General features: G+C 60.5%; 39 protein-coding genes (1 of these 39 cut by a window edge). 30 read left to right on the forward strand and 9 right to left on the reverse strand.

Going from position 1 to position 57,671, the window contains the following annotated elements; all coding sequences use genetic code 11:
- The 8 genes from ACKUUJ_RS02230 to ACKUUJ_RS02265 form a co-directional block, all read left to right on the forward strand.
- Positions 1 to 9,797, forward strand: the 3' portion of a protein-coding gene (locus ACKUUJ_RS02230; RefSeq protein ID WP_409064511.1) for a hypothetical protein. 931 nt of this gene lie to the left of the window's left edge; only the last 9,797 of its 10,728 coding nucleotides appear in the window; the start codon falls outside the window, past its left edge; it ends in the stop codon at positions 9,795 to 9,797.
- A 203-nt stretch (positions 9,798 to 10,000) separates the two neighbouring features.
- Positions 10,001 to 11,470 (forward strand): ATP-binding protein, encoded by a 1,470-nt coding sequence (locus ACKUUJ_RS02235; RefSeq protein ID WP_409064512.1) that lies wholly within the window; start codon positions 10,001 to 10,003, stop codon positions 11,468 to 11,470.
- A 392-nt stretch (positions 11,471 to 11,862) separates the two neighbouring features.
- Positions 11,863 to 12,258, forward strand: coding sequence for a helix-turn-helix domain-containing protein (locus ACKUUJ_RS02240; RefSeq protein WP_409064513.1), 396 nt, complete (start codon positions 11,863 to 11,865; stop codon positions 12,256 to 12,258).
- A 286-nt stretch (positions 12,259 to 12,544) separates the two neighbouring features.
- Positions 12,545 to 15,427, forward strand: coding sequence for a proton-conducting transporter membrane subunit (locus ACKUUJ_RS02245; RefSeq protein WP_409064514.1), 2,883 nt, complete (start codon positions 12,545 to 12,547; stop codon positions 15,425 to 15,427).
- Between the two features lie 12 nt (positions 15,428 to 15,439).
- Positions 15,440 to 16,057 (forward strand): NADH-quinone oxidoreductase subunit B family protein, encoded by a 618-nt coding sequence (locus ACKUUJ_RS02250; RefSeq protein ID WP_409064515.1) that lies wholly within the window; start codon positions 15,440 to 15,442, stop codon positions 16,055 to 16,057.
- The gene (locus tag ACKUUJ_RS02255; RefSeq protein WP_409064516.1) at positions 16,057 to 16,776 is read left to right on the forward strand and encodes an NADH-quinone oxidoreductase subunit C; all 720 of its coding nucleotides are present in this window, start codon (positions 16,057 to 16,059) and stop codon (positions 16,774 to 16,776) included. The genes ACKUUJ_RS02250 and ACKUUJ_RS02255 overlap by 1 nt, the downstream gene beginning before the upstream one ends.
- Before the next feature lie 5 nt (positions 16,777 to 16,781).
- Positions 16,782 to 17,870: a nickel-dependent hydrogenase large subunit gene (locus tag ACKUUJ_RS02260; protein ID WP_368134424.1), complete on the forward strand. Its 1,089-nt coding sequence runs from the start codon at positions 16,782 to 16,784 to the stop codon at positions 17,868 to 17,870.
- Positions 17,871 to 17,877: 7 nt separating this feature from the next.
- Positions 17,878 to 18,219, forward strand: coding sequence for a 4Fe-4S dicluster domain-containing protein (locus ACKUUJ_RS02265; RefSeq protein ID WP_368134425.1), 342 nt, complete (start codon positions 17,878 to 17,880; stop codon positions 18,217 to 18,219).
- Between the two features lie 560 nt (positions 18,220 to 18,779).
- Here ACKUUJ_RS02265 and ACKUUJ_RS02270 read toward each other — a convergent pair.
- A complete protein-coding gene (locus ACKUUJ_RS02270; protein ID WP_409064517.1) occupies positions 18,780 to 19,409 on the reverse strand; it encodes a response regulator in 630 nt (209 codons plus the stop codon).
- A complete protein-coding gene (locus ACKUUJ_RS02275; RefSeq protein WP_409064518.1) occupies positions 19,406 to 20,551 on the reverse strand; it encodes a sensor histidine kinase in 1,146 nt (381 codons plus the stop codon). The genes ACKUUJ_RS02270 and ACKUUJ_RS02275 overlap by 4 nt, the downstream gene beginning before the upstream one ends.
- 196 nt (positions 20,552 to 20,747) lie before the next feature.
- On the opposite strand from ACKUUJ_RS02275, the gene ACKUUJ_RS02280 reads away from it, so the two are divergent.
- The 6 genes from ACKUUJ_RS02280 (at position 20,748) to ACKUUJ_RS02305 (ending at position 28,907) form a co-directional block, all read left to right on the forward strand.
- Entirely contained in the window at positions 20,748 to 21,686 is a 939-nt protein-coding gene (locus ACKUUJ_RS02280; protein WP_195239901.1) for an ABC transporter ATP-binding protein, read from the forward strand.
- Positions 21,687 to 21,695: 9 nt separating this feature from the next.
- A complete protein-coding gene (locus ACKUUJ_RS02285; protein ID WP_409064519.1) occupies positions 21,696 to 22,883 on the forward strand; it encodes an ABC transporter permease in 1,188 nt (395 codons plus the stop codon).
- A complete protein-coding gene (locus tag ACKUUJ_RS02290; protein ID WP_409064520.1) occupies positions 22,870 to 24,075 on the forward strand; it encodes an ABC transporter permease in 1,206 nt (401 codons plus the stop codon). The genes ACKUUJ_RS02285 and ACKUUJ_RS02290 overlap by 14 nt, the downstream gene beginning before the upstream one ends.
- 128 nt (positions 24,076 to 24,203) lie before the next feature.
- Positions 24,204 to 24,917 carry an ABC transporter ATP-binding protein gene (locus tag ACKUUJ_RS02295; protein ID WP_409064521.1) on the forward strand — a complete coding sequence of 238 codons (714 nt, stop codon included), beginning with the start codon at positions 24,204 to 24,206 and terminating at the stop codon, positions 24,915 to 24,917.
- Between the two features lie 8 nt (positions 24,918 to 24,925).
- Positions 24,926 to 27,592, forward strand: coding sequence for an ABC transporter permease (locus ACKUUJ_RS02300; protein ID WP_409064522.1), 2,667 nt, complete (start codon positions 24,926 to 24,928; stop codon positions 27,590 to 27,592).
- A 109-nt stretch (positions 27,593 to 27,701) separates the two neighbouring features.
- Complete coding sequence (locus ACKUUJ_RS02305) at positions 27,702 to 28,907, forward strand: DUF362 domain-containing protein (RefSeq protein WP_409064523.1); 1,206 nt, start codon at positions 27,702 to 27,704, stop codon at positions 28,905 to 28,907.
- A 251-nt stretch (positions 28,908 to 29,158) separates the two neighbouring features.
- Here the strand turns inward: ACKUUJ_RS02305 and ACKUUJ_RS02310 are convergent, their stop codons facing one another.
- Positions 29,159 to 30,124 (reverse strand): alpha/beta hydrolase, encoded by a 966-nt coding sequence (locus tag ACKUUJ_RS02310; protein WP_409064524.1) that lies wholly within the window; start codon positions 30,122 to 30,124, stop codon positions 29,159 to 29,161.
- 186 nt (positions 30,125 to 30,310) lie between these two features.
- Between ACKUUJ_RS02310 and trhA the strand changes: the two genes are divergently transcribed.
- The 8 genes from trhA (at position 30,311) to ACKUUJ_RS02350 (ending at position 39,544) form a co-directional block, all read left to right on the forward strand.
- The gene (gene trhA, locus ACKUUJ_RS02315; RefSeq protein ID WP_199574320.1) at positions 30,311 to 30,994 is read left to right on the forward strand and encodes a PAQR family membrane homeostasis protein TrhA; all 684 of its coding nucleotides are present in this window, start codon (positions 30,311 to 30,313) and stop codon (positions 30,992 to 30,994) included.
- Positions 30,995 to 31,104: 110 nt separating this feature from the next.
- Positions 31,105 to 32,478 carry a hemolysin family protein gene (locus ACKUUJ_RS02320; protein ID WP_409064525.1) on the forward strand — a complete coding sequence of 458 codons (1,374 nt, stop codon included), beginning with the start codon at positions 31,105 to 31,107 and terminating at the stop codon, positions 32,476 to 32,478.
- 24 nt (positions 32,479 to 32,502) lie between these two features.
- Positions 32,503 to 33,348, forward strand: a complete 846-nt coding sequence (locus tag ACKUUJ_RS02325) for a cyanophycin synthetase family protein (protein ID WP_409064526.1) — start codon at positions 32,503 to 32,505, stop codon at positions 33,346 to 33,348.
- Between the two features lie 136 nt (positions 33,349 to 33,484).
- Positions 33,485 to 33,874: a YtxH domain-containing protein gene (locus tag ACKUUJ_RS02330; RefSeq protein WP_118080297.1), complete on the forward strand. Its 390-nt coding sequence runs from the start codon at positions 33,485 to 33,487 to the stop codon at positions 33,872 to 33,874.
- Positions 33,874 to 34,629, forward strand: a complete 756-nt coding sequence (locus tag ACKUUJ_RS02335; protein WP_118080138.1) for a PRC-barrel domain containing protein — start codon at positions 33,874 to 33,876, stop codon at positions 34,627 to 34,629. The genes ACKUUJ_RS02330 and ACKUUJ_RS02335 overlap by 1 nt, the downstream gene beginning before the upstream one ends.
- A gap of 72 nt (positions 34,630 to 34,701) precedes the next feature.
- Positions 34,702 to 36,108 (forward strand): polysaccharide deacetylase family protein, encoded by a 1,407-nt coding sequence (locus tag ACKUUJ_RS02340; RefSeq protein ID WP_409064527.1) that lies wholly within the window; start codon positions 34,702 to 34,704, stop codon positions 36,106 to 36,108.
- Positions 36,109 to 36,428: 320 nt separating this feature from the next.
- Positions 36,429 to 38,273 carry a magnesium transporter gene (locus ACKUUJ_RS02345; RefSeq protein ID WP_409064528.1) on the forward strand — a complete coding sequence of 615 codons (1,845 nt, stop codon included), beginning with the start codon at positions 36,429 to 36,431 and terminating at the stop codon, positions 38,271 to 38,273.
- 74 nt (positions 38,274 to 38,347) lie between these two features.
- Complete coding sequence (locus tag ACKUUJ_RS02350; RefSeq protein ID WP_349124867.1) at positions 38,348 to 39,544, forward strand: Nramp family divalent metal transporter; 1,197 nt, start codon at positions 38,348 to 38,350, stop codon at positions 39,542 to 39,544.
- A 550-nt stretch (positions 39,545 to 40,094) separates the two neighbouring features.
- Here ACKUUJ_RS02350 and ACKUUJ_RS02355 read toward each other — a convergent pair.
- A complete protein-coding gene (locus ACKUUJ_RS02355) occupies positions 40,095 to 42,185 on the reverse strand; it encodes an acyltransferase family protein (protein ID WP_409064529.1) in 2,091 nt (696 codons plus the stop codon).
- Between the two features lie 312 nt (positions 42,186 to 42,497).
- Here ACKUUJ_RS02355 and ACKUUJ_RS02360 point away from each other — a divergent pair, with 312 nt between their 5' ends.
- The 4 genes from ACKUUJ_RS02360 (at position 42,498) to ACKUUJ_RS02375 (ending at position 45,844) form a co-directional block, all read left to right on the forward strand.
- Complete coding sequence (locus tag ACKUUJ_RS02360; RefSeq protein WP_409064530.1) at positions 42,498 to 43,493, forward strand: ribokinase; 996 nt, start codon at positions 42,498 to 42,500, stop codon at positions 43,491 to 43,493.
- 4 nt (positions 43,494 to 43,497) lie between these two features.
- Entirely contained in the window at positions 43,498 to 44,472 is a 975-nt protein-coding gene (locus ACKUUJ_RS02365) for a nucleoside hydrolase (RefSeq protein ID WP_195239869.1), read from the forward strand.
- A 103-nt stretch (positions 44,473 to 44,575) separates the two neighbouring features.
- Positions 44,576 to 45,064 carry an S-ribosylhomocysteine lyase gene (locus ACKUUJ_RS02370; protein WP_118094890.1) on the forward strand — a complete coding sequence of 163 codons (489 nt, stop codon included), beginning with the start codon at positions 44,576 to 44,578 and terminating at the stop codon, positions 45,062 to 45,064.
- 135 nt (positions 45,065 to 45,199) lie between these two features.
- Positions 45,200 to 45,844, forward strand: coding sequence for a DUF4867 family protein (locus tag ACKUUJ_RS02375; protein WP_409064531.1), 645 nt, complete (start codon positions 45,200 to 45,202; stop codon positions 45,842 to 45,844).
- Positions 45,845 to 46,040: 196 nt separating this feature from the next.
- On the opposite strand, the gene ACKUUJ_RS02380 is transcribed toward ACKUUJ_RS02375, so the two are convergent.
- The gene (locus tag ACKUUJ_RS02380; RefSeq protein ID WP_409064532.1) at positions 46,041 to 47,147 is read right to left on the reverse strand and encodes an ATP-binding protein; all 1,107 of its coding nucleotides are present in this window, start codon (positions 47,145 to 47,147) and stop codon (positions 46,041 to 46,043) included.
- 384 nt (positions 47,148 to 47,531) lie between these two features.
- Between ACKUUJ_RS02380 and ACKUUJ_RS02385 the strand changes: the two genes are divergently transcribed.
- The 4 genes from ACKUUJ_RS02385 (at position 47,532) to ACKUUJ_RS02400 (ending at position 53,104) form a co-directional block, all read left to right on the forward strand.
- The gene (locus tag ACKUUJ_RS02385; protein WP_409064533.1) at positions 47,532 to 48,962 is read left to right on the forward strand and encodes a 6-phospho-beta-glucosidase; all 1,431 of its coding nucleotides are present in this window, start codon (positions 47,532 to 47,534) and stop codon (positions 48,960 to 48,962) included.
- A 142-nt stretch (positions 48,963 to 49,104) separates the two neighbouring features.
- Entirely contained in the window at positions 49,105 to 50,988 is a 1,884-nt protein-coding gene (locus tag ACKUUJ_RS02390) for a histidine kinase N-terminal 7TM domain-containing protein (RefSeq protein WP_409064534.1), read from the forward strand.
- A 2-nt stretch (positions 50,989 to 50,990) separates the two neighbouring features.
- Complete coding sequence (locus ACKUUJ_RS02395) at positions 50,991 to 52,484, forward strand: sensor histidine kinase (protein ID WP_409064608.1); 1,494 nt, start codon at positions 50,991 to 50,993, stop codon at positions 52,482 to 52,484.
- On the forward strand, positions 52,481 to 53,104 hold the full coding sequence (locus ACKUUJ_RS02400; protein WP_409064535.1) for a response regulator transcription factor: 624 nt from the start codon (positions 52,481 to 52,483) through the stop codon (positions 53,102 to 53,104). Before ACKUUJ_RS02395 ends, ACKUUJ_RS02400 begins: the two co-directional genes overlap by 4 nt.
- A gap of 189 nt (positions 53,105 to 53,293) precedes the next feature.
- Here ACKUUJ_RS02400 and ACKUUJ_RS02405 read toward each other — a convergent pair whose 3' ends face one another.
- From ACKUUJ_RS02405 to ACKUUJ_RS02420, 4 genes are all read right to left on the reverse strand, one after another.
- Positions 53,294 to 54,136, reverse strand: a complete 843-nt coding sequence (locus ACKUUJ_RS02405; RefSeq protein WP_409064536.1) for a hypothetical protein — start codon at positions 54,134 to 54,136, stop codon at positions 53,294 to 53,296.
- An 80-nt stretch (positions 54,137 to 54,216) separates the two neighbouring features.
- On the reverse strand, positions 54,217 to 55,458 hold the full coding sequence (locus ACKUUJ_RS02410) for an SPFH domain-containing protein (protein WP_409064537.1): 1,242 nt from the start codon (positions 55,456 to 55,458) through the stop codon (positions 54,217 to 54,219).
- 48 nt (positions 55,459 to 55,506) lie between these two features.
- The gene (locus ACKUUJ_RS02415) at positions 55,507 to 56,829 is read right to left on the reverse strand and encodes a hypothetical protein (RefSeq protein WP_409064538.1); all 1,323 of its coding nucleotides are present in this window, start codon (positions 56,827 to 56,829) and stop codon (positions 55,507 to 55,509) included.
- A 24-nt stretch (positions 56,830 to 56,853) separates the two neighbouring features.
- A complete protein-coding gene (locus ACKUUJ_RS02420; protein WP_409064539.1) occupies positions 56,854 to 57,591 on the reverse strand; it encodes a DUF4428 domain-containing protein in 738 nt (245 codons plus the stop codon).
- Positions 57,592 to 57,671 lie beyond the last annotated feature (80 nt).

A 57,671-nucleotide genomic window follows, 5' to 3' on the forward strand; every position in this document is an offset into this window, starting at 1 on the left:
TCGTGGGTGAGGTTACGGGCGAGCTCACGCTTGACGCCACGTATTCGACAAGCGCGAATAGCCCCCTGGCGATTGGCATGCAATCGTCCACGGGCAATCTGGGCCTACTCGCGAACACCCTTACTGCAGGCGCATCTCTTACGATCGCGGGGCTGAATGGCCTGCCGAAGAGCTTCAACGGCACCCCCACCATCGATGCTACGGGCGCTGGTGCCAATGCCGGCGGCCTTATTGGCGAGGCAGGCGAGGGGGCTGCCGTCACCCTTGCTTCGAATGTCGATGTTTCGGCACTGAGCGTCGCGGGTAATAATGCGGCGGGCGGCCTTATCGGTAAGGCGACCAGGCTTACGCTTGCCGTAGATACGGACAACAGCGGAAAAGATGCCTCGGGCAAGGATATCAGTATCAAGCCAGCGCACTCGGTTGGGTCGTCATCAGCCGGTACGTATGCCGGCGGCCTTATCGGTGACGCCTCGTTTGCCAGCGATTTCACTATCGAGAATGGCACCTTCGATTTTGGCGAGGGCGTGGCGCTCAGTGTGGCCAACACGACCGCCGCCCCCTCTGTCGGTGGCCTGTTCGGCGTGCTCGACATCTCGAACGGCGATGTGACCGTAAACGGCGGATTGTATAAAAGCACGCTGCAAAACGGCGCGGACAACAGCAACAACAACGGCGTGCGCGGGAACTACGGCGGCTTGGTGGGCAAGCTGTGGGGCCAGAAATACGGCGACGCACTGCACGCGTTCACGGTGAAGGGTGGCGCTGAGGTGTCGTTTGGCGTGGGCTCTAACGGCAAGCTCGCGTATGCGGGCGGCCTGGTAGGCTACCTTGGTGAAGGCGGCGGGAGCGACAATGTGTCCGCCGTGGTCATCAGTGGCGCAGCGGTGACGTGTGCAACCTCGGGCTACGCCAGCAACAACGGCAAATACGGCGGCGCCGTGGGCGTCGTGGACACCAAAAACGTGCTGGAAGTGCGCGGCCTAACGGTCAAAACCGCCAGCGGCGCTACCATCGGCGGCACAAACGGCGGCTTTGCCGGAGTCGTTGGGTCGTCGTGGCTCGGCATCGTCAAGTTCAGCGGTATCACCGACCTGTCGGATGCCGCCTTCGTGGAAAATGATCACACCGCGCAGCTGATTTATGAGAACTTCAATTCACTGTTTTTTGCTGCCGGTAGCGGAAGCGACAGAGGTGCCACCGTAGGCGGTACCACGGAATGGCAATACAAGCGTCCCTCTAAGCCGGTCAAGATCGATGACATCTACAGCTACGGCCAGGTTATTCGCCTGGGTGATAGTTTTATTACGCTGAACCCGACGACACACGAGCTGACTCTACCGGCACCGTTGGAACTGACTAACGGCGTCTATGCTCTAGCCTCGCTTGAGGATTTCGCCAAGCTTGCGATTACCTGGCAAACCAACGGCTACTACTCAATGGTCGAAGGCGTTACCGAAAACAATCTGAATGGTTTAAAGTCCTCGACCATTACGGTGAACGGCACAATTGACCTCAAGGGTACAGGCCTGACGGGCTTCACTCAGGACCGCGCAAACGACTCGCAAGTTTTCTCGGGTACGTTGAACGGCGGCGGCACGATCAAGCTTGCTGTCGGTGAGCCTTACGGCATGCGCGGGAACGCCCCTCTGGGCGTCGACGACATCAGTGCCGGCAACGGAAAAATCTACCGTCACGGCCGCCTGGGCTTGTTCGCAGCAATCAACGGCGCAGCCGCCAACAGCGAGACTGTCTCCAACGTCACCATCGCTGGCTCCATGAGGTTCGATAACGGCTCGGCAATCGAGGCTGGATCGCTTGCGGGCGCCATTGCGGGTGGTCTGACGCTGTCTGGCGCAACGTGCGAAACGAATATCGCATGCGATGATACGTTCACCAACGATGTGAACATTGGTGGTATTGCAGGCGGCGTGTCGGCAGCTTCTACGGTTACGTTTAGGGACAGTAGCAAGGCTCAAGCGAGCATCACTGCAACTAAAACGCTTAATGGCAACAGCCGTATTGGCGGCGCCATCGGCTATGTGGGCAATTATGTCTCGACATTCAACGTTACGGGCCTTGAGGTCAGCGGAAAAATCGAGACCGGCAATTGCACCAGCGGCAAGATTGCCCAGGTCGGCGGTCTTATCGGCTGCATCGCACAGAGCACCTATGGGGCTGATGGGGCAATAGCCAACTCGGCCAAAAAGGACGTTAACATTACGGGCCTTTCGTTCAACTCGTTCAAGATGGGAGTCGGAAAGAACGGCGATAAGCTCAATGGCGTGGGCGGTCTCTTGGGTTATAGCTGGGGCAACGCGGTCGTAACTATCGGAGATGACAACATTAACAAGAGTGAAAACTCCTATGCTTTGAAAACGACCAACGCTTCTATAATCGCGACTGTGGATGATTCCAAGGAGCTTGGCGGCCTTGTATACGCAGCCAGCGGTCACTGGATTATCAACAACTACGCCATCGATCTCTCGGGCACAAAGATTAATGCAGGCGCCGCTCAGACGCTCGGCGTTCTAGTTTGCCGCGGCTGCAAGGTGGATGATAAGACGACATATGGCGTCGAGAGCTACCTAGGCCTGTACTTGGAGGACAGGGCTTATTGGGATACCGCCTATAGGGTGCCCACCGGCGAGGGGGCCATCGTTGCGTCGGGCGTAACGTCCTTCGATGAATGGGTTGGCAGCGGTGTAAAACCAAACAACGGCAGCAAGCTCATGGACGCCGACTGGAACACGGTCGTTTCGCTACACACACAGAAAAACAAGCTGGACATGGACGGCGATTCCACAAAAGACAACAGCTACCATAATCGCTCGTCTTTCGGTCGAAGCCAGAATACGAACGGCAATACCCGCTACTTCTACAACCTCGACATAGCCTCTAAGAATTGTGGAGGCGGCTTTAGTGGCAGTCAAATCGATACAGCGGACAAGCTGCTCTTATGGTCTGCTTTCTGCTATGCTCCCGCCGGTATTCGTTCGACAATCGTTCCCGATGGTACGACAGGGCTCGATGATTCCATAACCATAACGGGCACAATCGATTTGGCCGGCTACAGCTACTATCCCACTCAACCGATCGGAGAGGTGACGGTTAATAATGCGGCCATCACCTTCTACTACTCCAAGATCAAGGCCGAGCAGAATGGCAACAAGCTAAACTCCGATGCCACCCAGCACGAGAACATGCACTGCGGTCTTTTTCAAACGGTGGCAGACGGCGATCTCACAGTAAGCAACGTCACTTTGGGTGGTACCGTTGGGCCCGTTATCAATGACGGAAAGAGCTCTACTGACGCTATTGGCGCGGGCGGAAGCTCATCGGGCGCGCTCGTGTGCCGCTACGTGTATGGGTCCAGCGACGGCAATGGCACCAAGATTAGAAAGATCTCAATTGATGATCTTACACTCAACAATCTGATTGTCGACGGCGCCAACAGCGCCACGGACGCTAACGCCTATATGCCTCTGCTCATCAACGAGATGCAGAAGTACGTGAGCCTGAACGCGAAGAATATCAAGACTACTGGGTACACGAGTGGCACCAAGGCGGCTACGTCGCTGTTCGGAAAGCTTGGTGTAGGCAGTGAGGCCGATCAGGTGACGGCGAAGTTTGAGCAAATCAGCTTGCCCAGCCAAGAGAACAATACGATCTTCACCCATGCGAGCCTGCTGGAGAGTTTTGGCTACGGAAGCACGAGCACGGGCTCTGCGGACTACACCTTTACTAAGGCCGATGGCGATGCGGGCAAGGTGACCTACGGATCCGAGATTGATGGGAGTACGGAGTACCCGGGCAAGCAGCTTTGGTATTACGACGAAGCGACGTATGGTGCCGTGAGCGGCTATGTGACGGTTGATGGTAAGAAGGACGGTGACGTCAGGCCTTGGTTCGGTGACTACCTTCCTTATGTTTACAAGGGAAAAGCCGCCGAGGATGGCGTTCAGTATCACGAAATTAAAGTCAACCAGCGCATTCCAAAGCTGGTAATGGGATGTGGTACCTACGGCGATCCTTATTCCGTCACAAACGCGGCGGAGATGAATGCCATTGCCAACTACATTAATAACATGACGGCGCTTGACGGCTGGGAGGTCACCATTGTCGCCGACCAGGGTAGGCTCTGCACTCGCCGCAGCAGCGATCACTCGACCGACAATGAGGTTACGTACGTCTACAAGCAGGCGAACGGTACCGATAATAAATGGGAGAAGAAGACCGGAGACGCGTCGACCAATTCCCCGCAGACGCTGAGCGACGAAACCATGCACCGCTATATGCAGAGCGCGTATTACAGCATCGAGCCTACTGAGGGCAATACGATTACTCTCGACGGCGCATCGTTTGGCGGTTTTGGAAATAGGGCCAACCCGTTTAGGGGCGTCATCGTTGGCAACTTTGGCAGTGATAATAAAAACGCAACCATCAAGATAGAGAATAACGAGGGTTCGCTTCGCGGCCTTATTCCCTATAGTTACGGCAGCGTGGTGCGCGATCTGAATATTCGCTATGTGAACGCGTCGGCGACTATTACTTATTCTGCCAAGGATGCCGACGGCGTTCCGACGGCGTTTTTCGGTGGCGTTGTCGGCTGCATCCTTGGTGGCGATAACATTATCGATGGCGTGGTCGTTAATGGGACGACGGCCGAAAACCCTACAACGGGATTTACCGTCACGGGCGGTGGCGACAAGCCGCATCTTGTTCCCATTGGTGGCTACGTCGGTGCCATTGCGGGTGGCGGCGTGATTTTCCGCAATATGGACAAAAGCGGAAAATCTTCCTGGCGTGCTGGAACTGGTGACAAATCTCGTGGTCTGGGAAAGGGCAACTTTGATCTCTACAACAATCCCTACGTCGGTCGCGTGATTGATGGCTATGCCTTTAGCGAGGGCTGTAAGGTTGAAAACGGTAACGCTAACTACCAGATTAACGAGCTCACAAAAAAAGGAACCCCCTGTGTCACCACCACGGGCACCGACAACAAGTACCTCGGCACTAACGCCGAGGCTCCTGTGACCATGGTGAAAAACGCCCAGGGCCTTTTGGTGCTCTCGGCCATCATCAGCTCGGGTGCGGGTGCTGGCGCGGCACATACCAACTACTCCAATAATGGCGTGTTCCGCGGTTCCAAGGCTTACTGGGGCAGCGATTCGCAAGACCCGGCGATATGCGGCTACCTGTTTGGCAACAAGGAATATGGCAAGGTACGGAATGCTAACTACGCAAATGTGGGCAAGCCTGAGAGTGCTGCCGGCGATTTCGAAATCGCCAAAAACGACGACCAGAAGGCCCCCGGCAAGCAGGGGTGGCACGGCCCGCTCGACCATGATGACGATGTAAATTCGCCCTACCTGGTGGCGTCCTACGCTGCCGACTACCAAACGGGCTATGTGTGCGCGTCGAAATCGATCGGCATGAGCTTGGAGTTCAAGCAGGGCGACACCTACGATATGACCGACTACGGCACGGGGTACGTGGGCCTAAACGGCCGCTACTATTCCAATGCCTGCAATTCGAACCAGCCGGGCACCGACCGCGACCGTATTACGCCGCACGTAGCCACGATCGACGGTAACGGCGCCACCATCACGGTGGGTACCGAAGGCACCGCCTACGGCGTCGTCGAATACGCCGACGACGACTATAAGGTCTCGGGCGTGGGTGGTCTATTCAGCACCGTGATGTTCACCTCCACCAATGTGGGGCAGAGCGTCACCGCGAACGACGGCGCGCAGGTCAAAGACCTCACCTTTAGCAACTGCAACGTAGCGCTCACCTATATCGACACCAACGGCGAAGCCAAACCAGGAGAGGCGCCGAACGACCTTACCGGTGCCGGCCTTTTGGCGGGTGCAACGGCCAACTACGACGACGGCACGTGCGGCATCTACCGCAACGTGCAGATGAAGAACTGCACCGTGTCGGGCGCAAAGAGCGTAGGAGGGCTTCTTGGCAGCTCGGGCCGCGCCAGACGAACTACGAGCGAAGACAGAACCTATATGGTCGAGTTCGGGGACGGGTGGGGCCCCGCGTATCTCTATGACTGCTCATACACTGGCCTTAACGTCACGGGCGAGAAGAATGTCGGTGGCTATGTGGGTACGGTCGCCTCGGCGTGCGGTGTGTGGACAACCGCAGGCACAGGGGTGAGCGAAAGGACCGTTGGCAAAAACTCGACCATAACTGCCACAGGGACAGTGCCCTACGTGGGCGGCGTGCTCGGCTATGTCGAAAGAAGCGATATCTCGGTCAACACCAACATCGGCACCACCACAGCGGCCCAGTCGTCGTGCACGGCAGTCATCTCTGGGGTAAACGTGCTAGCCACCGGGTCGAACTCCGATGACCATATGGGCGCCGGCGGCGTGGTCGGACGCGCCCGTGGCGGCGTTATTTCTATGAGCAACGTGCGCATTGATGGCGGAAACGGCACCGAGAACGCCGTCATCGGCGATAAGGCCGGAACGAACAATAGCATCTACAATGCGGGCGGCCTGATTGGTGAGGTTACGAGTAGCGGTAGCCCCAACAAGTACTGGTTCGACGACTGCAGTGTCAAGAATGTCAGCATCGCCGGCACCGGCAAATGCTCGGGCGGGCTTATCGGCTACTTCTTCAGCAATGTGAATATAGCCTGCAACAACATCGCGATCGAGAACGCTACGATTAAGGGTAACTGGAGCGGCGGCCTGCTGGGCGCGAATAACGCGAGTAACAGCGGATCCGTCGTCATCGACGTTACCAACACAAAGGTATCCAACACCACGTTTAGCGAAAGGTCCAACGGCGGCATTATGGGCGACGGGCGCGGCCAGTTCCATCTGTTAAACGTGCTCATGGACAGCAATAGCTACAATGCGGGCAAAACCCAGGGCGTACTCTTGGGCGAGGTTGACACGGGGGATGGTAAGTACAGCCTTTCCGCAGCGGGCGTGGAAGTAAAGCCCGGTAGTGGCAAGACCACGAGCGACCTGCCGCCGATGGTTTACACGACCAATACGAATACGGCTGCTGTTAACGAGAAAACTTATATTGCCTTCGGCGACTACAACGGCACGGCTGCCGCGCCCAACGAGAACAAAACGCTTTACGGCGCAGGCGATACTGCTACCACGGCAACGAGTCCGTACGTGACCACGAGGCCCGTGAGCACGCTGGCGGTGCGTGCCTCCGACGGCGACACCACCGACCGCTACCTGTTTGGCGACGGCGCCGCCATTGACACCGCGACGACCATCCAAAGCCAAGCGGGTGCCCGCGTTCCCGGCCGCTACACCTACACCAACATCGCCGGCATCAATGATGCCGGCGCATACCAAAACACGAGCACCTATAGCGCGGACAGCTCGCGTAGCACCTATAACGCTAACAACATTACTTCGGACAAGAAGGCCAAAACTGACTTCCCCGTGCTCGTGATTCCGGGCAACGATACCACGACGGTGGAGAGCTACCTGAACATCGTGACCAATGGCGGCTTCTCCGATGCCCGCCGCCTCAACGGCAGCACCGCGCATGTGACCGCCACCGCCGAGGTCTTCTCGCTCGCCGATAACGGCACCTTCGTCAAGGACGTAGCCGCCTCGCAAGCGCCCACGCTCAAGGTGCTCAACAATGGCACGAGCTCTATGGCATTCCGCGCGAGCACCGACTGGGACAATGAGCAGGGGCGCTTCACGCTGCTTACGGTCACCTTTAGCGAGGCCGGCCAGAGCTACCGTGTACAGGTACCCATCATCGTCAAGCGCATGCTCGAGATCGACTTTACCGCCACCTACTCCGAAGGTGCGAACTTCAAGGCTGCCGACTATGCGACAAAATACGACAAGCACGTACTTGTGAGCAGCGGCGACACCATGACCGGCTACCTTACCTGGACCTATGGCAGCGCTCGGGGCAAGCCGGTCGATTACGGCTGGAACACGCTGCTCGAAGCCGGCGGCTCTATGGGTCCGCTCAACAAGAGCATTACCTTCGGTGCCACGCTGCCCGAGGGTACACAGCTCACACTCGTGGACACGGCCAACAACAGCCGCGAATATCACTACACGGTGGGCACGGGCGGCGCGACGTCAGTCAGGCTCACCGAGTTTGTGGACGCTGGCAACAAGGCTTACTACACCGAACCGTGGCTGAGCGAAATCGTGGGCGTGAAGGCCGATGAGGCCAAGGAGGACAAGGACGGCGCTTGGGTCAAGCTCGCCGATGACGAGGTCAAGGACAAGAGCCAGGCCGAACTCGCGAAGATGGCTGGCGCCAAGGTCGATGGCGCGTACTACCGCGCGCGCACTTCTTCCGACGCGACGGGCACGTTCTATACCCTCTCCGTTGATAAGGAAGAGCCCAAGAGCGAAAACTTCTACTTGGTGGTGCGCACGCCGGCGGGGTCCGTGGGCGTCAACGGCTACACCGCCACCACGGTGGACACGAGCCTCAACGAGCACATCAACTACCTGCTGCGAGGCAAGAAAGCAGCCGACGGCAAGGCTGCCGAGGATGGGCACCAGAATACGCCCTCGACCTATAGCGTGGCATCAAACTACACGCACAGCCTCGTTGACAACAAGCGTAACCTCGTCGACAACAGGGACAGCATCAGCCGGATGGAGCTCAAGGAAGCCACCTATTCGCTTTCCATGAACGTGAGCGACACCGTGACGTTTGACTCGAGCCAGCAATACACGAGCTCTGACGCGCTGTATTATCAGCTCGATTCGTCGCTTGTCACCTATCACGATGGCGTCATCGCGGGCTCGGTAGGATACCCCACGGGCACGCAGGGCACGTATGAGTTCTACGTTAAGGTGGGTGATAACTACTACACCTGGGGCGGGTCGGGTTGGAGTCTGGCCGGCACGAAGGAGACCCCAGTGGTGTCGGGCCTTAGTTGGACTGCGAACGGTGGCGACATGTCACTGGTGCTTGCCGATGCTGAGGGTAATCCCATCGACATGTCGGGCCTGCGCGAGATCGCCAAGAACCATGTCAACGCCTTCACCGTTACCATGAGGGCCGCGCTCACCATGACGGAGCCTGCCTGCCAGGCGGGTATCGTGGCCTCGCAGAACAGCGGCACCGACCGCTACACCAAACCCAACTACCGCGCGTACCTTTCCACGCATGCCGACACGCTCAGCACCAGTAGCAACTCGGCATACAACGATGGCGGCGCCGGCTACTACCGTATGGATGTGGGCTCATCGACCATCGCGCTCGAGGCGTCTAAGAAATCCCAGTTGGGCATCAACATCGATGACCTCAAGTCCGCTGACGGCGAGATCGCTCTGGTGGGTACCTACGACCTGAGCAAGCTCACGGGCGCCGAGGCTAAGATCGACGCCGCAAGCACGGTGACCTACACGCTGAGCCTGGAGCAGCGGCAAGATAATGGCGGCTATGCTCCGGTCGGCGATATCTCGAACTACATTACGGTGCTCGGCAGCGATTACCTAGGCACGGGTGCGGCATCCGCCGACGGCAACAGCTATGTGTTCACCGACACCAAGACCAACGGCGCGTTCCTCACGCGCGACGGCAACAGCCTTGCCTTTAAGCATGCCTTCCGCGTTAAAGTGAATACGAATGTTGAGGGTGAGAACCAAACTTACGCAAACTACCGCTTGGTGCTTACGGCCAATATTATGACCGGCAACGTTGTCGACGACACACCGGTCAACGTTAGCAACCTTGATGGCTATTCGCACTCCGACTACGTGACGTACACGCTAGCGCGCATCAACACCGAGGGCATTCGGCACGAGACGAAAACCAACTAGCTACGCGAGGGGCGGCAACCACCCGGTTGCCGCCCTTTTTCTTGTTCGCTTGGCCTACTGCTGCCCCAGCTCTCCACCAACTTTCCAGCTTTCCACTTAACTTACCACTCAAGGTGGAAAGCTGGAAAGTTAAGTGGAAAGCTGGAAAGTTAAGTGGAAAGCTGGTAAGTTAGGTGGAAAGTTGGAAAGTTGGGAGGTTCGGCATGAATGAGGAGTGGTTGGCGCAGGTTATCCATCATCTGCGGGCAATAGGAAACGACACCCAGCAGTACGAAGTAAAAGAAGCCAAGGGCGCGCTCCCCAAAAGCATCGTCGAGACGCTTTCGGCATTTTCCAACGCGCAGGGCGGCTTTATCATCCTCGGCATTTCTGAAAAGAACGGGTTTATGCCCGTCGAGGGTTTTGATGCCCGCAAGATGCAAGACGCCCTCTCTTCTGCATGTGAAAAGCTGACGCCCGTTGTGAGGCCGGATATCCAAGTGCTCCCCTTCGAGGGTAAGCTGGTGCTTTGCGCGCGCATCAAAGAAATGCATCCACGCGATAAACCCTGCTATATTGCGGCACGCGGAATGTACGATTCGTCCTTTATCCGTACGGGCGACGGCGACCGGCGCATGACTCCCTACGAAATCGATCGCTTTATGGAGGAGCATGTTCAGCCTACATACGACGACGAGCCGGTCGAAGGCGCCACGCTCGATGACCTTGACGCCGATCTTTTGCAAGGGTTTATAAAACGCCAGCGCGAGCTACACCCTAGGCTTTTGGGCACCAGAAGCGACGATGAGATTCTCCTTGACCTGCATGTGACCAAAAGGGTGGACGACGCAATCGTGCCGACGCTTGCTGCAATTGTCGCGATGGGACGGTTTCCGCAAAAGTTCTTCCCACGTCTCAATGTGACCTTTACGGCGTACCCCGGGACCACAAAAACGCAGCGAGTAAGTGATAACAAGCGTTTTGTGGATTCTCAGACCATTTTGGGTCCGATCCCTTTCATGATTGAGGACGTGCTTGCCGCCGTTGCGAGAAACACCCGAAACGCAGCGGTTATCGAGGGCGCGTTCCGGAAAGATGTGCCCGATTATCCGCCCGTGGCGCTGCGCGAGGCGGTGGCGAACGCGCTCATGCACCGCGACTACTCTTCCGCCGCGCGCGGCTCACAAGTGCAGGTCAACTTGTATATCGACCGCGTCGAGATTCTCAATCCCGGCGGGCTGTACGGCGACGTAACGATCGATTCGCTGGGAGTTTCTGGGGTTTCGTCATCCAGAAACCAGTTCCTTTCAAATATCCTCGAGACCACGCCGTACCCAGACGGTGGCTACGTGGTCGAAAATCGCGGCACTGGTTATCAGGAGATAGGCGAGCAGCTCGAGCGGGCAAACATGTTGCCGCCCGAACCAAAGAACTCGACAGTTTCTTTTTCGTTGACGTTCGATAAGCGAAAGATAATGCGGGCGGAACAGGTGACGTCTGTGGGGCATGTGGACGAGGCAATCTTGGATTACCTGGCAACACATTCTTCGGCCTCGACCAAGGAGCTCACCGACGCTTCGAGTTTGAGCAGGAGCGCCGTTTCCAACCACATAAAAGGCTTGATTGGTGCGGGCAAGATTGAGGCGATGGAGCCTCCGCGCAGCCCGCGACAACGGTATCGACTCGCGAAGTAGGGCTGTCCGTCGCCCATGCTTCGGTCTCCCAACTTCTTTCCAGCTTTCCACTTAACTTACCACTTAAGGTGGAAAGCTGGAAAGTTAAGTGGAAAGTTGGGAAGCAAGTGGAAAGCTGACATGTTAGGTGCGGACTGACGAGGGGTTAATAATTGCACAAACCATACCAGCCAAACAAAAAGATACCAATCTGGTTGGTAAAACACCGTCAATGAGCCGCGAGCCAACTAGCTGCGTAAATAAAACCTAAAGAACTGTTGCAAATGAATGGCAAATACCCAGATGCCGCCGTTGCGATTTTCAATTAACTGTTACGCGGGAACAGCAAAATGCTACTATCTAACAAGCACGTAAGAAAGCAGATTAACGGTTAAGGCTAAGAAGTGGCAGGTATGTCGGAAGCAACTAGGACCCGCACGCATGCGCCCGAGGTTAGGCAGCGCGCCGTCGAGATCCTCCAAGAGGGGGTCGGTCACCGCGCCCTCGCTGCAAAGCTTGGCATTCCCCAGGCCACGGCTCGTCAGTGGGCCCGCGCATATGCCGTGGGCGGTGCCGACGCCGTGCTCAATGCGGGCGCTCGTCATCACACCTATTCGTACGACGTAAAGCTCGCCGTGGTTAAGGACCGTTTGGAAAACGGCCTGACGGTTCGCGAGGCAATGATCAAGCACAAGATTCCCAGCGAGTCTTCAGTCAAGGCTTGGTGCCGCCAGTATCGCGAGAGCGGTGAGTCCGCGCTGGTCGATAAGCCGCGCGGCCGCAAGCCGCGCGTTAAAAAGGCGGAATAGCGAACGGGATGGTGCGCCCACAGGGGCGCATTTTTCTTGCCGCGCCAACTTTTCGGACTGCCGCGAGCCTATCGGGACATCTTCCAACGTGGCCAATAAACCGCGCACAGTGGCCCGCGCGCCTGCCGCTGCGGTAAGGGAGCGTCACCCCTCTACTCCAATGCGGACAGACTCCTTACCCCGTACGCCTAAAACTCCCCAGTTGACCGAAAACCCGCTGCTGCTACTCCTCAATTGAGCTATAACGTTAAACAATTGCAGCGTTTTTGCATGGGGGAGTGATGGTATGACGCTACTGTATTTCCTTACCCTGTTTCCGCTGGTACCGGCGCTGGGTATGCTGTTCGCGCGCGGTGACCGCGCCCGCGATGCGGTGGGGCTCATAGGTTCCGGCATCATTATGGCGGTGACAGTTGTAGTCGCCGTCATGTTTTTTGGCACGGGCCCGCAGAGCTTTGAGGTCGCCCCCGGAGCCTCGCATGTGCTCTCGATCATCAGCTCCGCCATCGATGTCATCCTGTGCGCCGTCATCCTGTACAACGCGTACAAATACAGGAACGCGCTCACCACGGTGCTCGGCATAGTTCAGCTGGTGGGCTCGCTCGCCTTTGCAGCCATGACGCTGCCCGTGGCCGAGGCCGTCACCGCAACGCCGCTCTACCTGGACTACATGAGCGTGATCATGGTCCTCGCCGTTGGCATTGTCGGCAGCCTAATCTGCGTGTATGCCTTGGGCTACATGAAGGACTTCCAAGCGCACGATGAGCACGAGGCTGCGCTGCGCGGGCAGACCGCGCCCGACCGTCGCCCGCAGTTCCTGGCGCTTATGTTCCTGTTCCTCTCGGCCATGTTCGTCATCGTGACGAGCGACAACCTTGAGTGGCTGTTCTGCGGCTGGGAAATCACCACCGTGTGCTCGTTCCTTATGATTGGCTACACGCGCACGCCCGAGGCCATCAAGAACGCCTTTACCCAGATCATCCTCAACATGCTGGGCGGCATCGCGTTTTTGGCTGGACTCATGTATCTGCACGTTAACGGCATGCCGCTGACCATCTCGGGCATGGTCGAGCTTGCCGGCGCCGGAACCGCGCAATCCGCGCTGCTGGTGATGCCGGTCGTCCTGCTGTCGCTCGCCGCACTCACCAAGGCCGCACAGATGCCGTTCCACACGTGGCTGTTGGGTGCCATGGTTGCCCCTACGCCCACGAGCGCCCTGCTGCACTCGTCAACCATGGTCAAAGCCGGCGTGTTCCTGATGGTCAAGCTGAGCCCGCTCTATGCCATCTATCCCGTGACTGGCTTTATGGTCACGAGTGTGGGTGCCATCACGTTTTTGCTCGCTGCCCTCATGGCCATCTCGCAGAGCAACGCCAAACGCGTGCTCGCGTACTCCACCATTTCCAACTTGGGCCTCATCAGTGCCTGCTTGGGTGTCGGCGCGCCCGAGGCCGTATGGGCGGCCATCTTCCTGATCCTGTTCCACACGGTGGCCAAGTCGCTGCTGTTCCTGTGCGTGGGCACGGCCGAGCATCATATCGGCAGTCGCGATATCGAGGACATGGACGGTATGTTCAGCCGCATGCCGCACCTGACGCGCCTGATGATGCTGGGCATCATGGGCATGTTTGTGGCGCCGTTTGGCATGCTCGTGTCCAAGTGGGGTGCCCTGGTGGCGTTTGCGCAGACTGGCAACGTGCTTATGATCATGGTGCTGGCCTTTGGCTCGGCTGCGACGTTCTTCTTCTGGGGCAAGTGGCTTGCCAAGCTTTCGGGCGTCGACCCCACGGCTCAAAACGTTGAGGTCAATGTTCATAAGACCGAATGGATGGCGCTCAACACCATCGCCGCGCTGCTGATTCTGTGCTGCGTGGCGTTCCCGGTTATCTCGAGCGGTCTGGTGTCGCCTTACTTGGCCATGGTGTTTGGCCGCGTGCCGTACGTTATCGGCAAGGACGCCATGTATCTGATGGTGGTTATCGTGGCGTTTATTGCCGTGGTGCTGCTGACGTCGTTCCGCGTGAGCAATAAGCCGCACGTCAACGTGTACCTTTCGGGCGTGGGAACCGACAAATATCGTCATTTCCGCGGCTCGATGGGACGCGAGGTGAAGGCCGAAAAGCGCAATTGGTACTCGGAGGACGCCCTTGGCGAGAAGCGTATTGGCCCCGCGGGTAGCGTCGTGTGCTGCAGCATTATCTTGTTTGCGCTGCTGTGTTGCGCGTGGATTGGGCCCGAGCGGCTTGCCATGAGTGCGCCCTCGGTGCTGCGCGGCAAGTATTTCGAGGGTTCGGGCGTCGTGGGCATTTTTATTGGCACCGTGGCGTTTGCCTTGCTGGCGCCGCTTGTGGGCGGCCTGATCGATGGCCTTGACCGTAAGCTTTCGGCTCGCATGCAGGGCCGCGTGGGCCCGCGTCTGCTGCAGCCTTTCTATGACGTTGCCAAGCTGCTGCGCAAAGCCCCTGCCAGCGTAAACACCATGGACGATACTTATATGGCGTGCGCGCTCATCTTTACCGTGGTGGGCGGCGGCATCTTTGTGTCGGGCTCCAACACGCTGCTGTGCGCGTTTATGGTTACCCTCGCCGCGATCTTTGTGGTGTTGGCGTCCGCCTCGACGCAAAGCCCGTTTGCCCAGGTTGGCGCCGATCGTGAGTTGCTGCAGGTTATGAGTTACGAGCCCGCCGTTTTGCTGATGAGCGTGGGCCTGTACCTTGCCACCGATAGCTTCGATTCCATCGCCGTGACGGGGCAGTCGGCCCCCATCATCGTGTACAGCGCGCCCATTTTCCTCGCGCTGCTCGCGGTGCTCACCATCAAGCTGCGCAAGTCGCCGTTTGACCTTTCGTACTCGCATCACGCGCATCAGGAGATCGTCCAGGGCGTTGCCACCGAGATGAGCGGCGGCACGCTGGCCAAGATGACCCTTATGCACTGGTGCGAGACCGTGCTGTTTTTGATGTGGGTGGGCATGTTCTTTGTCTGGGACAACCCGGTGAGCTGGGTGGTCGCCCTGGTCGTGATGGCTGCGACGTACTTTGTCGAGGTGCTTATCGACAACACCTTCGCACGCAGTACCTGGCGCAGCTGCTTTAAGCTCGGATGGGGCGTGGCGCTGGTGTTTGGCCTGCTCAACCTTATGCCCATCCTCGTCGACGTGTTTATTTAGGAGGCGGCATCCATGGATCATAAAATGTCGCGCTCGCCGTGGGTTATTCATTACGACGGCTCGAGCTGCAACGGATGCGATATCGAGGTGCTGGCCTCGCTCACGCCGCTGTTCGATGCGGAGCGCTTTGGCGTGGTCAACACCGGCAACCCCAAGCATGCGGACATCTTTTTGGTGACGGGGTCGGTCAATGCCCAGAACCTGCCCGTCGTGCGCCAGATCTACAACCAAATGCTCGAGCCCAAGTGCGTGGTGGCGTGCGGCATCTGCGCGTGCTCGGGCGGCGTGTTCCGCGATGCCTATAACGTGATCGGCGGCGTGGACCGCGCGATTCCCGTGGACGTGTACGCGCCCGGGTGCGCCATCCGTCCCGAGACGGTGATCGATGCCATCGTGGAGGCGTGCGGCATTCTGGATCAGAAGGAGGCCGTGATGCGTGCTGGCGGCGATCCGCTTACCGTGGGCGGCGCCGCTACCTGGGACGGTGGCGTTGAGCTGGGCGAGGACGGGTTTGTGGCTGTGGGGGCCGGGGCTGACGGTGCCGGTGACGCGCCTGCCGGGAAGTCCGCCGCGCCCGCCGCTGGCGACGCACCTGCTGGGACGCCCGCCGCTGCAAAGGAGGCCGAGTAATGCAAAAGGCTATCTATACCACCGTCGGGATCGACGAGCTCCTGTCGCATGTCCAGGCGCTCAAGGGCGTCGGCGCGCGCTTTGTGCAAATGCATGCCGAGCGCAACGTCGACGACGGCACGTACCGCCTGGTCTATACGTTTATCAACGTTCGTGCTGCACGGGAGCAGATCGCTCAGGATGGCAGCTATGCGATCGAGAACCTGGTGGTTGAGGGCATCGACCAGTACCAGGAGATTCCGTCCATCAGCTCGTATTATCCGGCGGTGTTCCCGTTTGAGAACGAGGCGCACGACCTATTTGGTCTTGCCATTACCGACATGCAGATCGACTTTAAGGGCTTTTTCTACCAGGTCTCGACTGCCGAGCCCATGAGCGTTATCACGCCCGAGGTTAAGGTCGCGCGCGAGAAGGCCATGAAGGTCCGTGCCGCCGCCGAGGCCAAGGCGCGCAAGGCTGCGGCCGAAAAGGCCGCCGCTGCCGCGGCCGCTGCGGGGGAGGCTGCCACGGGCGCTGGCGATGCTGCGGGGGAGGCTGCCGCTCAGCCCGATGCGGCTGCCGGCTCCGATGCTCAGCACGATGAAGCTGCTGCGAAGGCTGCGCTCAAGGCCGCCGAGATGGAGGCAAAGCTCGCTGCCATGGATCCCGAGAAAGCGGCCAAGGTCCGCGCGGCGCTTGCCGCCAAGGCCGCCCGCGACAAGCAGAAAAAGGAGGCGTAAGGTCCATGGCACATCGCTCCGTTATTCCGTTTGGCCCGCAGCACCCGGTGCTGCCCGAGCCGCTTCATCTGGACCTGGTGATCGATGACGACCGCGTCATCGAGGCAATTCCGCAGATCGGCTTTGTGCACCGCGGACTCGAGAAGCTCACCGAAAAGCGCGACATGCACCAGTTTGGCTACATCGCCGAGCGCATCTGCGGCATCTGCGCCGTGGGACATAGCTATGGCTATGCCAACGCCTGCGAGCGCATGCTCGACATCGAGGTGCCCGGCCGCGTGCAGTATATCCGCACCATTTTGCACGAGCTTTCGCGCATTCACTCGCACCTGCTGTGGCTGGGCTTGCTCGCCGATGCCTTTGGCTTCGAGGCGCTGTTCTATCGTTCGTGGACCCTGCGCGAGCAGATCCTCAAGATCTTCGAGAGTACCTGCGGCGGCCGCGTGATTCTGTCGATTAACGAGATCGGCGGCCTTAAGCACGACATTGAGGACTCCGAGCTGGCAGGCATTGTCCAGACGCTCGATGCCATGCGTCCCGACTACGAGGCCCTGGTGCATACGTTTTTGGACGACAATAGCTGCGGCGAGCGCCTGCATGGCGTGGGCGTGATCAGCAAGAAGGACGCGCTGGACCTTTCGATGGTCGGCCCGTTCGGTCGTGCCTCGGGCGTGGACTATGACGTGCGCATGTTCGGTGACGGTGCCTATGCGGACCTGTCTGCGTTTGAGCCCATCGTTGCTAGCGATGGCGACTGCTATGCCCGCTGCCAGGTGCGTTGTGCCGAGGTCACGCAGGCCATGGACATCATCAAGGAGCTTGTCGGCAAGATCCCGCACGACGGTATCGGCGGGCGTACCAAGCTTACGCCGGCCGACGGCGCGCGCGGCGAGGTTGTGATTGAGCAGCCGCGCGGCGAGGCGTACTACTATGTGCGCGGCAACGGCACCAAGAACCTGGACCGCTTCCGCGTGCGCACGCCGACGTCGCAGAACCTGGCGGGTCTGACGCATGCGCTGCAGGGCGTGCTTCTTGCCAACGTGCCCATGATTATCCTGACCATCGACCCCTGCATTAGCTGCACGGAAAGGTAGGCGCGGCATGAGTTTGCTGACATTTGCCAAGACGGCCTTGGGCTCTATGGTCAAGCAGCCGGTAACGGTGTGCTATCCGCAGGAGAAGCTCGCGGCGCCCGAGCGCCTGCGCGGGCATATCGTCAATGACATGGACGTGTGCATTTGCTGCGGCATGTGCGCGCGTCGTTGCCCGGCGGGCGCGCTTGCGGTCGATCGCAAAGGCGGAACGTGGTCGATCGACCCGTATGCCTGCGTGGTGTGCGGCGAGTGCATCGAAAGCTGCCCCAAGCACTGCCTGACTATGGATACCGCCCGCACTCCAGTCGCGGCGAACAAGGCTCCCACGGTAGAAACTAAGCCGGAGTAGCGCTGGAATTGAGCTGGAATAGGGGCCGGCGGGGCAAAAATGCCCCATCGGCCCCGCGCGTGAACGCGCGGTTATGCTGCTGCGAACAAAACTATGCCGGATTACGGGGCAGGATTGCGAACCTCCGACCATATCGAAAACCACGAAATTAAAACTGCAGGTAGACGAACCGTCATTTTGCGGAAAACGCGGGTATGGATGAGGGCCCCGACTTTAGCCCCGTAATCCGGCATAGTTTTGAAATGCCACCATATCAGTACCAGCCCCTGATCTCCCGTGGACAGAGGGAAACGGATCATTTTGGTCCCGCGAGGCTTGCGGAGGCGCTCGTGCAGAGCCGCTCGGACAAAACTATGCCGGTTTACGGGGCTAAGTCACGCGCTCCCAACCATGCCGATATCCGTGAAAATAAAACCGCAGGTAGACAAGCCGTCATTTTACGGAAAACGCGGGTATGGATGGGGGCCATGAGCTTAGCCCCGTAAACCGGCATAGTTTTGAAATGGCATTAAATCGATAACAGCTATTTTGCTCTGTCGGAGCGGTTGGCCGTTGGGTAATTACCCTCGCAGGTAGGCGATGGCGATCTGCGTGCGGTTGCGTAGGCCCATTTTGGCAAGGATCGAGCTGATGTGGTTGCGTACGGTGCCTTCGCCCATATAGGCGGTGGCGGCAATCCCCTTGTTATCGAGGCCGCGGGCGATGAGCTCGGCGACTTCGAATTCGCGGTCGGTTAGGCTGGCGAAGGCCGCAGGCCGGCGGGGCGTGCCCGCCTCAACGTCCGTTCCGTCAAAATCGACGTCCTCGATCGCCTTGCCCTCGAGCACGCGTTTGCCATCCATGACCTGCGTCAACGCGGGAGGGATGGCAGCGACGTCGGTTTTAATCAAGTAGCCGCGCGCGCCCAGTTTGAGCGCCGACACAATGTACTCGTCATCCGAGAACGTCGTCAGAAACACCACGCGTGCTGCAGGATCACGCTCAAGGATCTCGCGTGCCGCCGAAAGTCCGTCGCGCCCCGGCATCTGAATGTCGAGCAGCGCGATATCGGGCGCGTGCTCGGCGTAGAGCGCGACCGCGTCGTCGCCATTGGCGCCGGTGCCCACTACCTCGATTTGCGGCTGGGCGCCCAGGATGATCTTGAGCGAATCGACCACCAAGCGGTCGTCGTCGACAACGATGAGCCTCATCGGTCCTCATCTCCTTGCTGTTTGGGAACGGTGGCAAACACGCGCCAGCCGCCGGCGCCGGTGCGCGGGCCGGCGGTGAAGGTGCCGCCAAGCGCCTCGATGCGCTCGCGCATGGAGGCGAGCCCCATGCCCTCCGCGGCGCCGCGGCCGCTTGCTTGAACCCCGCCCGTGCCGTCGTCGGCAATGATGAGCTGGTAAAACGACGGATGCTCCATACATCGTACAGTGACAGCATGGGCGCAAGCGTGGCGCATGGTGTTGGAGAGCGCCTCGCGCAGGACCGCCGCAAAGCAGTTGGCGACGTTTGCGGGTGCATGCTCGGCCATAACTTCAAGCTCAATCTGCGGACCGCCGTCCGAGCGCGCGCCTCCGACAATGCGTTCGAGCTGTACGGAAAGGTCGATGGCGTTGTCGTTGAGCGCGTGGACGCTGGTGCGCACAAGCTGGAGCGCCTCGTCAACCGTGCGTTTGACGTCGGCGAAATCGGCGGCAACCCTGGGCTCGTCGGCGTGCACGACGCGCAGGGCCTCGGTCTGCAGCGAGGCGCGCGTGAGCTGGTGGCCGACGTTATCGTGGATCTCGCGCGCGATACGGGCGCGTTCGGCGAGTGTCGCGAGCTCGACTTCGTAGTCCTGACGATCGGCAAGGTCGCGGTTGCGCGCTTCGAGCGCGAGAGCTCGTTCCTGCAGCTCGTCGCGGATGCGGCGCATGCGCTGCTGCTCGCGCTCCAACTGGGCGGTACGTAGCGATAGCAAGGTGGCGGCAACTGAAAGGATGGCGGTCAGTAGAAACGTTCGGGCGGTGAGCGCGTCGGCGCGTAGGTCCGCAATGAGCGCAAAAGCAAAGACGGAGCCAATGCTCAGTGCGATCCAGGCACGCTCACGGTGCACGCGTCGTGCGATGTCATAGAGGGCGAGAGGCGCAAACGGCACAAACGGCGGCACGAAGACGGCCGCGATGATGTAAGCGCAGCTCGCGGCCTCGCTTGTGCGGCGCGTGCGTTCCTTCTGCGCGAGCTCGGCCAGCGAGGTGGCAATAACACCAAGGCAAAACGCCGCGACCAGGCGAGCGTCCACAGCAAGGCCCGTGGCGGCTGCGATGCAGCACGCCAGCACGATCGATTTGTCGAAAAGCCTGTTCATACGGGTATTGTACGCGAAGCCGCGCGTAGTGGAGGGGCCGCCTGCGCAACCGTGACATTCCTCCCGCGCGACAAATCGGGGGCGTCGGCGGCCACACGGCCAAGCCCCGCACTCGTGACAAAGCTCACTGGCGCGCGCCGGCGGCTCCTGCGATGATGCAATCGTACCGGGCCGCAATCAACAGGAGGGCCGCCTCATGACAGACATCGTCCACGTCGAAAACCTCGTCAAGCGCTATGACGACCTTATCGCGCTCGACCACTTTAACCTGAGCATCGCCCCCGGCGAGATCTTTGGCCTGCTGGGCCCCAACGGCTCGGGCAAGACCACGTCCATCAACTGCATTCTGCAGCTGCTTGCCTACGACAAAGGCACCATCGAGTTGTTCGGCGAGCCCATGACGCCCGCCCGCTATGACCTCAAGCGCCGCATCGGCGTGGTGCCGCAGCAGGTGGCGGTATTCGACGAGCTTACGGTGCGCGAGAACATCGACTATTTCTGCAGTCTCTACGTTAACGACCGCAAGCGCCGCCGCGCGCTCGTGGACGAGGCGATTGACTTTGTCGGGCTGGGTGACTTTACCAAGTTCCGCCCCGGCAAGCTCTCGGGCGGCCTGGCGCGCCGGCTCAACATCGCCTGCGGTATCGCGCACAAGCCCGAGCTCATCTTTTTTGACGAGCCCACGGTGGCGGTCGACCCGCAGAGCCGCAACGCCATCCTGGAGGGCATCTGCCGCCTGCGCGACGAGGGCGCCACGGTGGTGTATACCAGCCATTACATGGAGGAAGTCGAGCAGATCTGCAGCCGCATCATGATCATGGACGGCGGCCGCGTGCTGGCGCAGGGCACCAACGACGAGCTCAAGCGCATGATTCAGATGGGCGAGCGCGTGACCGTCGAGGTCGGCGCCGTCGAGCCCGCCACGGTCGAGCGGCTGCGCGCCCTCGAGCACGTGCTTTCGGTTGAGCTGTCCGGCGGCGAGCTCGTCTGCACTTGCGAGGCGAGTCCGCACAACCTGGTCGACATCCTCGACACGCTGCGCGCCGCCGACGTGGCACTCGGCCGCGTGTGGAGCGAGCCGCCGACCCTCAACGACGTGTTCCTCGAGATCACCGGCCGCGAGCTGCGCGACTAGGGGGCGGCCATGTTCAACACCATTATCATTACGGTCAAGACGCTGCTGCGTCGGCCGAGTACGTGGGTTTGGGGCGCGATCTTTCCCATCGCACTTTCCACGATGTTCATGTTTATGTTTGCGAATCTGAGCTCCGACGGCACGGTCGACCCGGTGCCGGTGGCCGTCGTGGCGGATGAGGCCTGGGACGCCTCGACCTTTAAGGACGTGGCGACGTCGCTTGCCAAGGAAGGCGACGACCAGCTGCTCGAGATCCACGAGTGCGACGACGCTGCCGCCGCGGACCACGCGCTCAAGGCCGGTGAGGTCGCGGGTATCTATACGGTCGACGCTGCGGGCACGCCCAAACTCACGTTGCTTTCGAGCTATGGCAGCTCGCGCGCCTCGTCGGTGCTCACCGACCGCAGTATCCTGGAGACGGTGGCAAGCTCGTATACGCAAAATGCCGAGCTCATGTCCCAGATTGCCCAAGACAACCCGGCGGCGCTCGCCGACCCGGAGGCGGTTGCGCGCGCCCTGTCGCTCGAGGGCGGTACCCGCCGCGTAAGCCTGACACGCACCACGCCCGATGGCACGGTCATCTACTACTACGCGCTCTTTGGCCTGGTCGCGATGATGTCTGCCGAGTTTGCCGCCTTGAGCGTCGTCGACCTGCAGCCCAATCTGTCGGGCCTTGGCGCACGTCGCTGCGTGGGCGGCCTTTCCAAGACGGCGTCGCTGGCCGGCATTTTTGTCGGCTCGTGGCTGGTTTCCTTTGCCTCGATGACGATCGCGATCGGCTACGTGCGCCTGGTCGTGGGCGTCGACTTTGGCGGGCGCGAGGGACTGTGTCTGGTGGGCAGCGCCGCTTCCGCGCTTGCCGCCACGGGCTTGGGACTCTTTGTGGGCACGCTTCCCGTTAAGGGCGGCAAGGCGTCCAAGTCGGGCATCCTCACGGGCTTTGCCACCACGTGCGCCCTGTTCGCCGGACTCTACGGCGAGCCGGCGATGGCGCTTGCCGACGACGTCGCCCGCGCCTGCCCGGCCGAGTGCTGGCTCAACCCCGTCAAGCTTATCTGCGACATGTTCAACCGCCTGTATTTCTTTGAGGACTTGGGCCCCTTTGCCGTTCGCGCCGGCGCACTCGTCCTTATGGCGCTGCTGTTCGTTGCCGCCGCCACGCTGATCTTTGGAAGGAGCCGCTATGAGCACCTTTAAGACCGCGCTTCGCATGGCGCTCGCGCACCCGCTCTATCTGCTCATCTACACGGTGTTCATTTCGCTGATGGGTGTGTTTATCGCGGCATCGGTGAGCTGGAACTCGTCGCAGCTCACCGAGTACAAGCCCTACGACGCCAACGTGATCGTGGTCGACCGTGACGACAGCGACCTTTCGCGTGCGCTTGCCAAGCATCTGGGTTCGCGCTTTGAGCTGGTCACGGGCGTCGGCGACGATACGTACGATCTTGCGGATGCGCTTTCCAAGAGCAACAGTGCCAAGGGTAGCGCCGACTGCGTGTTCTTTATCCCGGAGGGGTTTGAGGACGACCTCGTTGCAGCCGCTCGCGCGGGGGAGCCTCTGCCCAAGCTCGATGTGACCTACGGCGCCGGCACCATGGCGGCGGCGCTTTCGTCTGCCGAGGCCTCGCACTGGATCTCGCTCGCGGGCGCTGCGGCCGCGCTTGAGCCCACTGCCTCCAACGGCGACGTTGCCAAGGCTGCCGAACATGCGGTCACCAAGCGTGCCGAGGTCGAGATCGAGCAGGTCAAGGTCGACTCGACTGCCGCCGCCACGCTCGAGTCGTACTTCAACTTTGGCGCGTATGCGATTATCTCGTCGGTCATCGTGTCGGTGGGGCTGGTGTTCTCGGGCATGAACGAGCCCGAGCGCGTGCGTCGTATGGATGCCGGCCCAATCTCCGAGCGCCAGCGTTCGCTTGCCGTGTTTGCGGCCGCCGCCGTACTCACCGTCTGCATCTGGTTTGTGTCGAGCATGATGGGCGTCGTGGGCTTTGCCGGCGCGGTCGCCGAGGTCGGCGTGGGCCGTGTGTGCCTGGCGCTGGCGGCGACGTTTGCCCTTGCGTGCACGCCTCTGGCCGTTGGCTTTGCCCTTTCGAGCCTGGGTGCGCGCGAGGAGCTGCTCAACGGCGTGGGCAACCTGCTCGGCATGCTCATGACGTTTTTGGGCGGCGCCTGGATGCCGCTGTCGCTCATGGGCTCGGCCGTGCAGACCGTGGCGCATTTTGTGCCGACGTTTTGGGTGAACGACGCGATCGGCAAGGCGCTCGCCGCGGACCTGACGCCCACCGTGCTGGGCGATATCGCCTGCGATCTGGGTGTCACGGTGCTCTTTGCCGCGGCCATCGCCGCCGTAGGCCTGGCCCTCGCACGCGCCAAATCCCGCGCCTAGCCGCCTAGTCGTTTAAGAGCGTCCCCAATGACTAGTCTGAAATAAATCCCAAGCCTCGCCCCAAAATAGTTTGCCAAGGTTTACTATTACGCTCATAAAGTAGTACGGGGCTAACAATAGGGGATACCATGGCAACGCAGGAAGCCTATGTCCAGGTTAAGGATCTCAAAAAGCACTATGGCGACGGTGATGCATGCCTGACGGTGCTCGACGGCATCGACACGTCCATCAACCGCGGAGAGATCTGCGTCATGCTGGGACCTTCGGGTTCGGGCAAGTCGACGTTTCTTAACCTAATCGGCGGCCTGGAGGATGCCGACGCCGGCTCTATTCTGGTGGACGGCTGCGACCTCACGGTGCTCAAGCCTACCGACCTGGGCGAGTATCGCCGCCGCGAGCTGGGCTTTGTCTTCCAGTTTTATAACCTGGTGCCCGACCTCACCATCAAGGAAAACATCGAGGTCACGGCGCACCTGTCCAAAAAGTCGCTCAACATCGACGACCTGCTGCGTTCGCTGGGCCTCTACGAGCACCGCAACAAGTTTCCGCGCCAGGTCTCGGGCGGCCAACAGCAGCGCTGCGCCATCGGCCGTGCGCTCGTCAAAAACCCGGGCCTGCTGCTGTGCGACGAGCCCACGGGCGCGCTTGACTATAAGACGTCCAAGGAAATCTTGCAGCTCATGGAGGATGTCAACCGCACCTACGGCTGCACCATCATCATTGTCACCCACAATGCCGCCATCGCGCGCATGGCCAATCGCGTGCTGCGCCTGCGCGACGGGCGCATCGTCGAGGATGAGCTCAACGAGTCGCCCGTCGCGGCCGCCGAGCTCGATTGGTAGGCGGCGCCATGACACCTCTCGCAAAACGTCTCCCGCGCGAGCTGCGTCGCAATATCGGCAAGTACCTGGGCATCTTTTTGCTTATGTGCGGAAGCATCGCTCTCACCTCGGGCTTTTTGCTCGCAGCCCATTCCATCGGCTGCCTTATCGATGACATACGCGATGCGTACGCGATTGAGGACGGCCGCGTGACCACCTCCTTCGAGGCCACCAAAGACCAGCTCAAGGCAGCCGAGGACGCGGCAGACGACGTCGGCGGCGTCACGCTCTACAAGAATTTCTCCATTGACGCCATCATCAAAAAGACCGCCGGCGACGACGGCACCAAGCGCACGCTGCGCACCTATGCGCACCGCACCAAGGTCGATATCGCGTCCTACTGTGAGGGTAGGCAGCCCAAGACGGACGATGAGGTGGCCATCGACCGTGTCTTCGCCACCAACAACGACCTCGCCGTGGACGATAAGGTCGAGCTTGAGGGCCGCACCTACACCATCTGCGGCATCATGACCCAGCCCGATAGCCAGGCGCTGTTCCTCAACAACTCGGACTTTACGGTGAACACCATCACGTACGGCGTGGCCGAGGTCACCGATGCCGGCTTTGCCGCGCTCGAGGATGCCGGCGGCGCGCCCGCCTACACCTACTCCTTTACCTTTGCCGATCGCGACCTCCCCACCGCGGATCGCATCGATGCGGAGCAGGATATGGTCGAGGCGCTGACCGACGCCGATGCGCGCGTGGACGATCTGATCGATGCCGATTCCAACCAGGGCATTGGCTATGCGCGCGACGACGTAGACGGCGACTCCATGATGTGGATGACGCTGCTCGACATCATCATCGTGATCATGGCGTTCGTCTTTGTGGTCCTTACCGACGCCACCATCGAGGAGGAGAGCGCCATCATCGGCACGTTGCTCGCCAGCGGCTACCGCCGCCGCGAGATCGTGCTGCACTACCTTGCGCTTCCCGCTATCGTGGGCGTGGTCGCGGCGCTTTTGGGCACTGCGCTCGGCATAGCGTTCTTTACCGAGCCCATGCGCGGCCTCTATTACGGGTCGTACAGTCTGCCGCCCTTCCAGGTGTGCTGGAGCTGGGAGATCTTTGTGAAGTGCGCCGTGGTTCCCGCCGCCGCGCTCATCCTCATCACGCTGGTGGGCCTGCTTCGCAAAATGGGCAAGACGCCGTTGCAGTTCCTTCGTTACGAGGCGAGCGGCAAATCGGGCACCAAGCGCGGTATGCAACTGCCGGAGCGCATGGGTTTTGTTTCCCGCTTCCGCCTGCGTATCTTCCTGCGCAACCTGGGCAACTTCGCCACGCTCTTTGTGGGCATTGCGTTTGCCTCGCTGCTGCTGCTCTTTGGCCTGGCGATCCTGCCCACGATGACGCACTACGCGGACAACCTCGAGACGAGCCTGGTCGCCGAGCACCAGTACACGCTCAAGGCGCCGCTGGAGCTCGAGGGCACTGCCGAGGAGCGCGAGCAGTGGTCGGCACTCGAGCGCTTGCAGTCGGTTGACGGCGCGCTGCTTTCCGCCGCCCAGGATGCCGATGACGAGCTTGACGACGCGGCCGATGCGGCGCAGGTGGCAGCCGATGCCGCGACCGCATCCCCGTCTGCCGAGAGCCTGGCCGCAGCGCAGGATGCGCTTGCCAAGGTCCAGGACAAGAAGGATGCGCTCTACGCGCGCCTTGACGATCTTGCCGATGCCCTCGGCTGCGACCGCGATGAGGTCATCGGCCTGATTGACAAGGCCTCTAAGATCGACGCTGACAACGACGATATCCACCCGGTCAATACGACCGACAACGGCGCGGGCACAATCGCACAGGCCGAGAAATACGCCGTTTACCAGCTGCAATACGACCGCGGCGATGGAAATGGCGAGGAGACGATTTCCGTCTACGGCATTTCATCCGATTCGCGCTACTGGAAAGATCTCAACGTCGGCGACGGACGCGTCGTCTTTGGTGGCGGTCTGCTCGATAAGTTTGGCTGGAGCGAGGGTCAGAAGGTTACGCTCGGCGACAAGTACGAGGGCGAGCATTATTCCCTTGAGTACGCGGGCAAGGACTGTGCCTGGGGCTCCAAGTCGGACATGAATATCTATATGAGTATCGACGACTTTAACGAGCTGTTCGACAACGACGCCGCCTACTTTAACGGCTATGTGAGCGACGAGAAGCTCGATCTCGATGCTCGTTACTTTGCCGGCGACACCACGCCCGATGACATGCGCGCCGTGGGCGACCAGTTCATCGGCATGATGAGCAAAATGATCGGCATGATGGTCGGGCTTGCGGTGTTCATCTTCCTGCTGTTTATGTACCTGCTGACCAAGGCGGTGATCGACCACAGCGCCCGTTCGATCAGCTACATGAAAGTCTTTGGCTATCGCGATAGCGAGATCTCGCATCTGTACATCCGCTCGATCACGCTGTGCGTGGCGGCGTCGCTCGTGCTGAGCCTGCCCGTGATCATTGGCTCGCTCACGGCCATCTTCCGCTCGATGCTGCTCGCCTACAACGGCAATATCGAGATCTACGTGCCCACTTGGTCTATGGCTGCATGCGTCGGCATTGGCTTTGCGACCTACCTGGTCGTGGCGCTGCTACACACGCGTTCTATCAAGCGCGTCAGCCTGGCCGAGGCCCTTAAAGTCCAAGAGTAGTCGTTTAAGAACGTCCCCAACGACTCGGTTTCGCGCTTGACTTTGACCCTACTTCAGCGGGTACCATCCTCTATGTCTGTAACGCCATATAGACCGAGGGGATAGATCTATGACCGCAACTGCACCCGCAGCGCCCGCTAAGGTGTACTTCACCAACCTGCGCACGCATGCTCGCGAGAGCCAGCTCGACAAGCTCAAGCGCCTCATCCGTCACGCCGGTATCGAGCAGATCGACTTTGAGAACAAGTTCGTCGCCATCAAGATTCACTTTGGCGAGCTGGGCAACCTGAGCTTTTTGCGCCCCAACTACGCCCGCGCCGTCGCGGATGTCGTGAAGGAGCTGGGTGGCAAGCCCTTCCTCACCGACTGCAACACGCTCTATGTCGGTAGCCGCAAAAACGCGCTCGAGCACATCGATACCGCCTACCAGAACGGCTTTACCCCGTATGCCACGGGTTGCCAGGTCATCATCGCCGACGGCCTCAAGGGCACCGACGAGGCGCTCGTTCCGGTCGAGGGCGGCGAGTACGTGCACGAGGCCAAGATCGGTCGGGCACTCATGGATGCCGATATTGTGATCAGCCTCACGCACTTTAAAGGCCATGAGCAGGCCGGCTTTGGCGGCGCCATGAAGAACCTGGGCATGGGCGGCGGCAGCCGCGCCGGCAAGATGGAGCAGCATGCCGCCGGCAAGCCGAACGTCGCGACCGAGCACTGTATTGGCTGCCGTGCCTGCGAAAAGGTCTGTGCGCACAGCGCTATCTCGTTTGACGACACCCGTGAGCGCGAGCTCGCCAACGGCAACACCCGTACGGTTCACGTTGCCGCTATCGACCATGATCGCTGCGTGGGCTGCGGTCGCTGCATCGGCGTGTGCAACCAGGACGCCATCAAGCCCGGCCATGACGCTGCGGCCGACGTGCTCAACTGCAAGATCGCCGAGTACACCAAGGCCGTCGTCGACGGCCGTCCGAGCTTCCACATTTCGCTCGCCATGGACATTAGCCCCAACTGCGATTGCCATCCCGAAAACGACACGCCTATCGTCAACGATATCGGCATGTTCGCGAGCTTCGACCCGGTCGCCATCGACCAGGCCTGCGCCGACGCCGTCATGGCGTCCGAGCCGCTGCCCAACACCGAGCTCACCGATAGCGCGGCCAAGATGGAGCACAACCACGAGCATCTGGAGGGCGATCAGGCCAAGGACCCCTTCTGCATCACGCATCCCGACACCGACTGGCGCACCTGCATCGCGCACGCCGAGAAGATCGGCCTTGGCACGAGCGAGTACGAGCTCATCGAGGTCAAATAGCGCCTGTCTATTGGACATATCAAGCGCTTTTGTAGCGCAACGTTAGCAAAAGCCGCCCGTGAGCACAGCGCTCGCGGGCGGCTTTCCGGAAGTATGCGGCAAATTTCGAGACCGCCGAGCACACGACGTTTTTTGGCAACAAAACCCCTGATAAATTGTTGGTAAAACTGTGGTCTGGTCGGCAGTTCCAGATTTTGCCGCATACTTCCGAAAATAGGGGGTCAGATAAAGCCTCAGACGTTGCTATTCGCCTAAAAATACTCGTCGAGGAAGTTGTTGACTGTGTTCCAGTAGAGCTCGGGGTCAACTTGCGCACTCTTGGCGTGGGTGGCGCCATGGATGGTGAGCTTTTGCTTGACCTTGCTGGCGCACGCGTCGTAGTTTTGGTCGAGCATGCTGTACGGCACAAAGGTGTCCTGGTCGCCGTGGATAAACAGCATGGGAACCGTCGCGTGTTTGAGTTGCTCCACACTGCTCGCCTTATGAAAGTCGTAGCCCGCGCGCACGTTGCACACCAAGTTTGCTACATCGAGCAAGGGAAAGCTGGGCAGGCCGAACACGTCCTTGAGCTGCAGAGAAAACTCGTCCCAAACACTCGTATAACCACAGTCCTCGATAATGCATTTTACGTTTGCGGGCAGAGATTCCCCCGCGACGCTCATGGCAGTTGCTGCACCCATCGACTCGCCAAAGACCAGGATGCGCGCCTCGGGGTCAGCCTGAACGATCCGCCCAATCCATGCGACGACATCGAGCCGCTCGGGCCAGCCCATGCCGATATAGTCGCCGCCGGAGCGCTCGTGGGCGCGGGCGGCAGGCGCGAGCACGTTCATGCCGCGGTCGTGGAAGCGCTTGGCGTATCGGGCCATGCCGATGGGCTCGTTGGTATATCCATGCAGGCAGACGGCATAATCGTGGGTGTTCTCCGAGGCGGCAAAATACCAAGCGGCGAACTCGGTTCCGTCATCTGCGGTGAGGCTGCTGCTCTCACGATTCTCTTTAAACCACGCCCGCGCCTCGGTTTCCTCGGCATCCGGCTGCTCGCCTTCTTTGTCGTTCTTGCTATCCTGCATCATCTTCATGGTGTACGGCGCTTGGGGATTCAGCGCGAAGTCAAACAGAAAGTTGCCGGCAAATCCGAGCAGCGCAACGACAACCACCAGTGCAACGATGCCGGCTATCTTGAGCTTTCGATGGGAACGTGTGTTTTGAGCCATGCGGTATTCTCCTATAAGATGTTAATACATCAACATTTAATGCAAGCGCATTATGGACGTTCGCCGTTGATGCGTCAACAGGCAAAGAATGGGTAAGCAAAGGGTCACGTATGGTGCAAATTTCGCACGTACCCAGACGCTTTGATATAGTGTTGAGAACTCTTTACGTTGGAGGATGTAACCGGCATGTCCGATTCGAGCGACAGTTCTAAGCCGCGGCCCAAGACCGCGGCCGTTCCACACTACACGGTGGGCGAGGAGATCATGAACTCCGTCACCCATGGTGTCGGCTGCCTGCTGGGTATCGCGGGTCTGGTGCTCCTGATCGTATTCGCCGCCCTGCGCGGCGGAGGCCCGGCCCACATGGCCGCGGCGATTGTCTATGGTGTCAGCATTATCCTCGAATATCTGGCCTCCACGCTCTACCACGCGATTCAGCCCGCGCGCGCCAAGCGCGTGTTCCGCATTATCGACCACAGCTGCATCTACCTGCTCATAGCCGGCAGCTATACGCCGTTTTGCCTCATCACGCTCGCAAACGACGGCGGTCCTGCGCTGTTCTTTGCCGTATGGGCCATCGCCATTAGCGGCATCGCCCTCGAGTGCTTTATGCGCGAGCGTCAACCGCACTGGGTAAGTGGCTTGGTCTACCTGCTGATGGGCTGGCTCGTTGTCTTTAAGCTGCCCGAACTTGTGGTGCTGCTCAACCCCGTGGCACTTGCCCTGCTCGCCGTCGGCGGCGTGTGCTACACCGCGGGCGTGCCGTTCTATATCGCCAAAAACGTACGCTATCTGCACAGCGTGTTTCACCTGTGGGTGCTCGCCGGCAGCATCTTCCAGTTCATGGCGGTGATCCTCTTCGTAATCTAGCGACCACGCCTTCGCGCCCGCGTCCTCGTTTGGGCGCTGGCACAATTGCCGTATCCGCCATCAACGTTTTACCCTAACGTCCCGAATCTTGGAGGTTCGAGAAACTCCCGATGGACATAACCATCTCCCTTATCACTACCCTCGTTTTAACCCTCATCAACGGCTACTTCTCTATGTCCGAGATGGCGCTCACCACGGCAAAGCGCGCTGTGCTGGAGCACGATGCCGAGGAAGGCGACAAACGCGCCGAGCGCGCCGTCCAGCTCGCCGCAGACTCCGATCAGCTGTTGGCCACCATCCAGGTCGCCATCACGCTCGTGGGCTTTGCCTCGTCCGCCGTCGCCTCGACGAGCCTGTCCGACCCGCTTGCCACGTGGCTCATGAGCTTTGGCATCGCGCCGCTCTCTGCCATTGCGCGCGGCCTGGCGCCGGTCATCATCACCGTCGCCGTCGCCTTCGTGTCCATCGTGATTGGTGAGCTCGTGCCCAAGCGCATCGGCCTCGCTAACGCCGAGGGCGTATCCAAGCAGGTCGTGGGACCGCTCTCGGTGTTCCAAAAGATCGCCCGCCCGCTCGTGTGGCTGACCGGTGCCTGCTCCGACGGTCTGGCCCGCATCCTGCGCATCAAGAGCGCCGATGACCGCCAGAACGTCTCGGAGGAAGAGATCAAGTACATGGTCTCGGAGCAGGACGACCTGCTCGACGAGGAAAAGCGTATGATTCACGAGATCTTCGACCTGGGCGACACCGTTGCCCGCGAGGTCATGGTGCCGCGCGTGGACACCACCATGTGCGAGGACGACGAGACGGTCGCCGACGTGCTGTCCGCCATGCGCCAGACCGGCTTTAGCCGCATCCCCGTCTATCACGAGGATCCCGACAACGTCGCCGGCATCGCGCACATCAAGGACCTGATCCAGCCTTCGCTCGACGGCAAGGGCGACCAGCCCATCGCCGACTTTTTGCGCGACGCCACCTTTGTGCCCGACACCAAGGACATCCTGCCGCTGCTGTCCGAGATGCAGACCTCGCACGACCAGATCGTAGTGGTCGTGGACGAGTACGGCGGCACGGCCGGCATCATCACCATCGAGGACATCGTCGAGGAGATCGTGGGCGAGATTGAGGACGAGTTCGATCCCGACAACAAGTACCTCACGCGCCTTTCGCGCCGAGAGTGGCTTGTCGATGGGCGTTTTTCGTGCGATGACGCGATTGAGCTTGGTTGGCCGCTCGAGGAAAGCGATGATTATGAGACCATCGCCGGCTGGATTTTGGAGCTTTGCGACTCGGTGCCCGACATCGGAGAGGTGTTTGAGGTTGCGGGGTACAAGTTTAAGGTGCAGTCGATGCGTGGCCAGCGCATCTCGCTCATTCGCGTGATCGCTCCGGCCGAAACCGATAAGAAGGATTCCGAGCCCTCGGCAGACGAGCCGACGGCGTCTGGTGCGGGCTCTGCGGACCCGCACGACGGCGACGAGTAGGGTAAGGAAGAGTAGGGGAGAGTTATGGCAGGCCTGTTCAACATCCTTAAGGTCACCGTCAGCGAGGACAAGATCTGCGCGCACGTGCTGGTGAACCCCGGCATGCCGCTCATGACCTCGGAGGACATCGAGGCCACGGCGCGCGTGTACTACCTGGTACCCGCAATTGCCAAGCACCTGTGCCTGGGCGATTCCGGTCGCGAATTCCAGGACTGCATGGGCCAGACCGAGCTTTGCCATCTGCTGGAGCACGTGACGGTCGAGCTCATGAACGAGACCGGTCTCGCTGGCAGCATTTCGTGCGGCCGCACTCGCGTGAGTGAGCACGATGAGCGTGTCTTTGAGGTCGAGCTTTCGTGTCCCGACGACGCGCTGGCCATCGGTGCGCTGTCTTCGGCGACCTTTATGATGGATTGGGCCTATCTGCATGCCGACCAGCCCGCTCCCGATGTGGACGGTACGGTCGCGGGCCTGCGCAACCTGGTGCTGGGCATGCGTGCCGAGGCCGAGGGCAAGGACCCGCACGAGGCCGTCGCCGCCGCGAACGCCGAGGGCGAGGCAGGGGATACGGCCGAGGGCGTCGAGCCTGCCGAGGCTGCCGTCGATCCTGTCGACGAGGCGCCTGCCGAGGCGGCTTCCGAGCCCGAGCCCGCGGAGCCCCAGGGCGTCCCGAGCTTTGACGACGAGCCGCAGGAGGTAATCGATACCGAGGGCGCGACCGCTGAGAGCCATGAGGCCCCCGCTGCCGTCTACGGTGGTGCGGCGACGGCTCCGGTTGCCCCCGCGCACGAGGGAACGCTGCCGCTCGTTGACGGCGCCGGCGAGGACCCGGCCGCCACGGTGGCCATGCCTGCCATGCCGCAGGAGTAGGCTCACCCGCTTATCACCATCATGTACCTGCGCCTTTACCGTACGCAGATGAGCAAGACGGCAAGCGCTGTGCTGCGGGTATAATGGACAGCATTCAAACGGTGGGCGCCGAGGTGCCCGCAGGAGAGGAATGAACATGGGTAAGACTTTCAACTTTATCTCGGGTGCGCTCTTCGGCGCCGCCGCCGGTGCTATCATCGGCGTCGCCCTGGCTCCGCGCTCGGGCGCCGAGACCCGCGCCATGGCTGCCGATATCGCCAATGACGCCTGGGATAACATGCGCGACACCTACGAGCATGGTGCCGAGGAGGCCCGCGCCGCGGTCAACGATTTTGGCCCGATGGTCGATGCCAAGACCGATGACCTGCGTGCCAAGGTTGACCTTGCCCGCGAGCGCATGGACCAGCTGCGAGAGCAGCTCAACGACGCCATCTCGGGCGGCAACGTGACGCCCGCCGCCGATGTCGTGGTCGAGAACGCCGTCGAGGCCGACGCCGAGGCCGCGGAGCCTTCGACCGAGGCATAATGCGCGCCGGGGATTTTGTCGGCGCCAAGATCTATCGCAAGCCTACCGAGGATAAGCGCACTAAAAAAGACGGCACGCCGCGCAGCCCTAAAAAGCTCGGCAAGATTCACTTTCCGGTCTTTACCCCGGGCGGCACACGCGTGGTGGGCTTTATGGTTCGCCAGTCCGATATCGCGGGTATGATCGAGCGCCCCGACCGCTTTGTGGCGCTCGATGCCATTGGCGTCTACGAGGGCGCCATCGCAGTTGACGACGTCAAGGGCACCTACGATGCCGCTGCGGCCAAGCGCCTCGACATCAACCTGGACGATTGCATTATCTGGGTTGGCATGGACGTGCGCACGGAGTCGGGCGATGTCGTGGGCTATTGCTCGGATGTGGAGTTCAAGCCGCGTTCGGGTATCGTGCAGACATTCTATGTGACCACTGGCACTGCCTCGAGTGTGCTGGTGGGCGACACGCAGATGCCGCCCACGATGCTGCGCGGCTATGCGGACGGCGCGATGATCGTTTCGGACGAGGTCAAGTCGCTCGGGTATTCGGGCGGCGCCGCCGCAAAGGCTGCCGAGGCAAGCGTCGTGGTGGGCGATAAGGTCAAGAAGGGCGCTAAGGTGCTCGATGACAAGGGTTCGGTCGCCGTGGACAAGGGCAGTCGCGCGCTGGGCAAGCAGCTCGGCAAGACGCGCGGTATGTTCAAGGCCTTTAAGGACGAATACCAAAAGGCGAGCGGGGGCTCGTCAAAAGCTAGCAAATAGCGACGTACCAAATGATGGGAGGCGAGCCGGAGACATGTTGCTCCGGCTCGCTGTGTTTATGGGGGAGGGCACATGCGCCAAAACGGATCTAACTTAAACGGACGCTCGGGCGCGCGTCCGACGGCGCGCCGCGATCTGGGGCAGTTGCCCAGCGGTCAGCGCAAGCGTCACCGTAAGCCCGGTGCGATGTATCTCAACCATAGCCGCGGCTTTAGCGACCGAAGCGCTCGCATCGGCAGCGGCCGCACGCCCCGTCGTCCGTCTCGCCTGCCCTATGCGCTCATCGCCGTGGGCTGCGCACTCGTGCTGTTTATCGCTGCCGTCGTGGGCTACGTCAACCGCAGCGTGGATGTCGTCCTCAACGGCCAGGAGACTGCGGTGCGCGTCGGATCTACGCTGCAAAATCTCATCGACGACCAGGAGCTGACCGATACCTACGACGCCGGGGACTTGCTGGCCGTTGACGACAGCGTGCTTACTCGCCATGGCGGCGAAAAGCTGTCGCTAAAAGTGGACGGCAAGCGCATAAAACAGGGCAAGTGGAAAAGCCGCGAGCTTACGGGCGGCGAGAAGGTGACGGTCAAAGACGGCCGCGACACGTATGAGAAGCATGAGGTCCAGGCGACGGTTATCGAGCCCAAGCTCAAGGTCGAGGGCACGGGTGCTATCGAGTACGTCAAGACGTGGGGCATCCAAGGTCGCTCCGAGGTGTGGGTCGGCGAGCAGTCGGGTAAGACGCAGGACCGCGGCGAGGTCGTGCCCGCCACCGATTGCGTGGTCGAGTGCGCGAGCGTGGCGCCCAAGGGCAACGAAAAGTACGTGGCGCTGACGTTTGATGAGGGCCCGAGCGGAGCGACCAAGCAGATCTTGCAGGTGCTCAAGGAAAAGGGCGTCACCGCGACGTTCTTCCTGTCGGGCGATGCGGCCGAGGCCTCGCCCGCCACGGCCAAGGCGATTGTCGATGCCGGCTGCGAGGTCGGCTCCAACAGTTACAGCGACGAATCGCTCAAGGGCAAGGATCGCGATGCGGTGCGCGAACAGGTTTCGAAGGGCACCGAGGCGATCAAGTCCGCGACCGGAACGTCGACGATGCTTTTGCGTGCTCCCTACGCAGCCTTTGACGAGCAAAACTGGATTGATGCGATGGACCTGGTGTCTGCCGTGGTCTCGTGGAATATCGATTCGGGCGACTGGCTGCTCAACGGTGCCGACGAGCAGGTCTCGACGGTGCTCGATTCGGTGACGCCGGGCAACATTGTGTTGCTGACCGATAACGATGAATGCGCCGAGCAGACGCTCGAGGCGCTGCCGCAGATTATCGACGGGCTTATTGCCGACGGCTACAAAATCGTGACATTGAGCGATCTGGTCAAGACGGATACATCGCTGAGCAAAAAGCTCACCTCGCTGACGAAGGCCGCCATGCCCAAAAACGCCGTGTTTCCCCAGCTCGCCGAAGATGACGACACCACAGACTAGTCATGTAAGAACGTCCCCAATGACTATGTCACGGATGCGTCAGCGTTTGGTATGCCTGCGATGTTTGGAGCATAAATTTGGCGCCACGGCGCGATGCTGATGCTATAGTTACTGCGGATAACAAGGGTCAAGAGAAAGGTTGCAGGTGAAATCCAAACCTCGACCATACAGTCGATGACCCCATGCAGGTGCTTCTTGCGCATGTACGGGGTGTGAGCGCCGAGCGGCGTGCCGCCCGCGCATGCGTATACATATCTAAAAGTCCACGGACGGCGTGCCGGCATGGCCGCAGTTCGAAGGGATAATGATGGGGAGCACCAGTGAATTATCTGAGTGAGATGCTCAAATTGCCGGTCTTGGACGTCGATGGCGAAAAGCTCGGCGTTGTGAACGATTTTGGCATTGCTACCGGCGAAGTTTTTCCGCACGTAACGTCGCTCGCGTTCCGCGGACCCGGCAAGACGCCGTTTATGATCAGCTGGCGCAAATGGGTCGACCGTATCGACGAGACGGGCGTACACCTTAAGTCGCCGGCCACCGAAATCCGTTTTTCGTACCTGCAGCCGACCGAACTTTTGCTCGCGCGCGACGTGCTCAACAAGCAGATTGTCGACACGCAGGGCATGAAGGTCGTGCGCGTCAACGACATCAAGTTTTCCATGTCGGGCGAAAATCAGCTGCGTCTGCTGGGTGCCGAAGTTGGCGCCCGTGGTCTGCTGCGCGCGATCAGCCCCGCCCTCGAGCATGTCGTCGAGAGCTTTATGAAGCACCTGGGCAAACCGCTCGGCGAGGACATCATCGCCTGGTCCTACATGGACCTGCTCGACCGTTCGACTAAAAACATCCAGCTTTCGGTGTCGCACAAGACGCTTGGCGAGCTGCACCCTGCTGACATCGCCGACATTATCGAGCAGCTCGACCCGCGCCTGCGTGCGCAGGTGTTCGCGCAGCTCGACACCGCCCAGGCCGCCGAGGCCATCTCGGAGTTCGACGACGACGAGCTTATGACCGAGATGCTCGAGGGCCTGTCCGATACGGACGCATCGTCGATGCTGGCCATGATGGACCCGGACGACGCCGCCGACCTGATCGATGAGCTCGATTACGAGAAGGCCGAGAAGCTGTTGCGCCTGATGGGCGTTCAGGAGGAGAAGGCGATTCGTAACCTGCTGGGCTATGAGGACAACACTGCCGGTCGCATCATGACCTCGGAGTTTGTCTCCCTGCCCGCCACGGCGACGGTCGGTGACGCCATCGAGGCGATCCGCAAGCTCGATGAGGACTTCGAGAGCGTCTACTATGTCTATACCGAGGACCCGAGCGGCATGCTCACCGGCGTCCTTTCGCTGCGCACGCTCATCGTGGCCGACCGCGATGCCACGCTGGGCCAGCTGGCCTATCGCGACCTGGTGTATGTGTCGCCCGACGATGACCAGGAAGACGTAACGGACGAGATGACCAAGTACGACCTGGTCGCCATCCCCGTTTGCGACGAGAACCGTCACATCTTGGGTATCGTGACCTTTGACGACGCCATGGACGTTATCGCCGAGGAGCACCAGGAGGACCTGCAGATCGCAGGCGTCGGTTCGGGCGATAGCGCGTCCGACGACTCGACGAATGTGCTCAGCTGGTTTGTGCATCGCCAGTACTGGGTTGTCGTGTGGGGTATTGCCTCGTGCATCATGGCAACAGTGCTGGGGACGGCGCTGGGCTCTGCGCATCTGGTGGTGTTCCCCATGTGCGCCATGCCGCTCGTGCTGCTGGCTGCCTCGCGTATGGTGTCGTTCGTCAAGAACTACTTCCTGGAGTACGACGGCCATGACGATGAGCCCAAGCCGTATCTGGGGTTCTTCTTCCAGAGCACGGGCATGGGCCTGATCCTGTCGCTCGTGACCTACCTGTGCGCCCAGCTGGTGCGCACCGCCGCATTCCCCGACGCGCCCATGTTTGAAGAGCAGCTCTTTACCGGCTGCTTTAACATTGCGGCCATCGTTTGTCTGATTGGCAACATGTGCGCCGTGATTTACCTGATGGTGCTGTTCTGGCGTGACGAGCACGACCTCAATACGTCGGGTACCGCCATGAACGTCATTGCCGTCATGATCTCATGCGTGGCGTACTGCATCGCCGCAGTGCTGCTCACCATGTCGGTCATGGGGTAGGTGGTCGCGTGCAAAACACGAAGCAAAAGGCGAGCGCCAAGCAAAAGCTGACCATCGCGGCCATCTTTGGCGCCATGGGCCCTGGCCTTCTGGCGGCGCTTTCGGGCAATGACGCCGGCGGCATCGCCACGTATTCCAGCGCCGGTGCCAGCTATGGCTACAAGATGCTGTGGATGCTTCCTGTCATGACCGTGCTGCTCATCGTGACGCAGGAGACTGCGGCGCGTTGTGGCTGCGTCACGGGCAAGGGCCTGGCTTCGCTCATCCGCGAGCGCTTTGGCGTGCGCAGGAGCGTGCTGGCCATGGCGGCGCTGCTGATCGCCAACACGGCCGTTACCATCTCAGAGTTTGCGGGTATCGCGAGCGGTCTTGCCCTCTTTGGCGTGCCGGCGAGCATCTCGGTGCCGCTCGTGGCGCTGCTGGTTTGGATGCTTACCATGTCGGGCAGCTTCCAGCGCATTGAGAAGATTCTGCTGCTGGTGAGCTGCGTGTTTGTGACCTACATCGTCGCTGCATTTATGGCTGGTCCCAGCTGGGGCGAGGTGGCGGTCGACCTGGTTGTGCCCAACATCCAAAACGACCCCAGTTACGTGTCGCTTGTGGTCGCAACGATCGGCACCACCATCGCGCCGTGGATGATCTTCTTGGCGCAGAACAACGTGGTCGATAAGAATGCGGGTGAGGACGATATCGTGCTGCAGCGCATTGATACCGTGAGCGGCTCGATCGCCGCCGATGTCATTGCCGGCTTTATTATCATAACGACCGGTACGGTGTTGTTCCCTGCGGGCATTCAGATCAGCGATGCTGCCGACGCCGCCCGCGCGTTGGAGCCCATCGCGGGCCAGTGGTCCACGGTGCTGTTTGCCTCGGGCCTGGTCGCGGCGAGCTTCTTGGCCGCCTGCGTGCTTCCGGGCGTTACGTCCAGCGCTATCTGCGAGGCATTTGGCTGGGAGCGCGGTGCCGATCGCAGCTGGGACGAGGCCCCGGTCTATCGCGGCATTATTACGGCTATCATTGGCATCTCTGCCGTGCTGGTGCTCATGCCCGGCGTCGACCTGTTCCAGATTATGATGACCTCGCAGGTCATCAACGGCGTGCTTTTGCCTGTGGTCCTGGTGTTCCAGGTGCTTATTGCCGCCGATCGACACATTATGGGCGCCAACCGCAACGGCCGCGTGTGGAATGTGCTCACGTGGGCGACTATCGGTGTGATTACAGTGCTGACGGTCGTCATGTTTGTTCTGCAGGCGATGGGTTACAGCGCATAGCACCTCTATTAGATTCTAAACAGGCCGCCGCCATGGGCTGCGGCCTGTTTTTTGCCTGTAGTAGGGGGTTGGTTATATACGTGTGGGCAGAAAATGCCAAATATGAGTACTGCTGCTACTCATGTGACAATTAAGACGAAGAAATTAATGAACATAAACAAGGTATCTGTTTATTAATTTTAATCCTGTCAAGTTCCAAACCCGCTATTGCTGCCGGTCCAAAGGGGCGTGGTGGCCGAGAGGGAGCCATTTTGGGCATTTTGCCTGCTACTAAAATGGTATCAGTACTCATATTTGGCATTTTTTGCCCATAGACCTTTGGGGCCGGCTCGAAAAGAGCAATCTGGGGGTGTTTGCTGCGGGCGCGGGGCTTCCAAACAGCGCTCGGGGTGGCGGGGAACTCAGAATTCGACCGCGGGGAGGGCATTCATCAGCTGTGTCAGGAGTGTCCCTAAGTGCCGGCACATAAGGACCGTCCTTAACTGCCGGAGGGGGACGTCGGTTGTGGCCGACGCCCCCCCCTCCGTGTGCAAGCAGATTTGGCTGCGCGTTACTTGTCGGTGCCTAGCTTGTGCGGTTTGTAGGCGAGGGCGCTGACGAGTGCATCGGCAGCGGATTTGACAGCCGCCGGCTGCGGATCGTTAACGTGATCCTCGGGATGCACGGGCAGGTCCTTCTTGACGGCATCGTGGATGAGCTTAAGGTACTCGGTCACACCCGCGTTCGAGAGGTGCGTGCCATCGCCATCGAACAGATCATTGCGGTTGGCACTATATCCGTACCAGTCGATAACGCGTACATTCTTGTAGCGCGTGGCGGCGTTGGCGATGGCCTGGTTCGTGGACCCGACCCACGGCTGCGGGCTACGCGTGTTTACAAATACGACAATACGCTGCTCGCCGGCGTCGGCCATGATCGCGTCGACCTGGGCGTCCGTTACCAAACCGTTGGTGCCCAGGGCAAAGACCACGATCTTGCCGGCAAGGTTCTGCTGGATATAGCCCTCAAATGTCGCGCGGCCCGCATCAAACTGGCGGCCCTTTTCGGCATCGATATGACTGTGCGGGAACACACCGTCAAAGGAATCAACGGCGCGCAGCGACACGGAGTCACCGATCATCAGCAGGTCGTAGGAGCCATCGGGGAAGCCGTCGTTGTCCTTGTCGGTGTCGTCGGCCGCCTGCTGGTCGGTGGGCGCGGTGTTTTTGGCTTCCTTGTTCAGAACTTCTGCGCCCTCGCCGCTCAGTGCAGACGTTTCGGGCACAAAGATCAGGCCGCCCAGTGCAACGACCAACACGACAGTGCAGGCTGCGCAGACAGGGACGTGCGCGCGTGCCCAGTTGGCGGGCGTGGTGGTGCCATCGCGGAATTCGGCGACAGTGCGGCCGAAGGCGCCCTTCCTAAACGGCGTTTCGATAAAGCGATAGGAGCACTCGGCTACGGCGACCACCACAAGTACCTGTAAGATGTACTGCCACCAGGGCGTATCGCTGATGTTGGCGACCGGGTTCATAAGCAGCAGCAGCGGATAGTGCCACAGATAGATACTGTACGAGCGCTTGCCAACCCACACGAGCGGCTCGGCGGACAGCGCGCGGGCAACCATTCCCTGGGGCTGCACGCAGGCCGCGATGACCATGAGCGTGAGGATGGAGCATAACAGCGTGCCGCCGCGATACTGAAACGCGGTGTAGCCGTTGGTGAGCGCGACCATGGCGGCAAGGCCAACCAGACCCACGACGCCCAACACATCGATGGATGCGGGCGAGGACCAAAAGCGCACGAGGGCGCTCGGCTGTGCCGGGGTGGTATCGGCTGATTCGTCGGCGTTCTTGCCAGGCTTGTCCTCGGCGTTCTTGCCATGCTTGGCGGCGCCAGCCAGGCGATTGAGTCCCAAACGATGAGCGAGACGCACCGGCGCCAGGTCGCGATCGGGGATAAAGGCCATCCAGGCACCCAGCAGCAGCGAGAACACGCGGGTGTCGGTGCCGTAGTACACGCGGCTGGGGTCGGCGGCAGGGTTGTAAAGCACCATCATTGCGAGGGCGGATGCCGCGGCAAGGCCCAGAACCACGCGGCGCGTGTTGGGCTTGCTCACATGCATGGATACCATGGCAAACAGCAGTGGCGGCCAAATCAGGTAGAACTGTTCCTCGATGGCAAGCGACCAAAAGTGCGTGAGCGGCGAGGGGTCGCCCAGAGCATTGAAGTACGAGACGTTTTGGGCAATCTGCCACCAGTTGTTGAAGAACAACAGCGACGGCAGGATGTCGGGGCGCATCTTGGTGAGCATCACGTGGTTAAAGATGGTGCACAGCGCGCAGGTCACGAACACTACCGTTACCACGGCGGGGACCAGGCGACGGATGCGGCGAATCCAGAAGCTCTTGAGGTCGATGCGGCCGGTCTTAGCGACTTCGTTGAGCAGCAAGCGCGTGATCAGATAGCCCGAAAGCACAAAGAAGATCGTGACGCCGAGCAGGCCGCCCTGAGCCCACGTGAGGTTGAGGTGATAGAGCACCACTGCGACGACGGCAAGCGTGCGCAGGCCGTCGAGGGCGGGGATATAGCGAGATTTGGGGCGCGTGGGCGCCTGTTCTTTTGCGGCGCTGTTGGTGCGGTCACCCTTGTTGGCGGGCACGCGATGAGAGTCTGCGGCGCGGCGCGGCTCGGTGGCTTGTCGGTTAGCGCGCGAACGTTCGTGTGGCGCTCGTTGATCGCTCGCGTGGCGTGAGCTGCGCGAGCTCGATCGCGGGAATTGTTCCATACAGCATCATCCAATGACGAGAATAATCAGCACATATTCATTGTAGCTGCCTGCTCCTGTGAATGCTTGCTGCTGGCGCAACCTCAAGGGCGCGTTCACATCAAAGTGAACTAAAGTTATAGAGGCGCGAGAGCGCACGATTGACGGCCAACGGCGGGTGCAGAGCCCGCGGACGAGGAGGTTTCCATGGCAGATCGCGGCATCGTTGCGGTGTTCGGCAGCATGAACATGGACCTTTCGGTGGCGTGCGAGCGCATGCCGCGTGCGGGCGAGACCGTTGGCGGCAGCGGGTTTATCACCAACGCCGGCGGCAAAGGCGCCAACCAGACCGTAGCTGCTGCGCGCATGGGCGCGCACGCGCATATGATCGGCGCGGTCGGCTGCGACGCATTTGGCACGTCGCTCGTGGCGGGGCTCCAAGACGCCGGCGTGGACTGTGTCTTTGTAGCGCGTCGCGATGACGTGGAGACGGGAACGGCGACCATCATTCGCTGCGAGGGCGACAACCGCATCGTGCTGTCACCGGGCGCCAACCATGCGCTCGCGGGCGAGGACGTTGCTCACGCGCTGAGACGTCTGGTGGCCGATGAGCTCGACGGCGACGCCAGCGAGATTGCCCCAGCTGCCGGAAGCGTCTTTATCGCCCAGGGCGAATGTGACCTTGTGGCGACTGCCGAGGCGCTTGTTTGCGCTCACGAGCTGGGGTTCTATACGGTCTTTAATCCAGCGCCTGCCTGCGAGTTGCCTGCGGAGGCCTGGCCTGCGGTCGACCTGGTCTGTCCCAACGAGACTGAATGCCAGGTGCTGACGGGCATCTTGCCCGCGGATGATGCGAGCTGCGTCGCGGCGCTCAATGCCTTGCTCGCCAAGGGTGCCGGCGCCGCGGTCATCACGCTGGGCGGCGCCGGCTCGGTTACGCTCGGTGATGACGGCGAGCTGCTGCGCATGCCGGCACTTTCGAACACGGTAGTCGATACCACGGCCGCCGGCGATACGTTTATCGGTGCGCTTGCTGCAGCTCGTCTGGAGGGCCTGCCGCTCTTTGAGTGCATGGCGGTGGGCGCACGCGCCGCGGCGGTGACGGTGTCGCGCCTGGGCGCACAGCAGTCGATTCCCACGCGTGCCGAAGTTGAGCGCGTGTTTGATTTAGACGATTTAGTACAAGACGGAGAAGCGGAGTAGAACAATGGCAATTAAGAAGCTGATCCTTGATCTGGATATGGGTGTGGACGATGCGATGGCGCTTGCCTATGCCATCGCGAGCCCCGAGGTGGAGCTCGTCGGCATTACCACGTGCTTTGGCAACGTGCGCGTCGACCAGTCGGCGCATAACTGCTTGGCGGTGCTCGACCTGTTGGGTCGTCCCGAGGTGCCGGTGTACCTGGGTGCCGACCGTCCTCTGCAGGCGACTGAGCCCTATACGCCGCCGGCGTCCACCGCGCTCATTCACGGCAAGAACGGCATCGGCGGCGCGAGCGTGCCGGCGTCGCCCTACGAGCCGGTGGGGGCGACGTCTGCCGACGGTAACGCTGCGGTCGATTATCTGATCGATGCCGCGCGCACCTATGGTCCCGATCTGGTCTACGTAGCGACCGGCCCGCTCTCCAACCTGGCGCTTGCCCTGGAGCGCGATGCGGCAGCGGTGATGTCTATCGGCCGCGTGGTGGTTATGGGCGGCGCCCTGACCGTGCCCGGCAACGTGAGCGCGGGCGCCGAGGCCAACATGGCAAGTGATCCCGAGGCGGCCGACGCCGTGCTGCGTTCGGGCCGCAAGCTCACTATGGTGGGTTTGGATGTGACGCATCGCGTGGTGCTCACGCGTCGCGACATTGCCGGCTGGACGGGCTCGGGCACCATGGCCGGTTGCGCGTTTGCGAGCATGGTGGAGCACTATATTGGCTCGTACGAGATGAACGCCCCCTACCTTGGTGGCTGCGCGCTGCACGATCCGCTTGCCGTCGCCGTGGCGATTGACCCCACGCTCGTGGGCGCGCTCGGCTGTAACCTGCGCGTCGACCTGCTCGGCGAGTATCGCGGCCGCACCATCTGCGATGAGCGCCGTGTGGCCGACCCCGACAAGAGCGCACTCGTGGCGCTGACTGTTGACGCTCCGCGCTTCCTGTCCGAGTTCAAGACGCGCATGGCCCGTGTCCTTGGCTAAGTTGTCTTTTTGGATGGGGCTTTTTTTGACTGGTATGATTGGTGCGACTATTCGAACCAGCTAAAAGAGCCCCGTCCCAATTTGACTATCGAGAGGATCTGCCATGGAGCGCATCGCGAGCTTTTCCGTTGATCATCTACTGCTTGAGCCCGGCGTTTATGTGAGCCGCATCGACCGCGATCCGGCGACCGGTGCTGCCGTCACCACGTTTGACCTGCGCCTGACCACGCCCAACAAGGAGCCGGTCATGAACACGGCCGAGTGCCACACCATCGAGCACCTGGGCGCGACGTTCCTTCGCAACCATGCCGAGTGGTCGAGCCGCATTGTCTACTTTGGCCCCATGGGCTGCCGCACGGGCTTTTACCTCGTCGTTTTTGGCGAGCTGACGAGCGAGGAGATCTTGCCGCTTGTGCGCGAGCTGTTTGAGTTTGTCGCCGACTTCGAGGGCGATGTCCCCGGTGCCGCTCCCGAGGAGTGCGGCAACTACCTGGACCAGAACCTTCCCATGGCTAACTGGCTCGCGCGCCGCTACCTCGACCGCGATCTGGCCGATATCGACGAGAAGCACCTGCACTATCAGCAGGCGTAAGGCCCCTCGCAGGAATAGTGTTTGTACTAGAAGCGCTCCCGCTCTTGCGGGGGTGCTTTTTCATACCGAGTGCTCAAAACAGGACGAGTTTGTTCTAGAATGTTCATACTGTCACACAAACGAACAGGAGCGAACATGCATATCTACTCTGTCTCTGATCCCGAGTTCAAGTCCTATGGCAACGTTTGGGATAACGTTCCGTCCGAGCTTACGTCGCCCGTGCTCGAGGCGCTTTCCGCTACGCCCATCCCCGAGGGCAGCAAGTACGTAGCAAGCGCGCCGGAGCTCGAGGGCGTCAAGGATGCCGATAAGCTGGGCTTTCTCATGTTTGGCGGTCGTCCCTTCCAGCTCGGCTGGTGCAACGGCCACAACACGCAGCTCAACTGCTTGGAGTACCACCGCGCGAGCGAGTTCAACCTGGGTGCACGCGACTTTATCCTGCTCGTGGCACATCGCTGGGAGATCGAGGACGGCAAGCTCGATACCGCGTGCGTCAAGGCGTTCCGCGTGCCGGCGGGCAAGGTCGTCGAGGTTTTCAACACCACGCTCCACTACACGCCGTGCATGGTCGACGACGGTGGCTTCCAGGTGATGGTGGCGCTGCCCGCTGGCACCAATGGTCCGCGCCCCGAGGCCGCGGCCGACATGCCCGCGGCCGGTGACAGCTACTGCTACTGGAAGGCAGACAAGTGGGTTCTCTGCCACGCCGACAGCCCCAAGGCTGCCGAGGGCGGCTACGTAGGCCTCATCGGCAAGAACCTCGACATCGCCTGCGACTAGAATCTTCCGTCTCAATCTGTAACATCTAGCGGGCTAAATCGTCTCTACCTGTTACAGATTTAGACAAACTGTAGGGGACAGACCGAACAATCTCAATCTGTAACACCAAGCCCGGTTTTGGCGGCCCAACTGTTACAGATCGAGACAAACCGCCCCCAACCACCACAAAGGTGCCTGTCCCCTTTGTGGTGGCTGCCTAGAGTTGGCTGCGCAGATAGTCAGCCATATATGGTACGGCGAAACGCACGTAACCGCGGCGCGCCTGTTCGATTACGCCGGCGTCGATGAGGCGCCGGCGATACTTTTGTGCGTAGTCCGGTGTGACTGACATGCGCTTCGCAACATCAGAAATGCGAGACACGGCGGCTTCGTCATCAGTCATTGCGTCGAGAAACGCGACGTCTTGGTCCGATAGCGCGGCGAGTGTCGTTTCGCACACATCGTTTTCGAAATCGACCTTTGACGCTTCGATTGCTCCGTCGACTTGCTCTGGCGTTACGTGTTCTCCTGCCTGGCAACGATTGGCGATGTTGTAGCCGATGAGCTGCAGCATGTAGGGCGAGCCCTGAGTTGCGCGAGCGGCGTCCAGCCGAAGATCGCCTGGAATATCAAGGTCGAGCTCTTCGAAAGCTCGCTGATAGTAGGCATCCACATCTCCAACTGAAAGCGGTTCGAGCGTGACCTTGCGTGCGCGGTTGAGAAATGTCAGTACGCGGTCGTTGAGTGTCGCGGAGACTGCTCCCGGGAGGCCCGCCATGACGAGCGCGACGTTGAGCCCCTCGCCGACCAGCTCTTGATAGGCGGTGACGAGCTGTCTGATCTCGGGTGAATTGGCCTGGAGCTCATCGATGAGGATGAGGATGCCGTGTCCCTGCTCGGTCAGCTTGCGCGCCAGCTGCGTGAGCTTGAACTGGAAGCTTTTGGTTTCCTGCACATCGCGCGTGAACTCAAGGCCGGCTGAGAAGCCGAAGACGCTCAGGCTGCCGCCCGCAAGTTTGGGGAGACGATGCTTGTTGGCGTAGGGCTCGCCCGCTTCCTGGATCTTCTCAACAATGCGCTCGAGCATATCCTCGGAGGCTACGGTGGGCGTGGCGACAACAAAGCCGAGCTTGCGTGCGCGATCGGCAAGTTCCCACAGCAGAACCGTTTTGCCGCTGCCTCGCTGGCCGAGCATGAGCATGGCTCGGTCTCGATTGCCCGGCTCCTGCTCAAGGCCGGAGATGAATGTCGAAATCACGCTCCCGCGCCCCACCAGATAGGACGGGCGATTTCCAAATGAGGGGGAGAAGATGGTTTCAGTCATGAGTCTCCTTTCCTTTTTTTCCTATTTTTTCCTTTTTTTCCTATTCAGTCAAATATCCCGCCGGCGAAGGCGGCTACGTAGGCCTCATCGGCAAGAACCTCGATATCGCCTGCGACTAGAATCTTCTGTCTCGATCTGTAACATCTAGCGGGCTAAATCGTCTCTACCTGTTACAGATCGAGACAAACCGCCCCAAACCACCACAAAGGTGCCTGTCCCCTTTGTGGTGGTTTGGGCAGGCGGGTATCAAAAAGTGTCAGCTGTGGGCGGCTGCCGAGCGCCCGTGTGCGAAAAGAAGTATCGGCCTGCGTCGTTGTCGTTGGGTGGCACCCCGTTTGCGGGGATCCTGAAATCAGGACAAGCAGCGTATGAAAGGATTGATGCATGGCTTTCCGTAATGACTTCCTGTGGGGCGGCGCAACGGCTGCCAACCAGTGCGAGGGCGCCTACGACGTGGACGGCCGCGGCCTGGCCAACGTGGACGTGGCTCCGCACGGCCCCGAGCGCTATGCGGTGGTCTCCGGCCAGCGCAAGATGCTCGACTTCGAGGACGGCTATTACTATCCCGCGCAGACCGGCATCGATTTCTATCACCACTACAAGGAGGACATTGCTCTCTTTGCCGAGATGGGCTTTAAGACCTTCCGTATGAGCCTGGCTTGGACCCGCATCTTCCCCAACGGTGACGAGACCGAGCCCAACGAGGCTGGCCTGGCCTTCTATGAGGACGTATTCCGCGAGTGCCAGGCGCACGGCATCGAGCCGCTCGTGACCATTACACACTTCGATTGCCCGATTCACCTCATCAAGGAGTACGGCGGCTGGCGCAACCGCAAGCTCATCGACTTCTACAAGAACCTCGCGACCACGATCTTTACCCGCTACAAGGGTCTGGTGAAGTACTGGCTCACCTTTAACGAGATCAATATGATCCTGCACCTGCCGTTTATGGGTGCCGGTCTGGTCTTTGAGGAGGGCGAGAACAAGGAGGCCGTCGAGTACCTGGCCGCCCACAACGAGCTCGTCGCCAGCGCTTGGGCAACCAAGATTGCCCACGAGATCGATCCTGAGGTCAAGATCGGCTGTATGCTCGCCGCAGGTAGCTACTACCCCTACAGCTGCCGTCCGGGCGACGTGCGCCAAGCGCAGATTGACAACCAGAGCAACTATTTCTTCGTCGACGTCCAGAGCCGCGGCTACTACCCGGCCTATGCCGTCAAGAAGCTCGAGCGTCTGGGCATCGATGTGGGCATGACGGACGAGGACCGCGAGATCCTGGCCGCCAACACCGTCGACTTCATCAGCTTTAGCTACTACAGCACCCGCTGCTCTGCCGGTGCCGATAACCCCGATGTCGAGCGCACCCAGGGCAACGCCTTCGCCGGCGCCAAGAATCCCTATCTGCAGGAGAGCCAGTGGGGCTGGGCCATCGATCCGCTGGGCTTCCGCATCACCCTTAACGACCTGTACGACCGTTATCAGAAGCCGCTGTTTGTGGTCGAGAACGGTCTGGGCGCCAAGGATGTTGTCGAGGAGGATGGCTCCATCAACGACGACTACCGTATCGACTACCTGCGCCAGCATATTGCCGCGATGCGTGATGCTGTGACCGAGGACGGCGTTGACCTGCTGGGGTACACCACCTGGGGCCCGATTGACCTGGTGAGCGCCGGCACGGGCGAGATGTCCAAGCGCTACGGCTTTATCTACGTGGACCGCGACGACGCAGGCAACGGCACCCTCAAGCGCTCCAAAAAGAAGAGCTTCGACTGGTACAAGCACGTCATTGAGACGAATGGTGAGGACCTGTCCTAAGGAAGCTGAGACACTCAACTTCAGAGTCTCCTAATCAAGGCGCCCGGCGAGCAGTTAATGCTCACCGGGCGCCTTGCCGTCTGCGGATTTTGGGACATGCGGCCCGCTTTTTCGGCCCATCTGTCGGTACACTAAAGGGACTATGGATACCCGCGAGCGACATATCGGCCACGCGGCCGCCCGATCCGCACCCGTGGCGGATCCCAGGGGCGGCAGGCTCTTCGCCATGCCGCGATTCCTTGTTGGCATAACACATCAGGTGTACCGTCATCGCGTCTTTGCTATCGCCGGCGCCATCACCGCGCTGTTCCTCATGCTTTTGGCGGTCTTGCCGGCGCTGTTCGCCTTCGACCCCAAACTTTCTAACGCCGTGCCCGCCTATAGCAAGGTGTCCGAAGAGGTCGTGGATGCGCTCGCCCATTCGAGCTCTCTCCCGCTGCTTGTCGCCGCAATTGTATTTTCGATCTGGGGCGTATCGGTCTATCTGCGCTGTTTGGACTATGTGTTGCGTCGCCGCCTTGTTGCCGTCGCCACCATCTGCGCCCTGTGGATGATCGAAGTCATTCTCAAGTACAAGTCGTTCACGCCGTTCTATGCCACCGTGCTGTGGTATCTGTACTACGTGCCCATGACGCTCATTCCGCTGCTCTACCAGCTCTGCGGCCTGCGCCTTGCGGGCCTGGAACAACACCGCCTGGGTCGCCGCTACTGCGCTGCGCTGTGGATTGCGGCCATCCTGCTTATCGGATTTGTGCTCACCAACGATTTTCATCAGCAGGTCTTCCGCTTTGATCGCACAAGCGACACCTGGAGCAACGATTACACGTACGGCTGGGGTTATTTCGCCGTCCTCGTGTGGACGGCCTTTGACTTCGTGGCCTTTTTTATCCTGGTTGGTCGGTCCTCTTCCTTTCGCATCCAGCGTTTCTCGGGCACGGCGGCGCTCGTACTACTGGGCGGCGCATTCTTTGCCGTCTCGTATGCTCTGCGCGTGCCCTGGGCATGGAGGCTCAACTTTTCGCTCGTCTATTGCGTCCTGTGCGTGGTGGCGATGGAAATCTGTCTCGATTGCGGTGTCATTCCGTCGTATCACGACATCGCCGGCATCTTCGACACCTTACCGCTTGACCTCAAAGTTCTAACGCGCGACCTGCAGGAAGTCTATGCCACGCCGGTGTCAAAGCCAATGCCGGTAGGCGTGTGCGAGGAGTTGCGGACCCAGGAGCACGGCCGCGCCCATGCCTTTGCCGTGGCGTCCGATCCCGATGTGATGTACCGTGCCTTTCCACTGCTGGGCGGATCGGCCCTGCTTGCCCAAGACGTGTCGGAGCTCAATGAGCTTAACCGTGAACTGGCACATCGTCGTATGGAGCTGCAGCGTCAAAACGAGCTGCTCGCCGCCGACTACGACCTTAAGACGCATTTGGCAGATCAAGAGGCCGAGACCTTGCTGGTCCAAGACGTGGACCAAGCGCTTGCCCGCGCGCTCGAAGGGATGTACGACCTGCTGAGCTCGCTGCCGCCGTTGACCGACGAAGCGTCTTCGCACGAGCGTTATCGCATGCTGCAGCGCGCCAAGATGCTCGTCGCCTATTGCAAGCGCAAGGGGTCGCTCACGTTGGCACAGCACGGGGAGAGCGGTTTTGATCGCGACCGCATTCAGCTCATTGCCAATGAACTCGCAAGCGACCTGCGCACCATCGATATCGATTGCGCCTCGATTATCGCCATACGGCGCCCGTTGCACGCCAGTACGGTAAGCGCCCTGTACGACTGCGTGTATGACTTTGCGTTTTTTGCCTACACCACCGACCATCCGGCGCTTATGTATCACTTGGGCGACCATGACCGATGCAGTGTCGAGCTGCGCGCCACGCTTTTTTCCAACGATGATGAAGATCTTTCGCAGACGCCCGCTGCGCAAGAGCTCGAAAGCGCTCTGCAAGGGCGCAACGTGGCATACCGCTTTGAGGGCGAGCCCGGCCAGCTGCGCATGATCGTCTTGATGCCGAGGGCGGGTGAGTGACGATGCAGATTTCGCTCATTCTTCCCCAAATTGTTGCGCTCGATGTTGTCTTTGCCCTGGCTGCGTGTCTGCAGACGATCCACGTCCCGCTCATCGCATCGCGCCGCTCGTCCTATAACCGTAAGGTGATTTGCGCCTACGAGGCGAGCCTTGTGCTTCACCTGATGATTTCGGCGCTCATCTTATTCGCGTCGTCTGGCTCGTATCTGGTGGCACCGCTTGACGTTTGCGCCAGGGCAATGGGCGGAGCGTTGTGGCTCAATGCCGCGATTTTTGCCTATGGCGTGCTGCTTATGGTGCACTGTCGTCGCCCCGTCATGCTGGTCGAGCTGCTGCTTGTTGTCGCCGTTACACCGCCGGTGGTTTTTGCCATGGGCTCGGCGTGGACCGTTGTCCCTATCGCAGAGGGAGCGTTCTTCCTGTTCCGTTCCATCGCGGCGCTCTTGATGGACGTCCGTAACCGCCAGGAGGATATCACCGCATTCTCGACGATTGAAACCATCAACGTGATTCCCGTGGGCATCCTGTATCTAGACCCGAGGGGCCGTCCGCTGCTCATGAACCGCTGCATGCGTAAAAACCTGGTGGAGCTTCATATGCCAACCGATCTACGCGACATGAGCGGCACATGGAACGACCTGCGCAAACTTAGCATGCAAATGCCCGAAAGCAGTAGGAACCGTGTGCGGATTAATCTGGACCGTTTTGGTGAGGCGCGTGCGGTAGTCGAGGTCTCTCCCGCCGAGATTCGCCTGTTTGTGTGCGATCGTGTTATGGTTTCGGGCCGTTCGTTCGAGCGCATTATCGGTCTTGATGTGACAGAGTACGCGCATGCTCATGACCGCTTGGCGCAAGCCAACCACCTGCTTGAGCTTGCGGGCCAAGAGCTCCAGGCCCAGATCGAAGAAGTTAAAAAGGTTGCCGACAATGCGGCTTACCTACGTATGCGCGCCCGCGTGCACGATGTGATCGGGCAGCGCCTGTCCATTCTTCATCGCTATTTGGAGGAGGGGCGCCTGGATGACGAGTCACTCGAGCAGATTGACCCGTTGCTGCGCTCAATCGCCGCCGATTTGCGTAGTGACGGTGCCAGCGAGCCTGCAGAGCAGCTGGGCGATATCATCCATGCTTTTGGCCTGGTGAGTGTGCAGATCGATGTTGAGGGTGCGCTGCCTGAGGACGTGCGTGTCGCCGCCGCATTTTTGCAGATTATCCGTGAGGCCTCGACCAATGCCACCAAGCATGCGCAGGCGCATCGGGTCCACGTGCGTCTGTGGCAGGAGGGGGCGGATGCTGACGGCATCGCGCACATGACGATTTCTAACGACGGGTCCCCGGCCCCCGTATCGTATCGCGAGGGAACGGGTATCCCTGGTATGAGGCATGTCGCACAGAATCTGGGCGGCAGCCTTGAGGTCCATGCCGCCCCACCCTTTACGCTTACGGTATCCATTCCGCTCGCCTCCAGCGCCACGGTCCAAAGGAGAAGCTCATGATCCGCGTGTTAATTGTCGAAGACCAGGCCATCCTGCGCGAGAGCCTGGCGCGCTCCGTTGGCGACCAGCCCGATATGACCGTTGTTTCCGCCATCGCCGATGCCTCCGAGGCCTTGGGTGTCGCGCTCAGGGAGCGCCCGGACATGATACTGATGGACGTATGCACCGAACATGATTCCAACGGCATCGTGGCGGCGGCGCGCATCAAGGAGCAGCTGCCCGAGTGTCGCATCATTATCATGACCGGCATGCCCGAGATCACCTTTGTCGATCAGGCCCGCGAGGCGGGCGTCGATAGCTTTGTGTACAAGAACGTCGGTATCGACGAGCTGTTCGCCGTGATGCGCTCCACGCTGGCGGGCTATTGCACGTTTCCCAAGCCGCCCGAGAGCATTTTTTCGGGCACGGCGGCACTCGACGATGTTGAGCTGTCGATTTTGCGCCTTGCCTGCGAGGGCAAAAGCCGTCGCGAGATCGCGGCCGAGCTGTTTATGAGCGAGGGCACCATCAAGCGTCGCATCTCGGAGATCCTAAGCAAGACCGGCTACGACAACATCATGCGCCTGGCCGTGCATGCGGTGACCGAAGGCAGCATCGTCCCCAATATGGAGCGCCCGTAGTCGGTGCGTTGCCCGTGCTCCAACGCCAAAGATAGGTCGCCCGCCGTTTTGCATCAGAAAACGGCGGGCGACCTGCTTGTGCGAACGGTGCTGTCGGCGCAAGACGGCGGGGCCGCAGGATTATCTCCTGCGGCCCCGCCTGACATGTGCGCGGATGTGTCCGCCAACCGCGGCTGATGTTACGTGCCGTTACGCGATGGTTGCGCTGTAGGAGGCGACGTCCTCGTAGGAATCGGTCAGGTAGGCGTCGATGCCGATGGTCGTGTTGACGAGGTCGTCAAGGCTATCGAGCGTGCCGTTCGAGAACGTGAATTCCTCGGTGGCGTTGGTGCCGGGCATCAGGTGAGCCGAGAACCAGGGTTCCTTCATGGTGCCGTTGACGTTGGTCTTGCCGGAAGGAGCGTAGAAGGTCAGGTCCTTGTCGCTCTTGTTGGTGATGTTGACGACAAAGCCGATGTCGCCCCAGTCGTCCTTGAACTTCTCGGTGATGGTGATGGTGCACAGATCGTCATCGGCGACGGTGACGGCGGGGGAGATTTCGACGCTCTGGACATCGTCGTCTTCGACGGCCTCATCGATCTCCTCTTCCTTCTCGGCCGCCTCGCGATCCTTCTTCACCGTGCCGGACAGATCCTTGTCGGACTTGGTGAAGATAAGCTTGTCGCCGTCCACCTCAAGGACGAGCTTGTCGTCCTTGAGCTTCAGGTCGTGCGACTCATCTTCGGCGGTGATCGTTACGGTGGTGGCGTCCTTGGCTTCCCATTTCAGGTCGGCGATTTCAAGGAACATATCGAGGACGCCTGTGCCGTCCTCGTCGAGGATCAGGACGCAGTTGAGGCCCCACTCCTTGAGCATATCCATGTACTCATCGGTGAGCTCTTCGCCATCCAAGGTTCCACCCGAGTACTGCCAGCTGCCGACGAAGTTGGCCTTGGGGTCCTTGCCGCCGCCGCTGCAGCCCGTCAGGGCAAAGGCGAGCGCCAGTACGCATGTCAGAAATGCGAGTACGGACTTTTTGAACGTTGTCTTCATGGTGTCCTCCTTTATCGAACGAAACCCATAGAAGCAAATGCGGGGGTGGCGGATCCCCCGCCAATTACCAGATAGAGGGGCTAGGGCCTGGGCGTTCCGCAGTTGCTGCAGAACTTGCCGCCGTTTTCGCTGCCGCAGTTGGGGCAGAACCACTTGGCCGGTGCCGGGGCGGGTGCGGGGCTGCCGCACTCGGAGCAGAACTTGCCGGTGTTGGTGGCACCGCAGCTGCAGGTCCATGCGCTGGCCGCGGGGGCAGCGGCAGGAGCCGGTGCGGGAGCGGGTGCCGGAGCTGGCTGTGGGGCGGCCTGCTGCTGTGCCTGGCCGGCGGCGAACAGCTGGCTGGCGTTCATGCCGCCCATGCCGCCCGCCATGCCCATGCCCATAAAGCCGGCCATCGCGCCGTTGGGGTTGGCCGCCGCGGCGCGCATCGCATCGCTCTGGGCACTGGCGATGTTGGCGGCTGCCATGGTGGGATCGCGCATGACCGCGGCCTTCTGCAGGTCCTTGATCATCTGCTCGTCTTCTTGCGAGGCGGCGATGGAGTTGACGCCAAAGCTCACGATCTCGACGCCGCGTAGGTCGCGCCAGTCGGCCGAGAGGACCTCGTTGAGCGCGCGGGCGAGCTCGGTGGTGTGGCCGGGAATGGCGCTGTAGCGGATGCCCATTTCCGAGATCTTGGCAAAGGCGGGCTGCAGGGCGGTGAGCAGCTCGGACTTAAGCTGGCTGTCGATCTTATCGCGCGTGTAGCTATCGGTCACGTTGCCGCACACGTTGGTGTAGAACAGCAGCGGGTTGGTGATGCGGTACGAATACTCGCCGTTGCAACGCACGGAGATGTCGACGTCCAGGCCAATGTTGTTGTCAACCACGCGGAAGGGCACGGGCGAGGCAGTGCCGTACTTGTTGCCGATGATCTCCTTGGTGTTGATGAAGTAGACGCGCTGGTCCTTGCCCGCGTCGCCGCCAAAGGTAAAACGGCTGCCGATATTGGCGAAGGTCTCCTTGATGGAGTCGCCCAGGTTGCCGCTGAAGACGCTCGGCTCGCTGCCGGTATCGAAGACGAACTCGCCGGGCTCCAGCGCGACCTCGATGATCTTGCCGTTTTGCACCACGAGCATGCCCTGGCCGTCGTTGACGGCGATGACCGAGCCGTTGGAGATGACGTTGTCCTCGCCGCGCGTGTTGGAGCTGCGGCCGCCGGTGCGCTTGCTGCCCTTGCAGGCTAGGACGTCAGCGGGCATCGATTCGCAATAGATAAATTCTTTCCACTGGTCGGCCATGACGCCGCCGGCAGCTCCCAATCCAGCTCTCAAGAGTCCCATGGTGATCTTCCTTTCTCGTCAAAGGCCGGGTGGTATTGGTCAGAATGGCTAATCGTCCTTGTTGTCCTTCATGACAACGGTGGTCTCGGTGTGGCTGAAGGTGTCGTGCTTCTCGGTCAGGTCGAGCTCGCCACAGTAGCAATCGGCGTGGGTGGCCTCGTTGGCCGTCTTGAGCTGGCCCACCAGCAGCACGTCTGCGATGACTACGATGATCAACGGCGCGACGATGTTGATGAGGATGCTCTCGACATCAAAGGTGAGGTAGTCCGGATCGAAGGCATTCCCACCCATAAAGAGAATCTGGGAGAGGACAAACCCGATCACAAAGAACAGCACCGAGGCGATAGCGAGCTTGGGCTTGGAGCAGGGAAGCTCGCCGACCATGCGGCCGGTTTGGCCGTTCATAGCAAACAGGTAACTCTTGCCGTTCCACGAGGTGGAGAGCATCCACACGGGGAACAGGGCGTAGTCGCTGTCTTCCCAGGTGTAGTCGAGCTGCTTGCTTTCGACCGTGGCGTCGTCATATTCGTCGACGACGGTCTCGCGCAGGGCCGAAATCGTACTTTCTTCCATACGACGCTCGGCGCGCGCCTTGCAGGTCTCGCAATCCTCGTCATAGCGGTTGGCGATGTAGCCGGGCATATAGGCGACCGAGAACGGGCGCAGCGCGTCGTAGTCAAACGGCTCGATGGCGTCCATGTGGCCGTCGGGCATCTTGGACGATCCGTCGACGGGCACGCGCTCAAACGAGATATTGCCCTTACGGTAGGCGTCGTAGTGGTCGGTGGTCGTGACGGTGCGGTCGGATTCCTCGGTCACGGTCTCGTTGGTCGCGTCAAAGTACACTTCGCCGTCAACGCGGGCGCCGTAGAGCCAAAACGGCACGTAAACGCCTTGGACCTCGTCGATGTGGTTGCCGGTGACAAAGCTCTTGGGCAGCAGGATTTTACCCTTGTAGTGGTCTTTGAGCGCGGCCATGACATCGTCGCGCCCGAGCTTAAACGGAATCACCAGGTCGGGTGAGAAGTCGCCCGAGAGCTGGCCGGGTGCCACGGCGGAGTTGCCGCAGTACGGGCAGGTGGTGACGGCGACGGTGCCGTCGGACACGAGCTCGGCGCCGCACGACGAGCAGATGTAGCCGGCGTTTTGAGCCAGCTCCTGCACGGCATCGTCGACAGCAGGCTTGGGGGCCGCGGCTGCGGCATCGGCTTTGGCATCTGCCTTGTCCTGGCGCTCGCGATAGAGGGCCTCGACTTCTTCGACTTCAAAACGCGAATCGCAGTAGTCGCAGACGAGCTTTTGCTCGGCACTGGCAAAGTGAAGGGGGCCGCCACACGCGGGGCACTGATAGTTGACGCTCTCGAAGGCCATGATCGGTCCTTTCGCTGCCGGAGGCTATGCGCCGATGGCGCCGCCGCAGTATTCGCAGCGCCCGCTGGCATCGGGAATGGTGGTTGCACCGCAGAAGGGGCAGGTGACCGCGGTCTTGGGGGCCTTAGCGGCCACGACGCTGTCGCGCGTTTCCTGACGCAGCTGCACCAGCGCGTCGCGGACCTCGGTTGCCTGGCGCTTGGCCTCGCGGTATTCGATGGAACCGCGCTGATCGATGGTGGAGTCGTTCACGCGCAGGTTGATCTCGGTAAAGTACGGCGTGTTGACGTGGATGGTCAGATTAAAGTCGTAATCCAGGTCATAGCGCGGCGGGTTGTAGCTCTCGCGCTCGCCGTCCTTGGTCTCGTGATAGATCTCGGTGCGATGCTCGTCGATATCCATATCGCAGCCGAGTACCTGTGAGAACTCGATGATGTCGGGATTGGCGTCGCGCCAGCGGCTCTGCGAAGTGATGATCAGCAGGCCCGCGTCTTCGTCGAGCATGATGTTGGTGCGCCCGGCCGAGAGTGTGCGCGTGGGGTTGAACGACGCCAGGCGCTTGGCATTGGCCTCGCGGTAGGCGAGTTGCTCGCGGATATCGTCCGCGGTGCTGGAGCGATAGCCGTGGAAGTAGGGGGAGAGCTTGCCGGCACACTCTTTGCACAGGTAGCCTTCGCTGATCTTGGTCTTTCCCAAAAGTCCCAGCTCGGTACCGCAAATCGCGCACTCTTTCTTTTCGAACATCTTGTCAAAGAAGCCCATGGCTGCCTCCCATCAACAGGTAGCGTGTGTCACTTTTGATGATGGGGGAGTGCGCGATCTTTCACGATACCCAGACGGCT

Source organism: Collinsella sp. wc0583, from assembly GCF_046116915.1.
Classification (GTDB): Bacteria; Actinomycetota; Coriobacteriia; order Coriobacteriales; family Coriobacteriaceae; genus Collinsella.

Excerpts from the sequence above, each read along its gene's own strand:
- ACKUUJ_RS02295 (WP_409064521.1), top strand. The coding sequence starts at position 24,204 with ATGGCAACGCAGGAAGCCTATGTCCAGGTTAAGGATCTCAAAAAGCAC.
- ACKUUJ_RS02260 (WP_368134424.1), top strand. The coding sequence starts at position 16,782 with ATGGCACATCGCTCCGTTATTCCGTTTGGCCCGCAGCACCCGGTGCTG.
- ACKUUJ_RS02380 (WP_409064532.1), bottom strand. The coding sequence starts at position 47,147 with ATGACTGAAACCATCTTCTCCCCCTCATTTGGAAATCGCCCGTCCTAT.
- ACKUUJ_RS02270 (WP_409064517.1), bottom strand. The coding sequence starts at position 19,409 with ATGAGGCTCATCGTTGTCGACGACGACCGCTTGGTGGTCGATTCGCTC.
- ACKUUJ_RS02370 (WP_118094890.1), top strand. The coding sequence starts at position 44,576 with ATGGAGCGCATCGCGAGCTTTTCCGTTGATCATCTACTGCTTGAGCCC.
- ACKUUJ_RS02360 (WP_409064530.1), top strand. The coding sequence starts at position 42,498 with ATGGCAGATCGCGGCATCGTTGCGGTGTTCGGCAGCATGAACATGGAC.
- ACKUUJ_RS02350 (WP_349124867.1), top strand. The coding sequence starts at position 38,348 with ATGGGCCCTGGCCTTCTGGCGGCGCTTTCGGGCAATGACGCCGGCGGC.
- ACKUUJ_RS02240 (WP_409064513.1), top strand. The coding sequence starts at position 11,863 with ATGTCGGAAGCAACTAGGACCCGCACGCATGCGCCCGAGGTTAGGCAG.
- ACKUUJ_RS02375 (WP_409064531.1), top strand. The coding sequence starts at position 45,200 with ATGCATATCTACTCTGTCTCTGATCCCGAGTTCAAGTCCTATGGCAAC.
- ACKUUJ_RS02400 (WP_409064535.1), top strand. The coding sequence starts at position 52,481 with ATGATCCGCGTGTTAATTGTCGAAGACCAGGCCATCCTGCGCGAGAGC.
- ACKUUJ_RS02255 (WP_409064516.1), top strand. The coding sequence starts at position 16,057 with ATGCAAAAGGCTATCTATACCACCGTCGGGATCGACGAGCTCCTGTCG.
- ACKUUJ_RS02330 (WP_118080297.1), top strand. The coding sequence starts at position 33,485 with ATGGGTAAGACTTTCAACTTTATCTCGGGTGCGCTCTTCGGCGCCGCC.
- ACKUUJ_RS02250 (WP_409064515.1), top strand. The coding sequence starts at position 15,440 with ATGGATCATAAAATGTCGCGCTCGCCGTGGGTTATTCATTACGACGGC.
- ACKUUJ_RS02335 (WP_118080138.1), top strand. The coding sequence starts at position 33,874 with ATGCGCGCCGGGGATTTTGTCGGCGCCAAGATCTATCGCAAGCCTACC.
- ACKUUJ_RS02290 (WP_409064520.1), top strand. The coding sequence starts at position 22,870 with ATGAGCACCTTTAAGACCGCGCTTCGCATGGCGCTCGCGCACCCGCTC.
- ACKUUJ_RS02245 (WP_409064514.1), top strand. The coding sequence starts at position 12,545 with ATGACGCTACTGTATTTCCTTACCCTGTTTCCGCTGGTACCGGCGCTG.
- ACKUUJ_RS02305 (WP_409064523.1), top strand. The coding sequence starts at position 27,702 with ATGACCGCAACTGCACCCGCAGCGCCCGCTAAGGTGTACTTCACCAAC.
- ACKUUJ_RS02235 (WP_409064512.1), top strand. The coding sequence starts at position 10,001 with ATGAATGAGGAGTGGTTGGCGCAGGTTATCCATCATCTGCGGGCAATA.
- ACKUUJ_RS02280 (WP_195239901.1), top strand. The coding sequence starts at position 20,748 with ATGACAGACATCGTCCACGTCGAAAACCTCGTCAAGCGCTATGACGAC.
- trhA (WP_199574320.1), top strand. The coding sequence starts at position 30,311 with ATGTCCGATTCGAGCGACAGTTCTAAGCCGCGGCCCAAGACCGCGGCC.
- ACKUUJ_RS02420 (WP_409064539.1), bottom strand. The coding sequence starts at position 57,591 with ATGGGCTTCTTTGACAAGATGTTCGAAAAGAAAGAGTGCGCGATTTGC.
- ACKUUJ_RS02340 (WP_409064527.1), top strand. The coding sequence starts at position 34,702 with ATGCGCCAAAACGGATCTAACTTAAACGGACGCTCGGGCGCGCGTCCG.
- ACKUUJ_RS02320 (WP_409064525.1), top strand. The coding sequence starts at position 31,105 with ATGGACATAACCATCTCCCTTATCACTACCCTCGTTTTAACCCTCATC.
- ACKUUJ_RS02300 (WP_409064522.1), top strand. The coding sequence starts at position 24,926 with ATGACACCTCTCGCAAAACGTCTCCCGCGCGAGCTGCGTCGCAATATC.
- ACKUUJ_RS02365 (WP_195239869.1), top strand. The coding sequence starts at position 43,498 with ATGGCAATTAAGAAGCTGATCCTTGATCTGGATATGGGTGTGGACGAT.
- ACKUUJ_RS02410 (WP_409064537.1), bottom strand. The coding sequence starts at position 55,458 with ATGGGACTCTTGAGAGCTGGATTGGGAGCTGCCGGCGGCGTCATGGCC.
- ACKUUJ_RS02325 (WP_409064526.1), top strand. The coding sequence starts at position 32,503 with ATGGCAGGCCTGTTCAACATCCTTAAGGTCACCGTCAGCGAGGACAAG.
- ACKUUJ_RS02385 (WP_409064533.1), top strand. The coding sequence starts at position 47,532 with ATGGCTTTCCGTAATGACTTCCTGTGGGGCGGCGCAACGGCTGCCAAC.
- ACKUUJ_RS02285 (WP_409064519.1), top strand. The coding sequence starts at position 21,696 with ATGTTCAACACCATTATCATTACGGTCAAGACGCTGCTGCGTCGGCCG.
- ACKUUJ_RS02275 (WP_409064518.1), bottom strand. The coding sequence starts at position 20,551 with ATGAACAGGCTTTTCGACAAATCGATCGTGCTGGCGTGCTGCATCGCA.
- ACKUUJ_RS02395 (WP_409064608.1), top strand. The coding sequence starts at position 50,991 with ATGCAGATTTCGCTCATTCTTCCCCAAATTGTTGCGCTCGATGTTGTC.
- ACKUUJ_RS02405 (WP_409064536.1), bottom strand. The coding sequence starts at position 54,136 with ATGAAGACAACGTTCAAAAAGTCCGTACTCGCATTTCTGACATGCGTA.
- ACKUUJ_RS02310 (WP_409064524.1), bottom strand. The coding sequence starts at position 30,124 with ATGGCTCAAAACACACGTTCCCATCGAAAGCTCAAGATAGCCGGCATC.
- ACKUUJ_RS02390 (WP_409064534.1), top strand. The coding sequence starts at position 49,105 with ATGGATACCCGCGAGCGACATATCGGCCACGCGGCCGCCCGATCCGCA.
- ACKUUJ_RS02265 (WP_368134425.1), top strand. The coding sequence starts at position 17,878 with ATGAGTTTGCTGACATTTGCCAAGACGGCCTTGGGCTCTATGGTCAAG.
- ACKUUJ_RS02415 (WP_409064538.1), bottom strand. The coding sequence starts at position 56,829 with ATGGCCTTCGAGAGCGTCAACTATCAGTGCCCCGCGTGTGGCGGCCCC.